The sequence below is a fragment of the Ligilactobacillus ceti DSM 22408 genome (assembly GCF_000423245.1).
Taxonomy (GTDB): domain Bacteria; phylum Bacillota; class Bacilli; order Lactobacillales; family Lactobacillaceae; genus Ligilactobacillus; species Ligilactobacillus ceti.
The window spans coordinates 742516-783613 of sequence record NZ_KE383993.1; the positions used below are offsets into that span (position 1 = coordinate 742516).

Sequence of the window (41098 nt, forward strand, 5' to 3'; positions counted from 1 at the left end):
CCTTTAAGTCAGCAACCATCGCCTCTGTAGCTGCTTTGATATTCACAGTCATCACTTGATCAGGTTGCATAAACGCTAAGGCAGCTTGCGCATCATCTTCATCACATTGAATGCCATATGGCAAACGTACTGCAATAAATTGATATTCATCATTTTGAGTTTCATTGCGTAATTCAGTAATCGCCATTTGGCATAATTTACCCGCCAATGTTGAATCTTGTCCACCCGAAATACCTAATACTAAAGTTTTTAAAAACGGATGTTTTAATAAATATGCTTTCATAAAATCAATTGAGCGTCGAATTTCTTGTTGCGCATCAATTACAGGTTGAACTTTTAATTCTTGAATAATTTGTTTTTGTAAAGAATTCATCAGTAAACCTCCATTAACGAATTAATTTATTTTTATTTTAAGTCTTTTTAATTCACAAAACTAGTTTTAACTTAGCTATTTACAATCTTTTAAAGTATATCATATCTATCCAATCGCAAACGACTCAACAAAAAAGCCTTGCACTATCATTTTCAATAGTCCAAGACTTTTTATTAGTTATTTATTTTTCTAAATAAAATTCAAAACGATTGCCCGCATATTGTGTTCGAACATATTCAAACGGTGTGCCGTCTCCTAGTAAAGTAATTTGACGTAAACGTAATATAGCATCGCCACGTTTTAAATCTAGATAATCAGCAATTTTTTCAGATGCTAACATCGAGGAAACAATTTGTTGTGAATGTCCGATTCTTAAACCTTGTGATTCTAATGTTCGATATAAAGATTGTGTGATTTGTTCACGATCATATTCTTTCACAAGTTCATAAGGTACTGTCGCTACTTCAAAACAAATTGGGACATCGTCTGCATAACGAATCCGTTCCATGCGTAAAACACGCTGGTTGTCGGCTAATTTTAATTTTTCAATTTCACTTAATGATGGTGTTGTCACAATGAAAGAAATTGTCTTACTAGATGGTGTTTTTCCTTGTGCTTCAGTTAATGCTGTAAAACTAGTTACAACAGACATCTTTTCTTGAACTTTCTTGCGCGAAACATATGTCCCTGCACCAACATGTCTTTCTAAAATCCCCTCATCAACTAATGTTTGAATAGCTTGACGTAAAGTCATCCGACTCACACCAAATTGACTAGCTAATTCTCTTTCTGAAGGAATCCGGTCTCCTACTGACCACTTATCCGATTCAATCCATGTTTTAATTTGGTTATGGATTTGAATATAAATCGGCGAACCCATAAGATCACCTCGAATTAATAATTTTTATTTTTGGTATAAACGACCCAAACTATATGTTGATTGTAACATAATATCAGAATTAAAAACATTGATATCAGCATCTTTGCCGACTTCAAGTGTTCCTTTTTGTGTTAAATTAAATTCCCGAGCTTGGTTAACTGAAGACATCATAACAGCATCTTCAATGCTACACCCTGTAAATTTCATAATATTTTTAAATGCATCTTGGAATTCTAAAACAGAACCTGCTAAGTTACCTGATTCAAGACGAGCTTGTTTATCTTTAACAATAACTTTTTGCCCACCCAATTCAGATTCACCTTCTGGCATTCCTTTGGCACGCATAGAATCAGTAATTAATTCAATTCTTTCCGGCCCTTTTAATTCATACGCCATTTTAACCATTTCCGGATCAATATGGAATCCATCTGCAATTACTTCACAATAAATATTATCTTCTAAAAACGCATGTCCTGTTACACCAGGTTCCCGATGTTTCAAAGGTCTTTGTGCATTATATAAATGAGTAACATGACTTGCTTTAGAATGTTTCATTTCTTGCCGAGTTGCATTACTATGACCAACAGAAGGAACAATCTGATGTTCAATACAAAATTCTTCAAAGGCTGGTGAAGTTTCATGTTCTGGAGCATATGTGACAACTTTAATCCGATTACCAGATAATTGATGCCATTTCGCAAATAACTCAATGTCCGGAGCTTGAATATATTCTTCAGGTTGAGCACCCTTGAAAACTGGCGAAATAAAAGGCCCTTCTAAATGAATACCTTGAATAACTGGATTCATTTCAGCAGCTTTTTTAATTCCTACCATTGCATTAGCAATATTTTCATGCGATTGTGTCATCGTTGTCGCAAAATAAGACGTAATCCCTTCATGAACCATTTCATCTACCATCTGTGAAATTTCTTTTGGATTACCATCCATTGCATCAAAACTATATCCACCATGACTGTGCACATCAATAAAACCTGGAACAACAATTTGCCCATTTAAATCAACGACTTTATCTCCCGGCTCAGCTTGATAATCAGCTGTTTTACCAATCGCTTTAATTTGTTCATCAAAACGAATATAACCATCTTCAATCTTTTCTTTACCGGTATAAATCACTGCATGTTTTAATACTGTACTCATTTTATACGCCACCTTATCTAAATTAGCATGATTCATCTTTATTATAATTGGTATATACCAAAATTTCAAGGTCTGTTTTTTATTTATTTTGATCTTTTTGAACAGTAGCATCAACAGCTTTTACAACCGAAGTCATAAACCCTGCTTCTTCTAAAGCTAACAAACCTGCTATTGTCGTGCCACCTGGTGAACAAACATCATCCACTAATTCAAATGGTGTTTTATCGGTAGTTAAAACTTTTTTAGCACTCCCCAGCACTGCTTGCGCAACAATTTGATCAGCTTGTTTTTTAGTCAATCCATATTTAACCCCTGCTCGCGCTAATGAATCAATGAAAAAATAAATAAATGCAGGAGAACTACCCGCCAAAGCAACAAAAATACTAAAGTCTTTTTCTGGTAGTTCAATTACTTGTCCTAAGGCAGTAAAAATATCTACAGTATCTTGAAATTCGCTTTCTTTAACAGCCTTATTTGGTTTTAACGCTGTCATCCCTTCGTTAATTTCCACATTAACATTAGGCATAATACGCACAATTTTAGCATCATCATTTTCTAAATCTGCTTGCATTTCAGCTAACGAAATCCCGGTCACCATCGAAATCAAGATTACATTTTCTTGACGAACAGTTTCTTTAATTTCTTTTAAAATATCAGTTAAAATATAAGGCTTAATTCCTAACATCACATAATCGGCACTTTGAACAACTTCACTATTACTTTCACATGTAGTTAATCCGTATTCCTTAGCAAAAGCTTCATATTTACTTTTTGTTCCACTATGCACATAAATATCAGCTGGTTTTACAAAATCAACCGCTAATAAACCTTTTATAATTGCTGATGACATATTTCCGACACCGATAAATCCAATTTTCAATCTTGTCACAACCTTTTTATTTTTTATTAATTATCTTACTACTTTTATTTTTACTTGTATGCAAAAAAGACACTTTCGTTCCAGAAAATGTCTTTCAAACATATTATTTAGCGTCTTTATCTTTTGCTTTTGTTTTAGTTGTTGCTTTTTTAGCTGTTTCTTTAGTTGGTGCTTCTTCAGTTGTTTCATCATCACCAATTCCATAAGCAGTCCGAACTTTAGCAACAATTTCATTCATAACTTCAGGATGTTCTTTCATATAAGTTTTCGCATTTTCACGACCTTGACCAATTCGAACATCTCCATAAGAGAACCAAGAACCACTCTTGTTAATAATATCTTTTTCAACGGCCATATCAATTAATTCACCCGTTTTGGAAATACCTTCTCCATACATAATATCAACAATTGCCACTCTAAATGGTGGAGCAACTTTATTTTTCACAACTTTAATCTTTGTCCGATTACCCATAATATCAGAACCGTTTTTAATAGTTTCACCACGACGAACTTCTAAACGAACTGTTGAATAGAATTTAAGGGCACGTCCACCTGGAGTTGTTTCTGGATTACCAAACATGATCCCAACTTTTTCACGAATTTGGTTAATGAAAATCGCAATAGTTTTTGTTTTATTAATTGTCCCAGATAATTTACGCAAAGCTTGAGACATTAAACGAGCTTGCAACCCAACATGGGCATCACCCATTTCACCTTCAATTTCAGCACGAGGTACAAGTGCTGCAACAGAATCAATAACAACAATATCAATTGCGCCGGAAGAAACTAATGCATCAGCAATTTCTAACCCTTGTTCCCCTGTATCAGGTTGAGATAATAATAAATCATCAATATTAACACCTAAAGCTGTAGCATATGCTGGATCCAATGCATTTTCCGCATCGATATATGCAGCTGTCCCACCACGTTTTTGCACTTCTGCAACCGCATGTAATGCAACTGTTGTTTTACCAGAACTTTCTGGTCCGTAAACTTCCACAATCCGTCCACGTGGATACCCACCAACACCTAAAGCTTCATCTAAAGCTAAAGATCCACTTGGGATTGTTGAAATTTTTGTATCAGCTTTATCACCCATACGCATAATTGAACCTTTACCAAAGTTCTTTTCAATTTTTTTCAATGCTGTTTCTAAAGCATCTTTTCTTTCATCAGCCATTTAATTTCCTCCTTAAAACAAGTCCATATCTTCTTTTATAATAATACTTTTAAAAATCTAAAAACTCAAGTTACGTTAACTTTACTCAACTTATCCTCTCATTGATAAATACGTCAACCAACTGTTTAAAACGCAAAAACTTCGCTAGAAAATCTTTTAATCACCTTGTTCTGTGATACTAATTGATAGACTAGCGAAGTTTTTTTATTTTTCAAATGAATCAGCAAATATTTCGCGGCTATTGTGGAAATAATCCCATCCTGAATAAACTGTGAAGAATAAACATACATATAATAAAATTTGACCCATTGGAATATGAATAACTGTAAAGAAGATATCATTCAAGAATAAGAACACAATTGAAAACATTTGTGTTGCTGTCTTAATTTTACCTGGCATAGCTGCTGCCATAACTTTACCGTTATTTTCCACAACTAATAATCGTAATCCAGTAACAGCTAATTCACGACACACAATAATGGCAGCAACCCAAGCAGGTACTTTACCCATTTGAACTAGAATAATAAACGCTGTCATTACTAACATTTTATCAGCTAATGGATCTGCAAATTTACCGAAATTAGATACTAAATTATATTTACGAGCAATTTGACCATCGGCATAATCTGTTAAAGAAGCCACGGCAAAAATAATTGCACCAATTAATTGAGTAACGGGAATTGTCGCGCCACCCCAAACAACTTCACCCCAATTAAATGGGACTAATAAAACAATCATAAATACTGGTATTAAGAAAATTCTTAACACCGTTAATTTATTTGGTAAATTCATAAATTTATTCGCTCCTTAATTAATCTGCATTTTGACTAGTTGTTGTACTTGAACTAGATGATGCTTCTGCTGGTTTATCCGCTGCTTTTTTATCTTTACTTGCAACATTAATAACTATTGTTCGTACGCTCTTGTTAGCATCTTCTTTGAGGAAATCAAATTTCTTACCGTTAATTTCAATTTCAGTACCTTTAGAATTTCCTAAGTTCAACATAATCTTTTTCGTGTTTTCTGGTAATTTAACTTCTTTAGTAGCTCCCGGTGCCAAAGTACCTTGCCAAATTTGCACGCCATCTGCTGTCACTGCATTCCAAGCTGCACGACCTTGCACTTTTAGTTGTAAAACATTTGTAGCTGGAGCATTTGTTAAATCATATACAAATCTGGATCCTTGTACACTTGTAGACACAATTTTTTGTTCTTTTTCTTTAGCTGTTGCTTTATCTTTGGCAGCTTTTTTCTTAGCTGCTTTTTTCTTAGCAACTTTTTTCTTTTGACTTGTTTCGTCAGTTGAAACAGCTACTTTTTCAGTATTATTTTCAATTTGTTGACTGTTTTTATTATGATTACCACGTGCTACAACATAAATTGTTCCAATAATTGCAGCTACAACAACGACAATAATAACAGTTGGTATATACTTCAATAAATGACCAAAACGATCTGGTTTATCATCATCTTTAGCTTGTCGTTCAGCTAAACGTGATGTTACTTCTTCAATGGGTAATGGTTCTTTTTGACCTAATTTTTCATTTAATTCGTCAGCAAAATCATCATAATTCAAATCAACTGTTTCCGCATATTGACGAATAAAAGCTTTAACATAAAAATCACCTGGTAAAGCCGCAAAATCTTCTTCTTCAATCGCAATCAAATAGCGTTTTTGAATTTTGGTAATTTGTTGTAAATCATCTAAAGTATAACCTTTTTCAATTCTTGCTTCTTTTAAAATTTGTCCAATATCACTCATAGCTATTTTACTCTCCATGTTCATTTAATAACTTTTCTTTTAAAAAAATCAATTCATATTTCATACTCTATAAAGTATATCATAGACTCTGATTAATATTTTATTAAGATTGATTTCAAGAATATCATTTTAACCAGCCACCTGTCACGTATAAAGTTTGACCAGTTAAATAATCAGCTTTTTCAGATAATAAAGACTGTACCCAATAACTAATTTCAGAAACTTTAGCAAATCTTCCTACTGGAATTTCTGCAGCAACAGCAGCCTTTTCTTCAGCAGCAAAAGTCATATTCATTTGTGTATCAACAGCTCCTGGTGCCACAACATTTACAGTAATCCCCAGTGAAGCAACCTCTTTACTATATGCACTAACAAATGCACTTAAAGCTCCTTTGACAGTACTATAGCCTACTTCCATCGCACTCCCAACGCCACCATAAATTGAACCAATAAAAACAATTCTACCATTAGGTGAACGTGTTAATTTTGTTTCTAATTTTTGTAATAATAACAATGGAGTTTCAACTTGCATTTTTAACATCGTACTTAATTGTCCCGCTGGTAATTCCGAAAACAAACTATACCAGGTAGTCCCTTGAGCAAAAATAACAGCATCTAAGGCAAATAAATTATTCGTAATCTGCTCTAAATGCTCACAATCCGTTAAATCATATTGTAAGGTTAAAAAATCTTGCTTAGCATATTCCATTTGTAACTCTTGTGCTAAATTACGTATTTTGTCTGTATTTTGATGATAATGTAAATACAAAGACCAACCATCTTGAGCTAAATCACGTGCAATTTGTTGTCCAATATCACCTGATGCCCCAATAATTAAAGCCCATTTCATTGTATATCATCTTCTTTCGGGAAAATTTGATAAACACTAATTGCTTCTTCCTTAATAAATTGTTGTGCCACTTCCACTACTTCATTTAATTCCATTTTTTCAATTAGAGGAATCACGTCAAACAATGTCGCCCCCGCAAATAATTCACCTTCATAATTATTTGCGATTGATTCTAATGAATCTAAACTTGTTATTAAGCGTCCTACTAATTCTTTTTTAGCTAATTCAAACGCTTCAGTTTGGTTTTGAATTGTCTCAACTGCATTTTCAGCAATTTGAATTACTTGTTTAACAAAAGCTTGCGGATCTTTTGTATTACCATAAATTGTCGCAAAATGAAATCCACGCTCTAACAAGAAATCATAATCAAATGAATCATCAATAACGCCTTGATTATACATTGCTAAATATTGCGGTGTACTTTCGGAATATAGCAATTGCATTAAGATTTCAATTTTAAAATAATAAAATAATCCTGCTCGTCCGGCCGGAACTTGATCTAACCCTTTAATACCTATAATAGTTTTAGGTTGTTGAATATCACGTTCTTCCATCCGATAGGGTAATAAATCAGTTTTTGTATAATCAAACTGATATTGCGGTGATGTTAATGGTGGAAATTCTTTTTCTGCTTGATTTTCTTCAATTAAAGAAATCATATCATCTACAATAAAATTCCCTACTAAAAACAAATTCATATTTTCAGGTCGGTAAAAATGAGCATAACATTCATTTAAATCTTGAGCTGTAATTTCTTGAATGGATTGACTAGTTCCGGCAATATCTAAAGCTAACGGTGTTTGTGGATACATGTTTTTAACAATTCCTGAAAAAAGTCCCCAATTCGGATTATCTTCATACATTTTAATTTCTTGATCAATAATCCCTTTTTCTTTGTTAACTTTTTCATCCGTAAAATATGGCGTTTGTACAAAATCAAGTAATGTCGTTACACATGCTTGGGCATTTTCTGTAGTAGAAAACATATAGCTCGTCCGTGTGTAACTAGTAAAAGCATTCGAATCAGCACCATATTTACCAAACAAATCAAAAGCATCATAATCTTCTTTATCAAACATTTTATGTTCTAAAAAGTGAGCAATGCCCGCCGGATAAGTAACTGGTTCATTTTGACCTTCAGGAATAAAAGTTGTATCTACAGATCCATAATTAGTTGTTAATACTCCATATGTTTTATGATATTGCGGCCGGGCTAATAAATTAACCGTTAATCCGTTTGGTAATTTCAATGTATAAATTGTTTCACCAAAACGAACTGTTGTCGCTAAATCTTTCATCTTATCCTTCCTCTCCTTTTAAGAAATAAATTGCTTGTAGTTGAATTTTTTTAGCAACCTCTTGCACATCCGCAATGGTTACTTTTTGAATATTTTCCATCCAAGTTCCTGTTGTAGGTGTCTTTTTAAACAACGGTTGGAGTAAAGCTTTAACCATTAAATAATTTTGACTATCTAAATGACTTAAATGTTCATTAATCAAACTAAGTTTAATCTCAGCAAATAATTGTTCATCAATTTCTCCAGCAATAATTTTCGCGAATTGTTCTGCAATTAAAGTTTGAACTTGCTCTTTATCACTACTTTTAATTCCAGTTTGAATATAAAAATATTGTCCAAATGAATCAAATGAACTACTGATGTAATATGCTAAACTTGCTTTTTCACGAATATTTCTAAATAAATATGAGCGTGCATCGCCACCTAAAAGAGCATTAAAAACAATGGCCGCATGAAAATCAGGACACCCTTGATCAATCGGAAAATGATAGGCTAAATTCAACTTACTTTGTTGAAGTTTTTCTTGTTCAACTTTTTCCACAACTTCATCTTTGTTTGCTTGTTGATAATACATAGAACCTAATGTGTTTTCCCGTGCTGTAAATGGTAAAGTTGCTAATTCTTCTACAACTTCATCTTCTTGTACATCACCTGACACAACAATTCGGACCTGATCTTGCGTTATCATTTTTTGATAACAAGCAACAATATCTTGTGCTGTCAGTGGCTTTAATGTTTGTAAATCCCCTAACACTGAACTTTGTTGCACTGGATTAGTAAAATATTCTTTTTGTAATGCTAATAAAGCTGCAATTTTCTTATTATCTTGCATCGTTGCTAAATAAGTTTGGAAGTTTTCTTTTTGTCGTTGAAATGTTTCTTTTTCAAAAATACCATCCACTAATAATGGTCGGAAAATAATTTCCTCTAAAAACTTAATTCCTTTAGTCAACAAGTTTTCTGGCGTAGTTAAATACTTATCATTTACACAACTAAAATTAAATTTCATAATATGATAATTACCATTTCGAGTTGTACTAGTTCCAAAATCAGCACCATACATTTGTGATAACTCTTGCGCAATAACTTGTTGTGTTGGATATTTTTTACTGCTTACTTCTAATAAATACGCTAATAAGGTTCTTTGTGTAATTTCTGTCACTGTTTTTACTTCTGTAATAAAAGAAATGGAAATTTTATTTGTTTTAAATTGTGTTGTCGGCATTACCTGACATACCACACCGTTTTTTAAATCTTTTCTCATTCCCAATCTCCTTTCGCTAACACTTATTTATTCCAATAAGAAAACGCCCTGCCCTGGCACGGCGTTTCTCTTTAAGCTTTTGGTAAATAGACTTTACGTGGTTTACTACCTTCAGATGGCCCGATATATCCTCGGTTTTCCATTTCTTCCACCATCCGGGCTGATCTATTATAACCAATTTTAAATCTTCTTTGTAATAATGAAATACTACATTTTTGTTCTTGTTTAATAAATTCTAAAGCTTCTGCAAATAACGGATCTTCCTCTTCTTTTTGCATTTCGGCTGCTAATTCATCATCTGTAACTGTTAATTCAGCATCATATTGCGCACCGCGTTGTGTTTTTACATGTTCCACTACATTTTGAACATCACGATCAGAAACAAACGCACCTTGCACACGAATTGGCTTATTCATCCCCATTGGCAAGAATAACATATCGCCTCGTCCTAAAAGTTTTTCCGCTCCAGCTTGATCAATAATAGTCCGCGAATCAGTATTACTTGAAACAGCAAATGCCATCCGTGAAGGGACATTAGCTTTTATAATACCAGTAATAACATCAACAGATGGTCTTTGAGTCGCTAAAATCAAGTGAATTCCGGCCGCTCGTCCCATTTGAGCAATACGGATAATCGCGTCTTCTACTTCATTAGATGCTACCATCATCAAATCTGATAATTCATCTAAAATAGCTACAATATATGGTAATTTTTCTCCGCTCATTGGGTCTTGAGCAACCATTTGATTATACGTTTCAATTTTACGCTGTCCTGTATTCGCGAAAATTTCATATCGTCGTTCCATTTCTTGAACTAATTTATTTAAAGCACGAGCTGCTTTTTTCGGATCAGTCACAACTGGTGTTAATAAATGCGGTATATCATTATAGACACCTAATTCAACTTTTTTCGGATCTACTAAAATCATTTTGACATTTTCTGGTGGTTGATTCATCAATAAGGAAGTAATAATACTATTAATCGCGACTGATTTCCCACTACCTGTTGATCCAGCAATTAACAAATGCGGCATTTTACCTAAATCAGCACTAATTAATTTCCCAGAAACGTCACGTCCCAAAGGTACTTCTAAAGGTGCATGTTCTTTTTCTTTTTGTTCCAACATAATATTTTTAAAAGAAATCATAGCTGTTTTAGTATTCGGTACTTCAATCCCAATTAAAGATTTACCTGGAATAGGCGCTTCAATGCGAATATCTTTGGCAGCTAAAGCCAAGGCTAAATCATCTGTTAAATTCACAATCTTACTTACTTTCACACCAATCGCTGGATGAAGTTCATATTTTGTAACAGCTGGCCCTAAAATTGTATTCACTAATTCAACATCGACACCAAAACTAGCAAACGTTTGTTGTAATATCGCTTCATTTTGCCGAATTAATCGTTGCTCATCACTTTGATCTGTTGGTGCCACATCTTCTAAAAGAGCTAAACTAGGTAATTCATATTCACCATCATTTTGCACTATACTTTTTGGCTTAGGTAAATCTTTTTTACCTTGTTCAACCAATTCAATTTGTTGTTGCACCGGTTTTTCAACGGGTTCATTCCAAACATTTTGTGTCACTTTGGGTTGCTCATTAATTTCCACTGGCTCTTGTTGAGTTTTTAAAACAGGTTTTTCTTGTTCAATTTGTGCCATTAACGCTGCTTCACGCTCGGCTTGAGCTTTTTCAGCCTGCAACTCTTGATGTTCTTGATATTTTTGTTGACTAAAATTTTTAGCTTTTTTACTTGTACTTTGAACACCTTTAGTAACTTTATATAATTGTTGTCCAATAAACTCTAAACTTTGTTGTGGTGTGATTTTCCAAAAAGCACAACATCCAAAAAAGAGTAATATCCCACTAATAATATAAGTCCCAATTTGAGAAACAAGAAAATAAGTTCCACTATATAAAAAGGCACCAATCATCCCGCCACCAACAGCTGTTCCTAAACTATTATTCAAAATATCTTGCCGTAAATATTGCCAAGTAATACTAATAAAATTAGTATGTAAATTCAATTTATTAAATAAAATTGCTTCTAATAATAAATCTAACCCTAATAAAGTTAAACCAAAACCAATCCAATATTGTTTTTTTATCTTGGGTTCTTTTCCGGTAATTAATAATATCAATCCACTAAGGCATAATAAAATTAATCCAATCGGTGCAACGTCACCAATAAAAAAGCGAAAAACATTGCGAATTGTAATCCCTAAATATCCTAATTTAAAAAATCCTAATATACTTAATATAATAAAAACAAAGCCGATTATTCGTTCTGAAATTTCTGTTTTTTTCCGTTTACGGGTGCGACTCTTACGTTTCTTTGCCATTTAAGCCACCTCATTAAATTTTTAACTATCTTAAAATTATAACATACTTTGCCCGTTGTTTCCTGCTCGCTTCTAGTCACGATCCTTATTAAATCGCTTTTTAAATAAAAAAAGATTAACAACACTAATTATTAGTGTTGTTAATCTTTTCTCACTTATTTTAATTTATCATCAATATATTGATGTTGTAATTCTAAATTCACAAAATCTTGTTGCCGCAAAGCTTCATAGATAACAATCGCTGCTGTATTAGATAAATTTAAAGAGCGCACATGTTCATCATTTTGAGGAATCCGAATACAATGTTTAGCATACTTTTGCATAAACAATTCTGGTAACCCCATTGTTTCCTTCCCAAATAAGAAGTAATGATTAGTTTCCAGATTACGATAATCTCGTTCTGTATATGTTTTTTCCGCAAATTTTGAGACTAAATAAAGCTCATCTTCCCCTGTCAAAGTTTCTAAAAACGCTGGTAAATTTTTATGATAAGTAATTTGGACTTTATCCCAATAATCTAACCCTGCTCGTTTTAAATATTTATCATCAGTTGAAAATCCTAATGGTTCAATTAAATGTAAATGTGTATTGGTTGCCGCACATGTCCGTGCAATATTACCTGTATTAGCCGGCATCACCGGTTCAAATAAAACAATATGATTTGCCATTTTGACACCTAACTTTCTTTTATTTATAACTAAAAAACGCAACTATTCGGTGTAATCACGGCGAACAGCTACGTTATCAAAAAACCAATCAATAAGCAAACAAGAATGGTCACTAATACTGATTCGATAAAAAATATACTATCATATCCAATAATTTAATTCAAGATTTTTTACTATAATCTCTCTATTTGGTCTAGTCATTTAATTATTGACGCCATGATGAACTTGAACACTTAAATCAGTAATTGGTTTAAATGTATACCCCCGACTTAAATAATACTTGATAACTGTTGGCAAGGCAGCTACTGTCGTCGTTTTTGTTTTAGAATCATGGAATAAAATATTCAAATGATTAGCTTTGCCATTTGTAGCATTCCGAATAATATATGAAGTCGGCATCGTATTGCCGGCTGCATCACCAGAAGAACAATTCCAATCATAATAACGATACCCTTTATTCATTACATCACGAACCAAATATGACATAATTCCTCGCTGATATTGACGACTCACAGTATTACTAGATCCACCAGGAAAACGGATATACTTTGATTTAATCCCAATTAAATTATGAACCATTTGTTCAATTTGATTCAAATCGGCATAATAAGTAGCTGCAGAGCGATAAATTTGATAATTATGCGTATAAGTATGCAACCCTATTGTATTTCCCTCGGCATAAGCTCGTTTAATTAAATAGTTATATTTTTGTCCATTACCAGTCACAAAAAATGTACCTTTAACTTTAAATTTTTTCAAAATATCTAAAATTTTAGCAGTATTCGCTGATGGGCCATCATCAAATGTTAAATAAACAACTTTATCCCCATCTGAATGAGCTTGTTTAACGTCAATTCGTCGTTTAGCTGTTGCTTTATTCCCACTACGATCAATAGCTTGATACACTAAATAATAAGTACCAGCTTGATGAAAATCATGACCTTTTTTATCATAGGTTACTTTAGGATGCGGGTCTAAATTATCTTTCACAACAACACCTTTTAAAAGATCTAATTGATCATTAGTTGTAATTTCAATGGCTGGTATTGCTTCAAATTTGGGTGCTTGTTGATCTTTTTTACGAATTAACTGAGCATCTTTTTCAGTTTCATTACCTGATTTATCATATGCAATAATTTTCACATTTGTTTTTCCAGCTTTTTTAGCTTTGTTATAATTTTCCGCAAATTTAAGATATGCTTTTTTATTATCACTGACCTTTTTCACAAAATCTTGCGGTTTTACATCAGCCACTAAATCCGTTTGATAATTTTTAACCATTAATTTCGGAGCTTGTTGATCAACAACTTTAACGTTAAAAGGATATTTTTTTCCTTTATAAAGGTAATAACAAGAATAGGTACCTAATTTATTAACATCTACTTGACCATAATACTTAACAGCTTTTTTATTTCCGAATAACACCATTTGTAAATTAGTTTTCGGTTGATACTTTCCTCGATAATCAACTTCCACAATTTGTTTTTTCAAAAAAACAGGATGCCATAAACTAATTAAAAATACTATTATTACAAGACAAAAAGCACCTATACTACTACCCCAAATTATTTTTTTCTTCATATATTAACACCATCTTTTATTTAGCAACTTGAATATATTCACCTTTCACAAGTTCTACTAACGCTTCCCGATTCAACCGAACAGAACGACCAATTTTCCCAGCAGACACTGATACTTCCGTGAAATCTTGAATTCTTTCATCAAAATAAATAGGGAAATCCGTTTTAAAACTAATCCCAATTGGTGTATTTTCTCCATGTACATAACCTGTAATATTAATTAAATTCTTGTTATCAGCTAAATGAACTTGTTTTTTTCCTAATTGACGAGCAATTAATTTCAAGTCAATTTCATGTAATAAAGATAAACAAACGACTAAATAATCCTTAGGATCTTTATTTGCATTCAAAACAATCGTTTTTAAAATACTATTCGGTTCAATTCCTTGTTCTTCTGCTTCTGCAAAAGCTGACGCACCTCGTTTTAAAAATTCAAAAGAATACTCTTCATAAGGAATATTATGTTGATCTAAGATACGTTCTTCATTAGTTTTTTTAATCTTATTTTTCTTTTTCTTAGCCATATTCGCTCATCCTTTTCTTTCCAAACTATATATTATCAATTAAAACACATTATCCTTTGTTTGGGAATATTTAGCATTTTAGATTTATTAAAGATAATTCGTTTATTGTGATAAAAACCGAACTTTAGAAGTTATTAAAGAAACAAACCTTGACTTTTTACCGAATAAAAGCTATTATATTTATGGTTTCGTGATTAAATTAAGTAAATCACGAATTAAAAACGCTCAACCTTTGAAAGAGAGGCTCTTTTATTATGACAGTTTTTGATTATGAAGATATCCAACTTATTCCCAACAAATGTATTGTGAAAAGTCGTTCCGAAATTGATCCAAGCATCAAATTTGGTCCTTTAACTTTTAAAATTCCTGTTGTACCTGCTAATATGCAAACTATCATTGACGATGATTTAGCTATTTGGTTAGCTGAAAATGGTTACTTCTATATTATGCATCGATTTGAAGCTGAAAACCGTTTGGATTTTGTGCAAATGATGCATGATCGCAATTTATTTGCTTCTATTTCCGTCGGTGTTAAAGATCCAGAATATACGTTTGTTGATGAATTAGTCGAAGCTGGCCTCACTCCAGAATACATTACAATTGATGTCGCTCACGGTCATGCTGATACTGTTATTAAAATGATTAAATATATCAAATCTAAATTACCAGATACATTCTTAATTGCCGGTAACGTAGGTACTCCTGAAGGGGTACGTGAATTAGAAAATGCTGGCGCTGATGCTACTAAAGTCGGAATTGGACCAGGTCGTGTTTGCATCACAAAATTAAAAACTGGTTTCGGAACTGGCGGTTGGCAATTAGCTGCTATTCGCCTTTGTGCTAAAGCCGCTCGTAAACCAATTATCGCTGATGGTGGTTTACGTTATAATTGTGATATTGCTAAATCAATTCGTTTTGGCGCTTCTATGTGTATGATCGGTTCATTATTTGCAGGTCATGCCGAAAGTCCTGGTGAATTAATTGAACAAGATGGCCAAAAATGTAAAGCTTACTTTGGCTCTGCTTCTCAATATCAAAAAGGTCAATATAAAAACGTCGAAGGTAAAAAAATCTTAACACCTTACAAAGGTCACATTGCAGACACTTTACAAGAAATGAAAGAAGATTTACAATCATCTATTTCTTACGCAGGTGGTAAAGACTTAGATGCTTTAAGAACTGTTGATTATGTAATTGTTAAAAATTCAATCTTTAACGGTGATCGTTAAAACTAAAAAACGCTGAAATCAGTATTTGATTTCAGCGTTTTTTTTAATAATATTTAATAATGGTGCCAACTTTAATTTCAGGTAATTCATTCGGCTCTAAATAAATAGTATTACCTAACGGATTACTTGGAACTTCCTTAAAATGAAGCGTTGCATGACCAAGCATCAACAAATTATTTTTAACTAACTCACCAATATAATTAATTGTATATTCTTGATCATCAATTCTTATTTTATGGCCAACTTCTAATGTATAATTTTCTTGCTGTGAACTTTTAAAACGTTGAATAACAGCGACTTTCGTTAATTGATCAGATGCCGTTTCGTTAAACATGATTAACATTGGTTCCGGCGCTGTCATTGCTTGTGAACCGATCGCGATTATTTGAGACTCCAACATATTGACTTTCCCCTTATCATTAAAAAATTCCAATTTAATTTTAACATATTATCACTCCAAAAAGTAATCGGATCACTTTCCGACTACTTTTTTGCTATAATATCAGTAACTTACATGTTTTAGAAAGGATGATATTTATGTTAGAAAATATCTTTTTTGGCACATATACCAAAAAGATAAGCCAAGGTATTTATCAAGCTACCTTAAATACAGACACAAAAACAATCTCAAAACCCGAGTTGTTAATAGCAGTCAATAACCCTACTTATTTAACAACGACTAATAATCAATTATTCACAATTTGTAAACAAGATGATCACGGCGGTATCGCTAGCTATTCTAAAGATACTACGCAACTTTATACTTTAAATAATAAAGTACTGCAAGCTGGAGCTCCACCTTGTTATGTTTCATTTGATAAACAGCGAAATTTAGTTTATACAGCTAATTATCACACTGCTGAAGTCTTAATTTATCAACTTCATCCTAATAATACTTTAACTTTACACCAAAGCATCTCACATTCTGGTTCCGGTCCTCGTCCAGAACAACAATCATCACATTTACATTATGCAGACTTAACTCCTGATAACCGGTTAGTTGCTTTGGATTTAGGTGCTGATCAATTATTAACTTATAATTTCGATAATAATCAAAAAGCTCTTTTAAACAATGTGTTAACTTTCCCAGCTGGTTTCGGGCCACGTCATTTAGTGTTCCATCCTAATCAACAAATCGCTTATGTTGTTGGTGAACTCAGCAGCCAGGTCGCCACCTTAAAATACAACCCTCAAAATGGTAGTTTTTCAATTTTAGATATCCAAACTACCATTCCAAACGAATATCATGATTTCAATGGAGCGGCTGCTATTAAAATCAGTCACAATCAACAACACTTATATATTTCCAATCGTGGTTTTAATTCAATTGCTTGTTTTAAAATCGAGTCGGATGCTAGTTTGCAATTAATTCATCAAACGACTACATCAATTGATTTCCCACGTGATTTTGCCTTAGATGCTACTGATCAGTTTTTAGTAGTCGCTAATCAAAATGATAATACTATCAGTTTATTCGAACGCAATCCAGTCTCTGGAAAATTAACTTTAATCCAAGACAACATCCACCTTCCCGAAGGTGTTTGCGTAAAATTTGTTAATTAAATATAAAAAAACATCTTCCTAGTTTGACTAAGAAGATGTTTTTTATTGACCTACGAAAAATGATAAGAAAATACGAGCAATACTGAAATAAATTAAAACTGATGTTAAATCACTTAATGTCGAGATAAATGGACCGGATGCCACTGCTGGATCCACACCAATTTTATCCATAAACATTGGAATAAATGCACCAGCTAAATTAGCTACTACAATCGCACACATCATCGCAAATCCAATAACAAAACCTAAGACGAAATTATGTTTCCAGAAACCAACAATTACAAAAATTACAAATCCAGTAATAATTCCTAAAATAATCCCTGTAATTAATTCTGTTAATAATAATTGCCAAATATTCTTTTTATCTTCATCTTTAAACGCTAAGCGGCGGACAGCTGTCGCTAAACTTTGTGTACCAGCATTCCCCGCTGTACCAGTAATCGAAGAAATAAAAACTGCTAAAATACTTGCTTGACTAACTAATTCTTCGTAATGAGAAATCAACGTAGTAGTAGACATACCTAAAATCAACAATGTCACCAACCACGGTAATCGTTTAAAAGCTGCTTGCCATGGATTTTCAGTTGTTTGTTCCAAGTCAACCCCGGCTAAACCAGAATAATCTTCAACCGATTCTTCATCAATAACATCGATAATATCATCAACGTTAATAATCCCAATTAATTTATGATTATAATCAGTAACCGGAATAGCTAAGAAATTATAGTCACGAATTGTTTGTGCTACATCTTTTTGATCATCATCGACTTTAACAGCCATCACTTGCATATTCATTACGTCTTTGACCATAGCTTGATCATCATTTCGCAACATATCTCTTAAAGTGACAACCCCGACTAATTTTTCACTCTCATCAATTACATAAACATAATAAATTGTTTCCGCTGTTTTAGCAGCAACTTTAATAGCTTCCATTGCAGAAGCTAAGGTCTGATTCCCATTAATAGCCACATATTCAGTCGACATAATCGAACCAGCTGTTTTATCTTCATAATGTAACATCCGTTTAATTTCAGCTGCTGTTTTGGCAGGCAATAAACGCAAATAACCTAATAAATCCTCTTTTTTAGCATATGCCAAAACGTCAACCGCATTATCCGTATACATCCCGTTAATTACAGCTGCTGCATACGCCATTGTCATTTCTTCTAAATAATGAATTACTTCCTCAGGATCTTGATCCATTGCATCAAACATATCCCCGACTTCTTCAGGCTTTAAATACCGATAAACACGCGCTCTTTGCTGTTCATTTAAATCCCGAAAGATTTGCGCTTGTTCATAAATATGTAATTCTAAATATTCTTCCCGAAAAAGCCGTGCTTTTTGAGAATCTAATGCATTAATTATTTTTTGGATGTTATCATGATTTGTTTGTGTCATTTCAACCATGATTCTCTACCTCTTTTATTTTTTATTAATAATTACTTGTATATCTGTTGGTAATGGACTTTTAATTTGAATCATTTCTTTTTTAAAAGGATGATAAAATTTAATTTGATAACAATGTAAACCTTGTCGCTCTAATGGCGCCATCTGCTTACCTTGATACATCTCATCACTAACTAAGGGATGGCCTAAATAAGCACAATGAACACGAATTTGATGTGTTCTCCCTGTATGTAACTTAATCTTACATAATGTTACTTTAGCATAATTTTGTTTAACTTTTAACTCAGTTTGAGCATTTTTTCCTTGTGTAGTCACTTTTCTTTTAAATAAACTGTTTTCATCACGTCCGATTGGCAAATTTATTAATGCTTTTTTAATCTTTAAATTGCCACTCAATAAAGCATAATATTCTTTTTGAATCGGATACTGATTTTGATTCTGTTCTAAGACTGCTTGAGCATAACCGTGTTTCGCAAGTAAAACTACTCCACTTGTATCCCGATCTAACCGCGTCATAATATGTGGAATAATCCCTCGATACCCCCGAACATGATAATACCCAAGAATACGATTAATTAATGAATCATCAGGATGCAACGCTGCTGGAATCGAGGCTAAATGAGCTGGTTTATTGACAATTAAATAATCTCGATCTTCATATAAGACCTCAATTGGAACAAATGACTTAACTAATTGATTTTTTGTTTCTTCAGGAGGTGTTCGTAATACAACAATATCTCCTGGATAAACTTTATCAACTACACGCCCTGATTTACCCGCCACACTAATCTCGCCACCACTATGACGGATTTTAGCTAATAAACGCCGCGACAGACCTTGCGCTTTTAAAAAATTCCGCAACTTCATTGGTGTTGCTTGTTCATATTTCCATTTAAACTCCATTCGCATCTCCAATAAAGGCATCTTGCACTCGCCGCCAAAAATGTTGATGACGATATTTCGCAAAATAAATTCTTTGTTTTGCTATTTTAAACATAATTTTTTCAATTTTACACCCTGATTTAGTTAAAGCATCAATCGTCAATACAAAATCAGTTCCATGATCTGGATATAACGTCACCCAATCACGTGGAGCGATAATCATTGGTGCACTAACCGTCCGAAAAACACGATTATTAATCGAACCAATTTCAGCAACTTGCATCACTTCTAAATTAGGATGTACAACAGCTCCACCTAAAGATTTATTATAAGCTGTTGATCCAGTTGGTGTAGATACACACAGACCATCACCACGAAAACTTTCGAAAAATTCACCACCAATATAAACATCAGTCACTAACGTTGTACCAATTTTCTTTAAAGCAGCTTCATTTAAAGCAATATATTTTTTCATATGTGGTTCATTTGCATACTTCACTTGTACTTCTAAAAGTGGATAACTAATCGATTGTCCATTATCTGATTGTAAACTAACAACTAAATCATCAATCTCATCTTCACGCCAATCAGTATAAAAACCTAAGTGACCTGTATGCACACCAACAAAACGAATGCTTTCTAATTGATCTTGATATTTATGGAATGCTGATAATAACGTTCCGTCTCCACCAATTGTAATCACAATTTCGGGATGCTTTTCATCTTCGACCATATGACATTCTAATAATTTCTTTTCTAAATTTCGTTTTACATTTTGCGATTTTGGTAGATCATTAGCAACAATTGCGAATTTCATAACTGACCTCTTTCACTAAAATTTAATTACTCTTTTGAATTTTTTAATCTTTATCATTATGCGGTGTCCGCTGTTTAAAGATTTGTTGGGCATTTTTAATTTCATCACGAATATTCGACATCTCAGTATCTAAAGAAAACGCCGCCTCAGCTGCTTTTTCTAGCCGTTCTGCAATTTCTAGCGGGAACGCACCTTGATATTTATAGTTTAAAGAATGCTCAATTGTGGCCCAAAAGTTCATAGCTAATGTCCGAATTTGAATCTCAACTTTAATTAGCTTTTCTCCTGACAACAATTGAATGGGATACTCAACAACAACATGATACGAACGATAACCACTTGATTTACGATTCGTAATATAATCACGTTCAGAAATAACTTTCATATCTCCCCGCGCTTTAATCAAATCTAATACTTGATAGATATCTTCTACAAATTGACAAACAATGCGAATTCCAGCGATATCTTCCATATTATCTTCAATTTCAGCTAATGTAATTTGTCGTCTTTGTGCTTTTTCTAAAATACTAGGTACAGCCTTGACTCTTCCGGTCACAAATTCGATCGGAGAATGTTGATCAGCTGTCTGATATTGATGTCGACAAGCTCGAAATTTAAACTTGAGCTCATTCACAACTTGACTATATGGATATAAAAATTCATCCCAAATGATTTCCATTGCACTCTCTCCACTCTTATTCCATTATCCTTATATAGTGTAACATAAGAGACTTTATTTTAGTTAATTTCAACTTGAGTACTTTTAATCTTTTTCGCTAATTTTTTTAATCATTTTTCATAATTGTCTTATTTTTATAAGCTTATTTCCACATCTTACCTTCCTTTTGTGTTATACTAGCTCTGGTATTCAAGAACTTTAGAAATAATAATCAAATATGTAACTATAATTTAATTTATAAAAACTATAAGTTTCAGCAAAAATATGGGGGGGGACAGCAACTGATGATTGAAATATATTTATTCGTAAATCCAATCGGAAATATCTGTTATCGAACAGAGCAGAATATTTTAAATTTGATTGAAGAATCAAAACGCGATATAACCTTTCGATTTATTCCTTTGTTATCACTAAATACAATCGATAACATTTTGGATCGCGAAAGCTTATCCAAAAACGACTTAAATTTACGTAATACTTTATCTAGAGAAGTTTATCGTGCGTCTTTAGATTACAAAGCTGCTTTATTTCAGGGTCAAAAACGCGGACGCTTATTCTTATTAAACGTCCAAGATCAAATCAAAAATAACGCTCAATATCATTATACTGAAGAAATTGCACAACAAGCTGCTATTGCCGCTCGTCTTGATTTAGAACTATTTAATGAAGATTGTAATTCTGAACTAGCAATCAAAGCATTCAAACAAGATCAAAAACTTGCCGCAGAAATGAAAGTAACTCAACATCCTTCCGTTGTAATTTTTGATCCTAGCAATGAAAAAACAGCTTTTTCAATTTCAGGTCCAGATTCAATGACCTTTTTGGATAATGTGTTAACAACTCAATTTTGTAATCATGGAGAAACTAATGTGGTTGCAGAAAAAAAGGCCCTCGAACAAATCCAATATTCAAAGAAAAATTCCAGTCATCCATTGCGTTTAAGATAAATAAAAATAAGCTAGCGAATAAATCGCTAGCTTATTTTTTTATCGTTTATTAAAGTAAATTTTCTAATTCATTCAAACGTTTTTCAAATACAGCAAAAGCTTTTTCTAAATAACGCGCATCTGTCATATCAACGCCCGCTTTTTGCATAACTTGAATTGGATAATCAGAACTACCCGCACTTAAATAATTCAAGTAAGCTTCTATGGCTTTGTCATCATGTTCTACAATTTTTTCAGCTAATGTAGTTGCTGCTGCAAAACCTGTAGCATATTGATACACATAGAAATTGTAATAAAAATGAGGAATCCGAGCCCACTCATAAGCAATTTGTGGATCGTTAACAATTGTTGGTCCATAATATTTTTGATTTAATTCAGCATAATAGTTAGACATCATTTCCGCAGTTAAAGGAATCCCTTGTGCATCCTGTTCATGAATCCATAATTCAAATTCAGCAAATTGAGCTTGACGGAAAACTGTTCCTTTAAAACCATCTAAATAATGATTTAAGACATATGCTCGTACTTCAGGTTTCAAATCTTCATCCAATAAAGCTTGTGTTAACAGATTTTCATTAGTTGTTGAAGCGATTTCCGCTAAGAAAATAGAATAATCACCATAATGATATGGTTGTGTATATGTTGTTAAATAACTATGCATACTGTGTCCCATTTCATGCACTAAAGTAAATAAATTATCTAAATTATCTTGCCAGTTCAATAAAATATATGGAGCTGTACCATAGACACCTGATGAATAAGCGCCACTACGTTTACCTTGATTTTCAACAACATCAATCCAACGATGTGAGAATGCTTCTTTCACATGACTTAAATAATCTTCACCTAAAATTCCTAAAACTGCAATAGTTTTTTCTTTAGCTTCTTCATAAGTATATTTCAAACTTGGTTCACCAGTTAAAGGTGCATAAATATCATACATATGAACTTCATCTAAATTCAATAATTTCTTACGTAATGCAACATAACGATGTAATAACGGTAAATTCTTCTCTACTTGTTGCAATAACGTTGTATATACATCAACCGGAATATGATTAGCTGCTAATGACATTTCTTGTGCACTAGCATATTTTCTGATTTTAGCACTAAAATTATGTTTTTTAACATGAGTTGCTAAAGTCATCGCGAATGTATTTTTATATTGATCATATACTGAATATAATTGCTCAAAAGCTTCTTTGCGAACAGTCCGATCGGCAGATTCTAATAATTTACCAAAAACACCATGTGATAACTGAACCTTTTCACCTTGTTCATCAGTTACAACTGGGAATTTTAAATCAGCATTGTTTAACACTTCAAAAATATTTTCTGGAGCTGCTAAAACATCACTGGCAGCAGCTAACAAAGCTTCTTCTTGCGTACTTAAAACATGCGCTCTTTGTTCCGTAATCGTTTCAATCAAATGTTTATATGTTGCTAATTTGGGTTCATCAGCTAGATATTGGTTAATTTGTTCTTCTGTTAATTGTAAAACTTCTGGTTCAAACCAAGCTGTTTGTGCAGCAACCTCAGCAGCTAATGAACGTGTCATAGCACTATAACCTTGATATTTAGGATTAGCTGTATCTTGATCATTTTTCATATTAGCATAGACATAAACTGTTTCTAATTGACTATCAATTGCTAAAAGAGCTTCTAAGGCTGTTAAAAATGCTGTTGGACCTTGATTTAAAGTATTTTGATATTGCCCTAAATCTCCAGCTTCTTTTTTTACTTTTTCCAAAGCGACTTCAAAAGCAGAATCATCTGAAAAAATTAAAGTTAAATCCCATGTTAATTCTACTGGGACTTCATTTCTTTTTGGTAATTGTTTAACGTTTCCCATCTTCACACCTAATTTCTTAAAATTTTGAACATATCTTTATTCTACTCAATAAAGCGCTTTATTGACAAGCCCTTAATTCCATCGTGACTAATTCTTGGCGAACAAATGGTGTGCGATAACAATATTGACTGGTCTTTTGCGCACCTAAATAATCACTTAGTAACTGATAATAACAATTCGGTATCCTTTTAGTAGGTGCTTGATAATACGGCTGTAAACGCTCCTGTAGTGCGGTTAACGTGTCTCTTCGTTGTTCATAACATAACTTTTGTAAATCGAGCATAACACCCGTTGAGCGGCGACAATTACGCGTTAAACACTTTTTTTGAATCTCTTGCTGTTTAGTTGTTAATTTAAAATAACCAACTTTTTGTGGTTGATGCATAAATGTACGCAACTCATCCCAATCTTTCGCAAAATACGTTTGCGCTTTAATCGGTAAAAAATCCGCCATTTGAATATTATAAACTAATTTAAAAGCCGGTTTACGCGTATCTAAATATAATAAATAATACCCCAAATTTACATGCCATCTTAAAAACTGGGCAATTTGACGTGTTAATTTCTTCTTATTATAAAATTGATAGTTTGGTCCTAAAAACCAACAATAGCGGTACCCCGCTTGTCTATATCCGCGTGAACGAAATTCTAACTCTTTTAAACTCATTGGTGCACATCGATATTCTAACGCTAAATATTCCTCTGGTGAAATTCGATATAAAACATCAGGTTGTTGTTGAAATTCACTTTGATAATCCTCTAACGTCACATCAATTTGAGCTAATTGACCTAATTTGAATAAAAATTCTTTTCCTCGAAGATGTTCCTCAGTTTCTCCTTGGCCTACGACACGTTTCTTACCTTTAGAAAAATGCGCAAAATACGGTTGTGTCATTCTTCCTTGTTTTAAAAATACTGGTTCTCGACAATAAGGACAATAATATTTTGCTTGTTTGGGAACTTCAAATTTCTGACAAGCTTCTCCTGCAGTGATTAGTTGCTGATTATTTAAATAAGCGTATTGCATACTTTTCCCTCCTTAAAAGGTCTTCGTATATAAATACGCTTTAAACAAAAAGAAAGCTGCTTTCTCATCGAAAACAACTTTCTTATTTCATATTATTTAAAATAATGACGTGCTAACTCAAAAGCCGCACTCTCCATAATCAATTTACCATGTTCTGCTAACACAGTTGGTGATTGCGTAATTTTCACTGCATATTCACCAGCTAAAGTAACAGCTAATCGATCTTTAGCATATTTATTTTGATCATCAAAAACGACAATATCTAAATAGTATGCATCTTGATAATAGTATAAATTAGCCATCACATCATTAGAAGGAACTACTTTAGCTAAATCAACAAAATCATTAAATGTTGCTAAACGAAAAACATAATGCTTTTCCACTTCATTAACATTCGCTAAATTATCCAAATAATGATCATCTTCATCCCATGCTTCATTATCTACTTGATTCGTGTTCCCTTGATCTGAATAGAGTTGCGCGGCATTGTTAAGCCCTTGTTCACTTTGAGTAACCTCTGCAATACCAAGACCTTCTGTTAATTCGGCCTTTTTCTTTTCTAATAATTCTTTTGTTTCTGCACTTAAATTTTCAGGATCAACTTTCGTAATAAATAATTCTAAACCATTTCGATCCGGCATAACTTGGAAAGTAACAGCTTCTGTATCACGAAATTCATGATCTGTATCAACTTCTTCAAGAATTTCATAAAAGAATTTTTCAATATCTTTATGGTTACCTAATAAATCAAGGACGGTCAAACCACGTTCAATCATGTCTTCATTTTCAATCAATACACGAATCGTATTAGCATTGATTTTTTCCATCTCCATCTTGGCACCCACCTCATTCTCTTTAATTACTTTATATTAACTAAGTATATCATAACTGATACGACTTGCGTTGAAAATATGTCTTACTTAAAAAAGACCAAAAAAGACTACTATTTTAACAAAGCAGTCTTCTCAGGTTAATTTTATTATTAATTGTCTTAAAAACTAATGCCAGCTAATTCTTGTGCCTTACGTAGTTCAAGCACACGAATTTCGCGTGGTAAAAAGCGTCTAATTTCATCTTCGTTATACCCTACTTGAAGACGTTTGTTATCTAAAATAATTGGCCGACGTAATAATCCTGGTTTTTCTTGAATTAAATCGAATAATTCTTTCATCGGAATAATATCTAAATCTAGGTTTAATTCTTGATATGCCTTGGAACGTTTTGAAATAATTTCTTCAGTTCCATCTTCTGTCATTTGCAAAATTTGTTTAATTTCATCTTTTGTTAACGGTTCTGAAAAAATGTTACGTTCTGTAAATGGAATATTATGTTCTTTGAGCCAAGAACGTGCCTTACGACATGATGTGCAACTCGGTGTCGTGTACAATATAACCATCTTAATTCTCCCCTTTAAATCAAATCTACCTAACAATATATCTTTTACACAACTTATTATACTACATATTTCAAAAAATAAAACCATTTCTTTGAAATTTATTTTACATTTAACGTTTTTACTATTTTATATTTTTTCAAAGCTACCGCAGTTAACCCTTTTACTCCCTTGTTTTTTATGACAACGTTTTTATTTAGCTAATTATTTTTAATAAGTTTCCTATTATAGTTAGTTAACTTGGGTTATATAACCTTTCGCGCAACCTTTTATAAACTGAGTGTTATCGGGTTTTTTAGATTGTTGAAAAGATTAATTTTTTTAGCAAAACTTAAAAAGCAAAGCTTTTATTTATCAGCTTTGCTTTTTAAGTATTCTTATTCAATTAACGAACTAGCTTATCCCAAATAACGACATCATTCTCTGCAAAAGATTTTTGAACATCGATAATTCTTTGGTTAGAACTCCCTCTAAATTGTAAAGTTAGGTCTTTTAAGCTCAATTCAAAACGACCATCTACCAAAATATCAATTTTAGATAAGAGTTCTAATTTATCATCTGTTTCTTGTAATAACTCATCCCAATAATAACCTGACCAAGACCAAATATCTTTCGTGTTACCAAATTCTGCGCGGATTCGATTCACAATTTTTAAACAAACTTCTGTATTCATAAATGGTTCTCCACCTAATAATGTTAACCCTTGAACATAATCATGACTCAAATCAGCAATAATTTGATCTTCAAGTTCTTGGGTATATAAAGTACCATAATTAAAGTTTTGCGAAGCAACATTATAACACCCAGGACAGGCAAATAAACATCCACTGACATAAAGACTGCAGCGAACACCTTCACCATCCACAAAGTTAAATGGTTTATAATCAGCAATCAAGTTCTTACTATAATCTTTTGCGACCCATTCTTTCGGTTTAGGATCAACAGGACGTTGAATTTTAACTTCACGTTCCCGTTTTTTGCGTCGTTCAATTTGTTTTAACATTTTTTTCGTAATGATATCTTTATTTTGGCAATCACCAAAACTCCGCTCACCACAAATATTAAACTTAATTTTATTCTCTTCCGACATTCAAATCAGTCCATTATAAATTTTTTGCTCGTGAAGAAATTTCGACGTGACGACCATGTACCATTGGTCTTTGTAATGGATTTCCTAAATAACCACAAGTCCGTTTTACACAATCACAACTCTTAGGATCATGGTTTCCGCAATCAGGACATTCAAAACCACGAGCTGTTGCTTTGAATTCACCTTCGAAACCACATTTATAACAACGATCAATTGGAGTATTTGTACCTAAATAACCAACTTTATCATAGGCCCAATCCCATACAGCTTCTAAAGCCTTTGGATTTTGACGTAAGTTTGGATATTCACAATAGTGAATAAAGCCACCACCAGCATATTTTGGATATTCCATTTCAAATGTTAATTTTTCAAATGGTGTTGGATGTTTACGAACATCGTAGTGGAAACTATTTGTATAGTAATCTTTATCTGTAATATCTTTAATTTCACCAAATTTTTCTGTATCTAATTGGCAGAAACGGTCTGTTAATGATTCACTTGGTGTTGAGTAAACACTGAAGTGATAATCATATTCATCAGCCCATAAATTACAGTTATCTTTTAATTCTTTAACAATTCGTACTGTAAAGTCATGTGCTGTTTTATTATTTTCCCAATTAGAACCAAAGAAATAAGCACCTACTTCATAAAGTCCAATATAACCTAATGAGATGGTTGCACGACGATTTACAAATAATTGATTAACATCTTCGCCTGGCTTCAACCGTTTACCAAACGCACCATATTGATATAAAATTGGTGCATTTTCTGGAACAGCTTCTGTAACACGTTTAGCTTTATAAACTAAAGCATCTTTACAAACTTGCATTCTTTCATTGAAAATTTCCCAGAAAAGATCCATATCATGATTAGATTGCAAAGCAATTCTTGGCAAGTTAACTGTTACAACCCCTAAGTTCATTCGACCAGAATTAATTTCTTGGCCATTTTCATCTTTCCATCCTTGTAAGAAAGATCGACAACCCATTGGAACTTTAAAACTACCTGTTAATTCAATAATTTTATCGTACATTAAGATATCTGGGTACATCCGTTTTGTAGCACAATCTAAAGCTAATTCTTTAATATCATAGTTAGGATCAGTTGGTTTCATATTTAAATCTTCTTTTAAAGCAAATACTAATTTAGGGAAAATAGCTGTTCGTTTTTCACGACCTAAACCTTCTAAACGAATATTTAAAATTGCTTTTTGGATTTCTCGTGACACCCAGCTTGTTCCTAAACCAAATCCTAAAGTAGTAAATGGTGTTTGCCCTTGTGATGAGAATAATGTGTTAATTTCATATTCTAATGCTTGCATTGCATCATAAATATCTTTTTTAGTACGTTCCATCGCAAATTCTTCACGTTTTTCTTCATCATCGATATATTCTTTAACTTCTTCTAAATGTTTTTCATAATTTTTCAATGCAAATGGTTCTAAAACTTCGTCCACACGATCAGCTGAACAGCCACCATATTGACTAGAAGCTACATTGGCAATGATTTGTGCCATTTGAGCTGTTGCTGTTTGAATAGATTTTGGACTTTCAACTTCGGCATTACCAATTTTGAAACCATTTGTTAACATTTCGCTAAAATCAATTAAACAACAGTTACTCATTGGGCTCCATGGTGTGTAGTCTAAATCATGATAATGGATATCCCCACGTAAGTGAGCTTTCCCAACATGTTCTGGTAACATTCTTAAACCTAATGTTTTACCAACTGTTCCGGCAGTTAAATCTCGTTGCGTATTAAAAACATTACTATCTTTATTAGCATTTTCGTGTACTAATTCTGGATCTCGTGATTGTAACCGTGCTAAACGAGCTGTAGGATCAGTTTCAACTTTCCATGCTTTTTTCATTGCTTGATGAACTGATTGGTATTGTTGTGCTTCAGCTTGATAACCTAATCCTTGTAACGCTTGATTAAAAGCAGCACGTACTTGATCAGCTGTCACTACATCATTACCGTTAAGACGAATTAAGATTTCTTTTACAACGGTTGCTTCTTCTTCGCCAAGCCCTAATTCACTAATAATGTATTTAATTTTATAAAGCGCGAAATTCATTTCATATCCATTATTTTTTATAAATTTTCGCGGTGCTTGTACTGCTTGAGCAGCGATTGTAATTGCCTTAACCATCTTAACCATCCTTTTTAATAGTATCTTTTTTATTTTTTTCAAGTATATAATATACGTATTTTTTCCGTTTTTTTAATCCTCAAGTCGAGAATTAATACAATTAATATTGTACCGACTTTTTCCGCAAAACACAACAGTTAGTATCTGGTTTTTTAAAAACGCACTAGATATTGTGTTTCTAATCAATGTTATAAGTAATTACAATGGCTCTTTTTTTATGATTTTTGATTTCTAAATAACTCGCTTACTACGCTAAATCATCCTTTTTTGTGGTCTACAAACAACTGATCAAAATTTTTTATTAATATCAATTTTACTTATTTTTTATCATCATATTCTCCCCTATTTAGTTCCAATTTATTTTTTCAGATCACTAAATATTGTTTCATTTTAACTATTTTTTCTTAATACTCAAATTTAAAATATGACTAAAAAATTCACATATTTAAATCCCAAAAAGTTTTAAATGATATAGAACAAAAATTCAATTCCTGCGCATCTAATAGTAATTTATGATATTGCTTTATCGAATACATTTTTCTTACAAAATTTAAACACCTAAAGAACAGAACCTTTAGAATATATTTTTTATTTTAATTTTTGATTTATTTTATTTTTTTGCGTTATAATATAAGTGTAGAATAAAAGAAATGAGGGAAGATCTATGGTACTAGACTTACATCAAGTGGAATTAGATGTGAAACAAGGTTTATCAGAATTACTTGAACAAGCTAACTTACGCCCAGGCGATATTTTAGTCCTTGGTATGAGTACAAGTGAAATTCAAGGTAATGCTATTGGTAAACACCCTAGTTTAAATGTTGCTCGTGCAGTGGTAAATACATTAGTGGAAGAATTAAAACCACTTAATATTCACCTTGCTGTTCAAGGTTGTGAACATTTAAACCGTGCTTTAGTAGTGGAACGCCCTGTTGCAGAAAAATATGGTTTTGAAATTGTAACCGTATTCCCTGCTGTTCATGCTGGTGGTTCTGGTCAATTAGCAGCTTTTGAAGCATTTGCTGAACCAGTTGAAATTGAACATATCGTAGCTCAAGCTGGGATTGACATTGGTGACACAATGATTGGTATGCACATCAAACACGTGCAAATTCCAGTTCGGACATCTATTAAATCAATCGGTGCTGCACATGTCACATATGCACGCACACGTCCAAAATTAATTGGTGGCCAACGTGCTAAATATGAATGGGATCCTAATTTCTTAAACGAAGACTAATTCCATTTAAACTAAAAGAGCGTACCTTGAAAATTCAAGGTACGCTCTTTTTATCTAGCTTATTTTTATAATTTATTAATAATTGTTTCTAAAGTTGTTTTAATTTCTGTTTGTAATGGATATGCTGGATTGTTTAATTCATATTCTTTAATCCAATCTAAACGAATTTCCATTCTTGTTTTTAATTTTTCAACATAATCAGCATCTGAAAAATCAACAGGGAAACCATCTAATGGCATGTATTCCAAGTTTGGTAACTCACCAAATGCTTGCCATTGATCACGATCTTCTACAATCGCTTCAATTAAGCCTAATGTTGTATCTTTACCAATATCTAAGCCATTATATTCGTGTGTATTAACAATATAGCAGTTAACACCTTGTTCGAATAATTCTTTAAAATCTTGGTAATCTTCAGCTAATGGATAAGCTCTAAATGGATCAGCAAATGGTTCAATAACTAACGCATTACGATCAACACCTGAAACAACATTTTCTGCAGTGGAACGTTTTGTAGCTAATGTTAAACCAAATGTTGCAGCTGTTGTAGGATCTGTTAATTTCAAGACTGGTGGAAGACTATCATCTTTCATAATCCAGAAAATTGAGTTAACTGGTGCATCTTCTTTATCAACACGGTTTAAAGATGCATAACGTGTTTTAATAGTACGACCATTACCATTACGTAAATCTTCTGTTACTAAGACGCGTTCACCTTTTTCATTTAAAGTTACACCAACGTTCATAACAGTTGTGAAATATTTTGTTTCACGTGTTCCTGGTAAATAATCATTTGTTTTATCAAAATATGCTGGTTCTAAAGCAACTGAGCTACCATCTTCACGGGAAATAACAAATGCATCATCATGTAAAACAGTAATATCATACTTACCATCATGTTTAGCATGTGTTAATGTTGATTTTCCTGAACCGGATAAACCGTAAAATGCAAATACTTTATCTTCTTTATCAGTAAAGTGGAATGCTTTTTCACCACCGTGACAAGCTGTGAAGCCATGTCGGTGAGCAATTGCCCATGCCATTGTAAGTGTAGCTTTTTTAATTTCACCAAAGTAACGTAAACCTAAAATTGCTGCTGAGTTGTGTGGTGCATCAAAAATTACTAATCCATTTGGATAGTCAGGATGTGACCAGTATGGATCCATATAAAGGTAAATATCACCTTCATCAGCTAACGCTTTAGATTCAGCGTACATTTTATTATATGTTTCATTAACAGCTTGGAAGTTTAACATAAATGATAATAAATCAACTTCATAGCCTTCTGGAATTGCAAAGTGAGCTTTCACCATGAAATCTTTATCTAAACCAACAAAAACGTCAGATGTATAAAAATCACGTTGAGCCCCTTCAAAAATAGCTTCTTGTAAAACTTTATTTAATAAATCGACATCTTCTTTTGGATCATCGATTAAATGACGTGCTGCGGCTGTTCGTCCAACAATCGCACCATGATTATCCACAAGCATTTTCGCATCATGTGGTAAGCCTAATTCATCAGTATGAATAATTGGTAAATCCGTAATGATGGTATTTGGTGATTCTGCAGCCAAATAGTAAGCGCTTGCAATATCAACCACAGGATTCATATTATTAGCATAAAAAGCCGATTCAATCGTTGTACGTGTCCGTGAAAAAATCGGATTCTTTTTATTGATATCTTTTTCAGAAAATTTTTCTTTTGTACTCATGGATTGCATTCTCCTTCAAATTTTAAAATATTATCTCTTACATAGAAGAAAATTACATTTTTCTATATAAATCTAGTTTATCATAATTAATTTCATTAAAAATAGTCATTAAATTAGATTATAAAATACCACACAAAAAAACTATTCAGCAATTCCTTGCCGAATAGTTTTGTAATTTGCTTAAAATAAATAAATGCTTACAAGTAGCATAAAAATTAATAAGATTGTCGAACTAATAAATGCACCTTTAAAAACACTTTGGCCTCTTTTGAATAAAACTTTAAAATTAACTGACATCCCTAAAGCGGCCATAGCCATCCCTAAAAAGACATATGCTGCTTGTACTAAAAAGTTAATAACACTTTCTGGAATAGGCATAAATGTTCCAATTAAACTTGATAAAATAAAACCAGCCATAAACCATGGAATAGGTAATTTTTTCAATTTAATTTGTTTACCACTTGTTGCTTGCATTTCTTTTTGTAAATGTTTTTGATACCAAATACCCACAACTAAAGCAGCTGGTGCTAATAGTAAAACACGTGATAATTTCATAATAATCGCATGTTGTAAACTAACTGCACCACCAGCTCCACCAGCAGCTACTGCTTGAGCAATTTCATGTAATGAACCCCCAGCCATAATCCCAAACTGAGCATCACTTAAATGTAAAAATGATTTCAAAGTTAATTCAATTAAAATAAATAAAGTTCCCATAACACTAGCAACAGCCACTGCTAAAACTTCATTTTCCCGTTTTCTTTCTTCATCAAAAGTTTCTATTTGTGGAGACATCCCCATTACAGCAGCAGCACCACAAATACCACATCCAGTCGCGGTTAAAATAGCTAATTCAGAATCTGCTCCAAAATACATACATAATTTATAAGTTAAAAAGATTGTACAAGTCACAACAATCATTGCAATTACAATTGTTTTAACACCTGATTGTGCTAATGTTACTAAATTCAATTTGAATCCTAATAAAATAATACCTAGACGTAAAAATTTATTCGAAATAAATCCAATTCCTGGACGTGCTTTATTAATTGTTTTAGGCGCACTTTGTAATAACATCCCTAATAACATAGATAAGACTAATGCACCTATTAAATTCAAGTAAGGTATCTTAGCAATCGTAACCCCTAACATCGAACATGTTAAAGTTAAAACCGCAGCTAACCAAAAAGTTTTTTCTTTCATAATTTTCATCGATTTCATTCTCTCTCACTCCTTCATATCATTTGCCAATTAAATATACCAAATATCTTGAATAACTTAAAATAATGAATTACGATAACATTATAACTTTTACTTATGAAGGAGTTTTTTCTAATGTTACTTGATCCTAAAATTAAAACATTTTATACTGTAGCTCAATATATGTCTTACACCAAAGCAGCAGAAGCTTTATATATTAGTCAACCCGCTGTTTCTCAACAAATTAAAACTTTAGAAACCGACTTAAACTTAAGATTATTCACTTATGAAAATCGTAAATTAAAATTAACTCCAGCTGGCAATACTTTATTCACTTTTACCAAATCTTTAAACTCTCAAACGAATAAAATGTTTACTTTACTGCACAATCAAACACAAAAAAAGGAAATTAATTTTGCAGCAACACAATCCGTTAGTGAATTTCTCGTTCCTACTTTTTTAAAAAAATTAGCAACTAATCATGATTATCATAAAATCAATTGTACTGTCGCCAACACCCAAACTAGTTTAACAGCGTTACGAAATGGTCACGTTGATTTTGCTATTATTGAAGGTAATTTTGATAAAAAAGAATTTTCTGTCCATCAAATTACAAAAGAACCTTTTATTGCTGTCGCCTCGCCAAAACTTGGTTTCAGCTTAACCAAACAATATCAACTCACAGACTTATTAGTTTACCCCATTATTACCCGTGAAGAAGGTTCCGGTTCACACGAAATTTTCAAAAGTATTATTAATGCACAAAATATTAGTGTTGCAGATTTTGCTGAAATCATCCAAGTTGGTAGCCCCTCTTTAATTCGCCAATTATTATTAGACCAAGTTGGTATTTCTTTTATTTATCAATCAATGGTGCAAAAAGAATTAACTACTCAAACTCTAATGAAAATTAATTTAACTGATATTAATGTTCATCATGATATTTATTTTGTTTACTTAAAAGATTCATATTTTGAATCACAATATTTAGAATTATTATCTGAATTTAATTAAAATAAAAACTCTCTGAGATCTACTAATCTCAGAGAGTTTTCTTACTTTATAATAATTAACATTTAAAATAGTTAATTCCCATTGCATCTTTAACTTCTTCCAAAGTCTTATCAGCAACAGCATTAGCACGTGCGCTACCTTCTTCTAACATACGATAAATTGCTGGAATATCTTTAGCTAATTCAATCCGACGTTCTCTAATTGGTCGTAATTTATCTTCTAAAACTTCATTTAAGTAACGTTTAATCTTAACATCACCTAAACCACCAGCACGATATTGTTCTTTAAGTTCTGCAACTTTTTCTTGATCGTCAGCAAAGATATCTAAGTAAGTAAATACCATATTACCTTCAACTTGACCAGGATCTTCAATTCTAATATGATTTGGATCTGTATACATAGACATAACTTTCTTACGTAATGTATCTGCATCATCGGATAAATAAATCGCATTACCTAAAGATTTACTCATTTTCGCATTTCCATCTAACCCTGGTAAACGACCTGATCCTTTTTGTGGGAAAACACCTTGTGGTTCAACTAAAACATCACCATAAATATTGTTAAAACTTCTAACAATTTCACGTGTTTGTTCTAACATTGGTTCTTGATCATCACCCACAGGGACTAATTCAGCTTTAAATGCTGTAATATCCGCAGCTTGGCTAACTGGATATGTGAAAAATCCAGCTGGTAAAGAACGATTAAAACCTTTTTGTTGAATTTCAGCTTTAACAGTTGGATTTCTTTCTAAACGTGCAACTGTTACTAAATTCAAATAATAAAGATTAAGTTCAGCTAATGCAGGAATTTGGGATTGTACAAAAATTGTTGATTTTGTAGGGTCAATTCCAACTGCTAGATAGTCTAGTGCAACTTCAATTAAAGAATTGCGAATTTTTTCTGGATTACGAGCATTATCTGTTAATGCTTGTTGGTCAGCAATCATAATGAATGTTTCATATTCACCTGTATTTTGCATTTCCACCCGTTTCTTTAATGAACCAATATAGTGACCTAAGTGTAATTTACCAGTTGGTCGATCCCCTGTTAAAATAATTTTTTTATCCATCTTAAATCCTCCTCTATTTCTGGCTTAATTCTACAAAAAAAGCGACCTACTCTCATAATGAGAATAGGACGCTTTCACGTGGTGCCACCTAAATTGCAGAATACTGCCGCTTAATTAATATATTTAATGTGTTTGCTTCTCATAGGCCCAATTCATAAAAACGGCTTTTCTTTCAGCAGGTTAAAAAGCTCTCTGTCGATGTTTTTACTACTTAACTAATCATTGAAGCTAATTTTGATTATAGCTAAACTCTTTCGAATTGTAAAGGGTTCCTGAATTTCTTTTCAGCTTTCACCTGATTTTGCAGATTTTTTAGCTAACTTTGCTTATAATAAGAAACAGACACTTACATTATAAATAAGGAGTTAATCAAATGGATCCTCTCAATAAACAAAAAGAACAAGATCATCTAAAATCTGTTCATCAAGAAATCGTCCAACGTTATGATGATTTAACTGAAGAATATGAACAAGCTCATACTGAAACAACCTTAGTAGAAAATAATTATACTCAAAATACTAAAATTAACACTTTCGAAATTGATGACCAAATGGAAACCAATGCGGAAGTGCAACAACAAAAACAATTAGTAGCTAAAAACTTACTGTCAGAAAAAATTCTGGAACAACAACTCCATCAACTGAATTTATTAAAAGACTCCCCTTATTTCGGACGAATTGATATTAATGAAGATGGCGATCATGAAAAACTTTACATTGGTACATCATCTTTTATTGACGAGAATGATGATTTCTTAGTTTATGATTGGCGCGCTCCAATTTCTAGTATTTACTATAACGGAACATTAGGAGCCGTAACTTATGATACTCCTCGTGGCAAACAAGCTGCTGAATTAACTAAAAAACGCCAATTTAATATTAAAAACGGAAAATTAATTAGCATGTTTGATACAAATGAAGTTGTTGGTGATGAAATTTTACAAAATGCTTTAGGTCAAAATAGTGCTGAATATATGCAAAATATTGTCGCTACTATTCAACAAGAACAAAATGCCATTATTCGTGATACAACAAGTAATTTGCTATTAGTACAAGGTGTTGCAGGTTCGGGGAAAACTTCCGCTATTTTACAACGCATTGCGTATTTGTTATATCATAGCCGTAAAGAACTATCTGCTGAACAAATTGTCCTCTTTTCACCAAATTTACTGTTCAGTAATTATATTTCACAAGTATTGCCTAGTTTAGGTGAAAAGAATATGCGCCAAGTCACTTTAGCTGAATTTTTAGCTCAAAGATTACAAGGCTTACATGTAGAAACTTTATTCAAAGCTTATGAAAATCAAATGACCGCCAAAGCCAACCCGCATTTAGCGACTTTAGATACTAAAATCACAGAATTAACACACAATGCTAAAATTTCAGCTGATTTTATGGAACAAATTAAACATTATGCTACTACTCTAAATCCTATTGATTTTCAATTTTGCGATATCATTTTAGATTCTAAAATTGTTTTTTCAGCTGCTCAAATTAAAGAGTTTTATGCTTCAACAGCTGAAAATTTAGCACCTCAACAACGCTTTTTAGAAACCAAAGATTTACTCTTTAAAGCGTTAAAAGATCAAGTTATTACCGAAATGTCCAGTGACTGGGTTTATGATCAAATAGAAAGTTTATCTGATAGTGAATACCATGATTATTTAATTGGTAAACAACGTAGTGCCTTCCAGGAAATAGCTGATGAACAAGCTTATATCGCTAAACAAATCGTTGAAAATAAATACGCAAAAATTTATGATGCTATTTATAATGACTTCTTTTTTGATGTTTATGCTCAATATGCTGATTTCCTACAATTTGTTGCTACTGATAGTGAAGCAGCACCTTTAATTGTCCGCCTCTTTAATGAACAAATTGAAATGCATAAAATTGCTTTAGATGACTGTGCTCCTGTATTGTATTTACGTGACTTATTAACTGGATCTGGGCAAAATCATAGTATTGCTCATCTTTTTATTGATGAAATGCAAGATTACACTTTAGCCCAATTAATTTATTTAAAACATGCTTTTCCAAATGCTAAATTGACACTACTTGGTGATAGTGAACAAGCTTTATTTAATGAATTAGTTTTACCAGCTGATTTACTCAATGAAATTCAATCTAATTTAAATATTTCTAAAGCCAAAATTGTCCAATTAAAACAAAGCTATCGTTCAACTCAAGAAATTACAGAATTTACCAAAGCCCTACTGCCTGATGGTGATGAAATCACATCATTTGCACGTAATGGTAATAAACCACTTGTTATTCGGACATCAGATCGTAAAAATCGGGATTTAGCTTTAAAAGAACAACTCAAATCACTGTTAAAAAAATATCCTAAAGTAGCTTTAATCACACGAGATTTATCTGAAAGTAAAAAATTAGCCAAAAAACTCCAAGTTAATTTCCCTGTAACACTACTTAAAGATAACGATCGTAATTTACCTGATGGATTATGTATTCTGCCAATTTATTTAGCCAAAGGTTTAGAATTTGATGCTGTTGTAATGACAAATTTAACACCTGAATTATATCAAGACAATCATGATTTAGGTATTTTATATACAATTTGTTCTCGTGCTATGCATGAATTAGTTTTAATTACATCAGCTGATTTACCTCCTCTATTACAAAAAATTCCTTTTGAATTATATACAAGTGAATTTTATTTTTAAGATCATTTAATCAAAATAACCAGTAAAAATCGCTGTCGGTATGCGTTTTTTACTGGTTATTGCTTTTTAAAATCAATTGTACTATAATATTGAAGTAGTTTTATTACATGCCATTTTAGCTCAGCAGGTAGAGCATCACCATGGTAAGGTGGGGGTCACCGGTTCAAGTCCGGTAAGTGGCTTTTAACAAGATCTCATTAATTTGAGGTCTTTTTTTGATCTTTAAAATTTCTTTAATCTTTTCATAAATCAGTTAATATACTTCATAAACTAGCCGTTTTAAAATAAATCTAGATTTTAAAACGAAAGGATTATTCTTGATGACACAAAATGATTTATATTATATTGAACACATTAAACATAGAAAAGATATCAACAATTGCTTATATCATTTAATTACTAAATATAAACCTTTAATTAATGCTTCAATCAAAAACTATCCCCTCCAATCACCTTATTGCACCCGGGAAGATTTAAAACAAGAAGCGTATATTACATGCTATAAAGCAGCTCTCAAATATCGTGACAATATGCACGTTACATTTGGTGCCTTCTACAAAACTTGCCTAAAAAATCACTACACAAGTATTTTACGTAAAGAAAATGCTTTTAAAAGACAATCTAATAAACACACAAAATCATTAGATGCAATCGCAGCAACGCAACATTTAGATCATTTATTTATCGATCCTAAAACTTATTATTTAGAAGATTATTTAATTTGTTTAGATTTATTTCACAGTTATTATAATCAACTATCTGATGCAAAACTTTTAATTTTAAATTATTGCTTACTCAAACCTTATAAGCAAAAAGAAATTGCTCAAATTTTAAATGTATCTCCACAATCTATTTCAAAAACAATGCAATACTGTACTCATGGTTTAAAACAATATCTCAATATATAACAAAAAAGAGGAACTTCTAATAAAGAAGTTCCTCTTTAATCAATACCGGTGATCGGGGTCGAACCGATACGTCCTAATGGACACTGGATTTTGAGTCCAGCGCGTCTGCCAATTCCGCCACACCGGCATAAAATTATGCTTATTATTTCTACAGGCGGTAACCGGATTTGAACCGGTGATAAAGGTTTTGCAGACCTCTGCCTTACCACTTGGCTATACCGCCATATAAGGATCAAATCCTTACTGGGGTAGCTGGATTCGAACCAACGCGTGAGGGAGTCAAAGTCCCTTGCCTTACCGCTTGGCTATACCCCAAAAATAAAATCAAATAAAAAAAGGCGGTAGATGGGAATCGAACCCACGAATGCCGGAGCCACAATCCGGTGCGTTAACCACTTCGCCACTATCGCCATATGGCAGGGGTAGTAGGAATTGAACCCACACCGACGGTTTTGGAGACCGTAGTTCTACCTTTAAACTATACCCCTGTTATAAAAAATGGAAGGGAGTGGATTCGAACCACCGAACCCGAAGGAGCGGATTTACAGTCCGCCGCGTTTAGCCACTTCGCTACCCTTCCATAATGGCGCGGGACGGAATCGAACCGCCGACACATGGAGCTTCAATCCATTGCTCTACCGACTGAGCTACCGAGCCATTTAGCTAATAAATTAATTAATAATAATTAATTACGGTCCCAACCGGATTTGAACCGGTGATCTCCTGCGTGACAGGCAGGCGTGATAACCCCTACACCATGGGACCAAGAATATTTAATTCTTAATGGAGGTTACAGGGTTCGAACCTGTGACCCTCTGCTTGTAAGGCAGATGCTCTCCCAGCTGAGCTAAACCTCCAAATTATATGACCCGTACGGGATTTGAACCCATGTTACCGCCGTGAAAGGGCGGTGTCTTAACCACTTGACCAACGGGCCATCATTAAATGATGACGGAGAGTAAGGGATTCGAACCCTTGAAACAGGCTTTACCCGTTTACATGATTTCCAATCATGCTCCTTCGGCCAACTCGGACAACTCTCCAGTTATTCATTAACTCCGGCAGGCGGGCTCGAACCGTCGACAACCTGATTAACAGTCAGGTGCTCTACCAACTGAGCTATGCCGGAATAACCGCACGGCAACGTCCTATCCTCACAGGGGGCGATCCCCCAATTACTTTCGGCGCTAAGAAGCTTAACTTCTGTGTTCGGCATGGGAACAGGTGTGTCCTTCTTGCTAGCGTCACCGCACTATTTTGTTGTTTGAAAGATTTTATTCTCTCAAAACTAGATAATAACTTTCTTTTCTCTCCGAGTCAACCTTCGTTTTTCTTTTGGTTAAGTCCTCGACCGATTAGTAATGGTCCGCTCCATATATCACTATACTTCCACTTCCATCCTATCTACCTGATCATCTCTCAGGGGTCTTACTTCCTTACGGAATGGGAAAACTTATCTCGAG

At 32.9% G+C, this 41098-nt stretch carries 35 protein-coding genes, 13 tRNA genes and 2 rRNA genes (1 of these 50 cut by a window edge); 8 read left to right on the top strand and 42 right to left on the bottom strand.

Annotated elements, in window-relative coordinates:
• The 14 genes from nadE to G540_RS0106535 form a co-directional block, all read right to left on the bottom strand.
• Positions 1-373, bottom strand: the 5' end (the start) of a protein-coding gene (nadE, locus tag G540_RS0106470; RefSeq protein WP_027107454.1) for an ammonia-dependent NAD(+) synthetase. The gene continues 455 nt to the left of window position 1, outside the view; 373 of the gene's 828 nt are visible here — the first part of the coding sequence; the start codon lies at positions 371-373; the stop codon falls past the left edge of the window.
• Between the two features lie 181 nt (positions 374-554).
• Positions 555-1253, bottom strand: coding sequence for a GntR family transcriptional regulator (locus G540_RS0106475; RefSeq protein ID WP_027107455.1), 699 nt, complete (start codon positions 1251-1253; stop codon positions 555-557).
• A 24-nt stretch (positions 1254-1277) separates the two neighbouring features.
• A complete protein-coding gene (nagA, locus tag G540_RS0106480) occupies positions 1278-2411 on the bottom strand; it encodes an N-acetylglucosamine-6-phosphate deacetylase (RefSeq protein WP_027107456.1) in 1134 nt (377 codons plus the stop codon).
• Between the two features lie 79 nt (positions 2412-2490).
• The gene (gene proC, locus G540_RS0106485) at positions 2491-3291 is read right to left on the bottom strand and encodes a pyrroline-5-carboxylate reductase (protein ID WP_027107457.1); all 801 of its coding nucleotides are present in this window, start codon (positions 3289-3291) and stop codon (positions 2491-2493) included.
• Between the two features lie 103 nt (positions 3292-3394).
• Positions 3395-4471: a recombinase RecA gene (gene recA / locus G540_RS0106490; RefSeq protein WP_027107458.1), complete on the bottom strand. Its 1077-nt coding sequence runs from the start codon at positions 4469-4471 to the stop codon at positions 3395-3397.
• A gap of 204 nt (positions 4472-4675) precedes the next feature.
• Positions 4676-5263 carry a CDP-diacylglycerol--glycerol-3-phosphate 3-phosphatidyltransferase gene (gene pgsA / locus G540_RS0106495; protein ID WP_027107459.1) on the bottom strand — a complete coding sequence of 196 codons (588 nt, stop codon included), beginning with the start codon at positions 5261-5263 and terminating at the stop codon, positions 4676-4678.
• 19 nt (positions 5264-5282) lie between these two features.
• A complete protein-coding gene (locus G540_RS07175; RefSeq protein ID WP_244874304.1) occupies positions 5283-6251 on the bottom strand; it encodes a helix-turn-helix domain-containing protein in 969 nt (322 codons plus the stop codon).
• 106 nt (positions 6252-6357) lie between these two features.
• On the bottom strand, positions 6358-7083 hold the full coding sequence (gene ymfI / locus G540_RS0106505) for an elongation factor P 5-aminopentanone reductase (protein ID WP_027107460.1): 726 nt from the start codon (positions 7081-7083) through the stop codon (positions 6358-6360).
• Positions 7080-8381 (bottom strand): EF-P 5-aminopentanol modification-associated protein YfmH, encoded by a 1302-nt coding sequence (gene yfmH / locus G540_RS0106510; protein ID WP_027107461.1) that lies wholly within the window; start codon positions 8379-8381, stop codon positions 7080-7082. The genes ymfI and yfmH overlap by 4 nt, the downstream gene beginning before the upstream one ends.
• A gap of 1 nt (position 8382) precedes the next feature.
• Positions 8383-9645, bottom strand: coding sequence for an EF-P 5-aminopentanol modification-associated protein YfmF (yfmF, locus tag G540_RS0106515; protein ID WP_027107462.1), 1263 nt, complete (start codon positions 9643-9645; stop codon positions 8383-8385).
• 71 nt (positions 9646-9716) lie between these two features.
• Positions 9717-11990: a DNA translocase FtsK gene (locus G540_RS0106520; RefSeq protein ID WP_027107463.1), complete on the bottom strand. Its 2274-nt coding sequence runs from the start codon at positions 11988-11990 to the stop codon at positions 9717-9719.
• Positions 11991-12145: 155 nt separating this feature from the next.
• A complete protein-coding gene (gene trmL, locus G540_RS0106525; RefSeq protein ID WP_027107464.1) occupies positions 12146-12658 on the bottom strand; it encodes a tRNA (uridine(34)/cytosine(34)/5-carboxymethylaminomethyluridine(34)-2'-O)-methyltransferase TrmL in 513 nt (170 codons plus the stop codon).
• 201 nt (positions 12659-12859) lie between these two features.
• Positions 12860-14239 (bottom strand): polysaccharide deacetylase family protein, encoded by a 1380-nt coding sequence (locus G540_RS0106530; protein WP_027107465.1) that lies wholly within the window; start codon positions 14237-14239, stop codon positions 12860-12862.
• A 16-nt stretch (positions 14240-14255) separates the two neighbouring features.
• A complete protein-coding gene (locus G540_RS0106535; protein WP_027107466.1) occupies positions 14256-14762 on the bottom strand; it encodes an aminoacyl-tRNA deacylase in 507 nt (168 codons plus the stop codon).
• 254 nt (positions 14763-15016) lie between these two features.
• Here G540_RS0106535 and G540_RS0106540 point away from each other — a divergent pair, with 254 nt between their 5' ends.
• Positions 15017-15991, top strand: a complete 975-nt coding sequence (locus G540_RS0106540; RefSeq protein ID WP_027107467.1) for a GMP reductase — start codon at positions 15017-15019, stop codon at positions 15989-15991.
• 43 nt (positions 15992-16034) lie between these two features.
• Here the strand turns inward: G540_RS0106540 and G540_RS0106545 are convergent, their stop codons facing one another.
• A complete protein-coding gene (locus G540_RS0106545) occupies positions 16035-16391 on the bottom strand; it encodes a PTS glucitol/sorbitol transporter subunit IIA (protein WP_027107468.1) in 357 nt (118 codons plus the stop codon).
• Between the two features lie 137 nt (positions 16392-16528).
• On the opposite strand from G540_RS0106545, the gene G540_RS0106550 reads away from it, so the two are divergent.
• Complete coding sequence (locus G540_RS0106550) at positions 16529-17554, top strand: lactonase family protein (RefSeq protein WP_027107469.1); 1026 nt, start codon at positions 16529-16531, stop codon at positions 17552-17554.
• A 42-nt stretch (positions 17555-17596) separates the two neighbouring features.
• Here the strand turns inward: G540_RS0106550 and mgtE are convergent, their stop codons facing one another.
• From mgtE to yjbM, 4 genes are read right to left on the bottom strand one after another with little or no spacing between them, the layout of a single operon-like run.
• On the bottom strand, positions 17597-18967 hold the full coding sequence (gene mgtE / locus G540_RS0106555; protein ID WP_027107470.1) for a magnesium transporter: 1371 nt from the start codon (positions 18965-18967) through the stop codon (positions 17597-17599).
• Positions 18968-18982: 15 nt separating this feature from the next.
• Positions 18983-19870, bottom strand: coding sequence for an RluA family pseudouridine synthase (locus tag G540_RS0106560; protein ID WP_027107471.1), 888 nt, complete (start codon positions 19868-19870; stop codon positions 18983-18985).
• Positions 19860-20666, bottom strand: coding sequence for an NAD kinase (locus G540_RS0106565; RefSeq protein WP_027107472.1), 807 nt, complete (start codon positions 20664-20666; stop codon positions 19860-19862). Before G540_RS0106565 ends, G540_RS0106560 begins: the two co-directional genes overlap by 11 nt.
• A 43-nt stretch (positions 20667-20709) precedes the next feature.
• Positions 20710-21345, bottom strand: a complete 636-nt coding sequence (gene yjbM, locus G540_RS0106570) for a GTP diphosphokinase (protein ID WP_027107473.1) — start codon at positions 21343-21345, stop codon at positions 20710-20712.
• A 284-nt stretch (positions 21346-21629) separates the two neighbouring features.
• On the opposite strand from yjbM, the gene G540_RS07180 reads away from it, so the two are divergent.
• On the top strand, positions 21630-22292 hold the full coding sequence (locus G540_RS07180) for a DsbA family protein (RefSeq protein ID WP_051188983.1): 663 nt from the start codon (positions 21630-21632) through the stop codon (positions 22290-22292).
• A gap of 49 nt (positions 22293-22341) precedes the next feature.
• On the opposite strand, the gene pepF is transcribed toward G540_RS07180, so the two are convergent.
• From pepF to nrdD, 6 genes are all read right to left on the bottom strand, one after another.
• On the bottom strand, positions 22342-24144 hold the full coding sequence (gene pepF / locus G540_RS0106580; RefSeq protein ID WP_027107474.1) for an oligoendopeptidase F: 1803 nt from the start codon (positions 24142-24144) through the stop codon (positions 22342-22344).
• A gap of 58 nt (positions 24145-24202) precedes the next feature.
• Complete coding sequence (locus G540_RS0106585; protein ID WP_027107475.1) at positions 24203-25171, bottom strand: competence protein CoiA; 969 nt, start codon at positions 25169-25171, stop codon at positions 24203-24205.
• A 92-nt stretch (positions 25172-25263) separates the two neighbouring features.
• On the bottom strand, positions 25264-26004 hold the full coding sequence (locus G540_RS0106590) for an adaptor protein MecA (protein WP_027107476.1): 741 nt from the start codon (positions 26002-26004) through the stop codon (positions 25264-25266).
• Positions 26005-26162: 158 nt separating this feature from the next.
• Positions 26163-26567, bottom strand: a complete 405-nt coding sequence (gene spxA / locus G540_RS0106595; RefSeq protein WP_027107477.1) for a transcriptional regulator SpxA — start codon at positions 26565-26567, stop codon at positions 26163-26165.
• Positions 26568-26949: 382 nt separating this feature from the next.
• Complete coding sequence (gene nrdG / locus G540_RS0106600; protein WP_152973860.1) at positions 26950-27567, bottom strand: anaerobic ribonucleoside-triphosphate reductase activating protein; 618 nt, start codon at positions 27565-27567, stop codon at positions 26950-26952.
• A 100-nt stretch (positions 27568-27667) separates the two neighbouring features.
• The gene (gene nrdD, locus G540_RS0106605; RefSeq protein WP_152973854.1) at positions 27668-29815 is read right to left on the bottom strand and encodes an anaerobic ribonucleoside-triphosphate reductase; all 2148 of its coding nucleotides are present in this window, start codon (positions 29813-29815) and stop codon (positions 27668-27670) included.
• A 655-nt stretch (positions 29816-30470) separates the two neighbouring features.
• Here nrdD and G540_RS0106610 point away from each other — a divergent pair.
• Positions 30471-31046 carry a TIGR01440 family protein gene (locus G540_RS0106610; protein ID WP_027107480.1) on the top strand — a complete coding sequence of 192 codons (576 nt, stop codon included), beginning with the start codon at positions 30471-30473 and terminating at the stop codon, positions 31044-31046.
• 65 nt (positions 31047-31111) lie between these two features.
• On the opposite strand, the gene G540_RS0106615 is transcribed toward G540_RS0106610, so the two are convergent.
• A complete protein-coding gene (locus G540_RS0106615) occupies positions 31112-32758 on the bottom strand; it encodes a phosphoenolpyruvate carboxykinase (ATP) (RefSeq protein WP_027107481.1) in 1647 nt (548 codons plus the stop codon).
• A gap of 180 nt (positions 32759-32938) precedes the next feature.
• A complete protein-coding gene (locus tag G540_RS0106620; RefSeq protein ID WP_027107482.1) occupies positions 32939-33970 on the bottom strand; it encodes a YeiH family protein in 1032 nt (343 codons plus the stop codon).
• A 123-nt stretch (positions 33971-34093) separates the two neighbouring features.
• On the opposite strand from G540_RS0106620, the gene G540_RS0106625 reads away from it, so the two are divergent.
• Complete coding sequence (locus tag G540_RS0106625; RefSeq protein ID WP_035463638.1) at positions 34094-34972, top strand: LysR family transcriptional regulator; 879 nt, start codon at positions 34094-34096, stop codon at positions 34970-34972.
• Positions 34973-35027: 55 nt separating this feature from the next.
• Here G540_RS0106625 and trpS read toward each other — a convergent pair whose 3' ends face one another.
• Positions 35028-36044, bottom strand: a complete 1017-nt coding sequence (gene trpS / locus G540_RS0106630; protein ID WP_027107484.1) for a tryptophan--tRNA ligase — start codon at positions 36042-36044, stop codon at positions 35028-35030.
• A gap of 373 nt (positions 36045-36417) precedes the next feature.
• Here trpS and helD point away from each other — a divergent pair, with 373 nt between their 5' ends.
• The 3 genes from helD to G540_RS07315 all read left to right on the top strand — a co-directional run bounded on the left by helD (position 36418) and on the right by G540_RS07315 (position 39635).
• The gene (helD, locus tag G540_RS0106635) at positions 36418-38727 is read left to right on the top strand and encodes an RNA polymerase recycling motor HelD (RefSeq protein ID WP_027107485.1); all 2310 of its coding nucleotides are present in this window, start codon (positions 36418-36420) and stop codon (positions 38725-38727) included.
• A gap of 109 nt (positions 38728-38836) precedes the next feature.
• A tRNA-Thr gene (locus G540_RS0106640) sits at positions 38837-38909 on the top strand.
• 138 nt (positions 38910-39047) lie between these two features.
• Positions 39048-39635 (top strand): sigma-70 family RNA polymerase sigma factor, encoded by a 588-nt coding sequence (locus G540_RS07315; RefSeq protein ID WP_051188985.1) that lies wholly within the window; start codon positions 39048-39050, stop codon positions 39633-39635.
• Positions 39636-39678: 43 nt separating this feature from the next.
• On the opposite strand, the gene G540_RS0106650 is transcribed toward G540_RS07315, so the two are convergent.
• The 14 genes from G540_RS0106650 to G540_RS0106715 all read right to left on the bottom strand — a co-directional run.
• A tRNA-Leu gene (locus tag G540_RS0106650) sits at positions 39679-39762 on the bottom strand.
• Positions 39763-39787: 25 nt separating this feature from the next.
• A tRNA-Cys gene (locus G540_RS0106655) sits at positions 39788-39858 on the bottom strand.
• A 20-nt stretch (positions 39859-39878) separates the two neighbouring features.
• A tRNA-Gln gene (locus G540_RS0106660) sits at positions 39879-39950 on the bottom strand.
• A 22-nt stretch (positions 39951-39972) separates the two neighbouring features.
• Positions 39973-40045: transfer RNA gene (locus tag G540_RS0106665), tRNA-His, on the bottom strand.
• 4 nt (positions 40046-40049) lie between these two features.
• Positions 40050-40123, bottom strand: a tRNA-Trp gene (locus G540_RS0106670).
• Positions 40124-40134: 11 nt separating this feature from the next.
• A tRNA-Tyr gene (locus G540_RS0106675) sits at positions 40135-40215 on the bottom strand.
• 4 nt (positions 40216-40219) lie between these two features.
• Positions 40220-40292 (bottom strand) — tRNA-Phe (locus tag G540_RS0106680).
• A 35-nt stretch (positions 40293-40327) separates the two neighbouring features.
• Positions 40328-40400: transfer RNA gene (locus G540_RS0106685), tRNA-Asp, on the bottom strand.
• 19 nt (positions 40401-40419) lie between these two features.
• Positions 40420-40492, bottom strand: a tRNA-Val gene (locus G540_RS0106690).
• An 8-nt stretch (positions 40493-40500) separates the two neighbouring features.
• Positions 40501-40572: transfer RNA gene (locus G540_RS0106695), tRNA-Glu, on the bottom strand.
• A 15-nt stretch (positions 40573-40587) separates the two neighbouring features.
• Positions 40588-40678: transfer RNA gene (locus G540_RS0106700), tRNA-Ser, on the bottom strand.
• 13 nt (positions 40679-40691) lie between these two features.
• A tRNA-Asn gene (locus G540_RS0106705) sits at positions 40692-40764 on the bottom strand.
• Positions 40765-40770: 6 nt separating this feature from the next.
• A 5S ribosomal RNA gene (gene rrf, locus G540_RS0106710) occupies positions 40771-40887 on the bottom strand.
• 83 nt (positions 40888-40970) lie between these two features.
• A 23S ribosomal RNA gene (locus G540_RS0106715) occupies positions 40971-41098 on the bottom strand; the annotation flags it as partial.

Coding starts and splice junctions, on each gene's coding strand:
- G540_RS0106550 (WP_027107469.1), top strand. CDS start 16,529: ATGTTAGAAAATATCTTTTTTGGCACATATACCAAAAAGATAAGCCAA.
- ymfI (WP_027107460.1), bottom strand. CDS start 7,083: ATGAAATGGGCTTTAATTATTGGGGCATCAGGTGATATTGGACAACAA.
- yfmF (WP_027107462.1), bottom strand. CDS start 9,645: ATGAGAAAAGATTTAAAAAACGGTGTGGTATGTCAGGTAATGCCGACA.
- G540_RS0106545 (WP_027107468.1), bottom strand. CDS start 16,391: ATGTTGGAGTCTCAAATAATCGCGATCGGTTCACAAGCAATGACAGCG.
- G540_RS0106615 (WP_027107481.1), bottom strand. CDS start 32,758: ATGAGTACAAAAGAAAAATTTTCTGAAAAAGATATCAATAAAAAGAAT.
- nrdD (WP_152973854.1), bottom strand. CDS start 29,815: ATGGTTAAGATGGTTAAGGCAATTACAATCGCTGCTCAAGCAGTACAA.
- G540_RS0106540 (WP_027107467.1), top strand. CDS start 15,017: ATGACAGTTTTTGATTATGAAGATATCCAACTTATTCCCAACAAATGT.
- nagA (WP_027107456.1), bottom strand. CDS start 2,411: ATGAGTACAGTATTAAAACATGCAGTGATTTATACCGGTAAAGAAAAG.
- G540_RS0106475 (WP_027107455.1), bottom strand. CDS start 1,253: ATGGGTTCGCCGATTTATATTCAAATCCATAACCAAATTAAAACATGG.
- G540_RS0106620 (WP_027107482.1), bottom strand. CDS start 33,970: ATGAAAATTATGAAAGAAAAAACTTTTTGGTTAGCTGCGGTTTTAACT.
- G540_RS07180 (WP_051188983.1), top strand. CDS start 21,630: ATGATTGAAATATATTTATTCGTAAATCCAATCGGAAATATCTGTTAT.
- recA (WP_027107458.1), bottom strand. CDS start 4,471: ATGGCTGATGAAAGAAAAGATGCTTTAGAAACAGCATTGAAAAAAATT.
- helD (WP_027107485.1), top strand. CDS start 36,418: ATGGATCCTCTCAATAAACAAAAAGAACAAGATCATCTAAAATCTGTT.
- G540_RS0106625 (WP_035463638.1), top strand. CDS start 34,094: ATGTTACTTGATCCTAAAATTAAAACATTTTATACTGTAGCTCAATAT.
- G540_RS0106590 (WP_027107476.1), bottom strand. CDS start 26,004: ATGGAGATGGAAAAAATCAATGCTAATACGATTCGTGTATTGATTGAA.
- trmL (WP_027107464.1), bottom strand. CDS start 12,658: ATGGCAAATCATATTGTTTTATTTGAACCGGTGATGCCGGCTAATACA.
- mgtE (WP_027107470.1), bottom strand. CDS start 18,967: ATGGTTGAAATGACACAAACAAATCATGATAACATCCAAAAAATAATT.
- G540_RS0106560 (WP_027107471.1), bottom strand. CDS start 19,870: ATGGAGTTTAAATGGAAATATGAACAAGCAACACCAATGAAGTTGCGG.
- trpS (WP_027107484.1), bottom strand. CDS start 36,044: ATGGATAAAAAAATTATTTTAACAGGGGATCGACCAACTGGTAAATTA.
- pepF (WP_027107474.1), bottom strand. CDS start 24,144: ATGGGAAACGTTAAACAATTACCAAAAAGAAATGAAGTCCCAGTAGAA.
- G540_RS07315 (WP_051188985.1), top strand. CDS start 39,048: ATGACACAAAATGATTTATATTATATTGAACACATTAAACATAGAAAA.
- yfmH (WP_027107461.1), bottom strand. CDS start 8,381: ATGAAAGATTTAGCGACAACAGTTCGTTTTGGTGAAACAATTTATACA.
- G540_RS07175 (WP_244874304.1), bottom strand. CDS start 6,251: ATGGAGAGTAAAATAGCTATGAGTGATATTGGACAAATTTTAAAAGAA.
- G540_RS0106530 (WP_027107465.1), bottom strand. CDS start 14,239: ATGAAGAAAAAAATAATTTGGGGTAGTAGTATAGGTGCTTTTTGTCTT.
- G540_RS0106610 (WP_027107480.1), top strand. CDS start 30,471: ATGGTACTAGACTTACATCAAGTGGAATTAGATGTGAAACAAGGTTTA.
- G540_RS0106565 (WP_027107472.1), bottom strand. CDS start 20,666: ATGAAATTCGCAATTGTTGCTAATGATCTACCAAAATCGCAAAATGTA.
- nrdG (WP_152973860.1), bottom strand. CDS start 27,567: ATGTTAAAACAAATTGAACGACGCAAAAAACGGGAACGTGAAGTTAAA.
- G540_RS0106535 (WP_027107466.1), bottom strand. CDS start 14,762: ATGGCTAAGAAAAAGAAAAATAAGATTAAAAAAACTAATGAAGAACGT.
- spxA (WP_027107477.1), bottom strand. CDS start 26,567: ATGGTTATATTGTACACGACACCGAGTTGCACATCATGTCGTAAGGCA.
- G540_RS0106520 (WP_027107463.1), bottom strand. CDS start 11,990: ATGGCAAAGAAACGTAAGAGTCGCACCCGTAAACGGAAAAAAACAGAA.
- pgsA (WP_027107459.1), bottom strand. CDS start 5,263: ATGAATTTACCAAATAAATTAACGGTGTTAAGAATTTTCTTAATACCA.
- G540_RS0106585 (WP_027107475.1), bottom strand. CDS start 25,171: ATGCAATACGCTTATTTAAATAATCAGCAACTAATCACTGCAGGAGAA.
- yjbM (WP_027107473.1), bottom strand. CDS start 21,345: ATGGAAATCATTTGGGATGAATTTTTATATCCATATAGTCAAGTTGTG.